At 63.7% G+C, this 57,084-nt stretch carries 49 protein-coding genes, 4 tRNA genes, 1 other RNA gene and 1 riboswitch (1 of these 55 only partly in view); of the genes, 34 read left to right on the forward strand and 20 right to left on the reverse strand.

The annotated features are described in order from the left end of the window. Positions 1-68: 68 nt before the first annotated feature. Positions 69-833: a YaaA family protein gene (locus AC3WJU_RS13150; RefSeq protein WP_306959370.1), complete on the reverse strand. Its 765-nt coding sequence runs from the start codon at positions 831-833 to the stop codon at positions 69-71. A 113-nt stretch (positions 834-946) separates the two neighbouring features. On the opposite strand from AC3WJU_RS13150, the gene rnpB reads away from it, so the two are divergent. From rnpB to AC3WJU_RS13170, 4 genes are all read left to right on the forward strand, one after another. Further along, an RNA gene (rnpB, locus tag AC3WJU_RS13155) (RNase P RNA component class A) lies at positions 947-1,337 on the forward strand. A 244-nt stretch (positions 1,338-1,581) separates the two neighbouring features. Beyond that, entirely contained in the window at positions 1,582-3,078 is a 1,497-nt protein-coding gene (locus AC3WJU_RS13160; protein WP_492260066.1) for a glyceraldehyde-3-phosphate dehydrogenase, read from the forward strand. An 85-nt stretch (positions 3,079-3,163) separates the two neighbouring features. Next, positions 3,164-3,373, forward strand: a complete 210-nt coding sequence (locus AC3WJU_RS13165; RefSeq protein WP_284991178.1) for a hypothetical protein — start codon at positions 3,164-3,166, stop codon at positions 3,371-3,373. Between the two features lie 132 nt (positions 3,374-3,505). Continuing rightward, the gene (locus tag AC3WJU_RS13170; protein ID WP_492260067.1) at positions 3,506-4,303 is read left to right on the forward strand and encodes an HNH endonuclease family protein; all 798 of its coding nucleotides are present in this window, start codon (positions 3,506-3,508) and stop codon (positions 4,301-4,303) included. Between the two features lie 26 nt (positions 4,304-4,329). Here AC3WJU_RS13170 and AC3WJU_RS13175 read toward each other — a convergent pair whose 3' ends face one another. From AC3WJU_RS13175 to orn, 4 genes are all read right to left on the reverse strand, one after another. Then, positions 4,330-5,181 carry an acyltransferase domain-containing protein gene (locus tag AC3WJU_RS13175; RefSeq protein ID WP_492260068.1) on the reverse strand — a complete coding sequence of 284 codons (852 nt, stop codon included), beginning with the start codon at positions 5,179-5,181 and terminating at the stop codon, positions 4,330-4,332. A 3-nt stretch (positions 5,182-5,184) separates the two neighbouring features. Continuing rightward, entirely contained in the window at positions 5,185-5,757 is a 573-nt protein-coding gene (gene def, locus AC3WJU_RS13180; RefSeq protein ID WP_059387769.1) for a peptide deformylase, read from the reverse strand. 124 nt (positions 5,758-5,881) lie between these two features. Continuing rightward, positions 5,882-5,954: transfer RNA gene (locus AC3WJU_RS13185), tRNA-His, on the reverse strand. A gap of 130 nt (positions 5,955-6,084) precedes the next feature. Next, on the reverse strand, positions 6,085-6,711 hold the full coding sequence (gene orn / locus AC3WJU_RS13190; RefSeq protein WP_084784354.1) for an oligoribonuclease: 627 nt from the start codon (positions 6,709-6,711) through the stop codon (positions 6,085-6,087). Between the two features lie 151 nt (positions 6,712-6,862). Here orn and mptB (AC3WJU_RS13195) point away from each other — a divergent pair, with 151 nt between their 5' ends. After that, positions 6,863-8,488, forward strand: coding sequence for a polyprenol phosphomannose-dependent alpha 1,6 mannosyltransferase MptB (gene mptB / locus AC3WJU_RS13195; RefSeq protein ID WP_492260086.1), 1,626 nt, complete (start codon positions 6,863-6,865; stop codon positions 8,486-8,488). On the opposite strand, the gene AC3WJU_RS13200 is transcribed toward mptB (AC3WJU_RS13195), so the two are convergent. After that, positions 8,472-9,725, reverse strand: coding sequence for a glycosyltransferase 87 family protein (locus AC3WJU_RS13200; RefSeq protein ID WP_492260069.1), 1,254 nt, complete (start codon positions 9,723-9,725; stop codon positions 8,472-8,474). The genes mptB (AC3WJU_RS13195) and AC3WJU_RS13200 overlap by 17 nt on opposite strands. 34 nt (positions 9,726-9,759) lie before the next feature. Further along, positions 9,760-11,073 (reverse strand): glycosyltransferase family 87 protein, encoded by a 1,314-nt coding sequence (locus AC3WJU_RS13205; protein WP_332603596.1) that lies wholly within the window; start codon positions 11,071-11,073, stop codon positions 9,760-9,762. 270 nt (positions 11,074-11,343) lie between these two features. Here AC3WJU_RS13205 and mptB (AC3WJU_RS13210) point away from each other — a divergent pair, with 270 nt between their 5' ends. Further along, positions 11,344-12,915: a polyprenol phosphomannose-dependent alpha 1,6 mannosyltransferase MptB gene (mptB, locus tag AC3WJU_RS13210; protein ID WP_492260070.1), complete on the forward strand. Its 1,572-nt coding sequence runs from the start codon at positions 11,344-11,346 to the stop codon at positions 12,913-12,915. Positions 12,916-12,922: 7 nt separating this feature from the next. On the opposite strand, the gene AC3WJU_RS13215 is transcribed toward mptB (AC3WJU_RS13210), so the two are convergent. Then, positions 12,923-13,600: a DNA alkylation repair protein gene (locus AC3WJU_RS13215; RefSeq protein WP_306959385.1), complete on the reverse strand. Its 678-nt coding sequence runs from the start codon at positions 13,598-13,600 to the stop codon at positions 12,923-12,925. Positions 13,601-13,737: 137 nt separating this feature from the next. On the opposite strand from AC3WJU_RS13215, the gene map reads away from it, so the two are divergent. Further along, on the forward strand, positions 13,738-14,505 hold the full coding sequence (gene map / locus AC3WJU_RS13220; RefSeq protein ID WP_492260071.1) for a type I methionyl aminopeptidase: 768 nt from the start codon (positions 13,738-13,740) through the stop codon (positions 14,503-14,505). A 31-nt stretch (positions 14,506-14,536) separates the two neighbouring features. On the opposite strand, the gene AC3WJU_RS13225 is transcribed toward map, so the two are convergent. The 3 genes from AC3WJU_RS13225 to AC3WJU_RS13235 form a co-directional block, all read right to left on the reverse strand. Then, a complete protein-coding gene (locus AC3WJU_RS13225; protein ID WP_284991189.1) occupies positions 14,537-15,121 on the reverse strand; it encodes a GNAT family N-acetyltransferase in 585 nt (194 codons plus the stop codon). Positions 15,122-15,255: 134 nt separating this feature from the next. Beyond that, positions 15,256-15,328: transfer RNA gene (locus AC3WJU_RS13230), tRNA-Arg, on the reverse strand. 45 nt (positions 15,329-15,373) lie between these two features. Continuing rightward, a complete protein-coding gene (locus AC3WJU_RS13235; protein ID WP_492260072.1) occupies positions 15,374-16,675 on the reverse strand; it encodes a hypothetical protein in 1,302 nt (433 codons plus the stop codon). Between the two features lie 245 nt (positions 16,676-16,920). Here AC3WJU_RS13235 and AC3WJU_RS13240 point away from each other — a divergent pair, with 245 nt between their 5' ends. The 3 genes from AC3WJU_RS13240 to ettA all read left to right on the forward strand — a co-directional run bounded on the left by AC3WJU_RS13240 (position 16,921) and on the right by ettA (position 19,849). Further along, positions 16,921-17,487, forward strand: a complete 567-nt coding sequence (locus tag AC3WJU_RS13240; protein WP_332603588.1) for a single-stranded DNA-binding protein — start codon at positions 16,921-16,923, stop codon at positions 17,485-17,487. A 362-nt stretch (positions 17,488-17,849) separates the two neighbouring features. Then, positions 17,850-18,119: a DUF6993 domain-containing protein gene (locus tag AC3WJU_RS13245; protein WP_059387777.1), complete on the forward strand. Its 270-nt coding sequence runs from the start codon at positions 17,850-17,852 to the stop codon at positions 18,117-18,119. A gap of 47 nt (positions 18,120-18,166) precedes the next feature. Next, positions 18,167-19,849, forward strand: coding sequence for an energy-dependent translational throttle protein EttA (gene ettA, locus AC3WJU_RS13250; protein ID WP_306959392.1), 1,683 nt, complete (start codon positions 18,167-18,169; stop codon positions 19,847-19,849). Positions 19,850-19,957: 108 nt separating this feature from the next. On the opposite strand, the gene tesB is transcribed toward ettA, so the two are convergent. Then, on the reverse strand, positions 19,958-20,863 hold the full coding sequence (gene tesB / locus AC3WJU_RS13255; protein WP_492260073.1) for an acyl-CoA thioesterase II: 906 nt from the start codon (positions 20,861-20,863) through the stop codon (positions 19,958-19,960). Between the two features lie 63 nt (positions 20,864-20,926). Between tesB and AC3WJU_RS13260 the strand changes: the two genes are divergently transcribed. Beyond that, positions 20,927-21,601 (forward strand): DUF8185 domain-containing protein, encoded by a 675-nt coding sequence (locus AC3WJU_RS13260; protein ID WP_059387779.1) that lies wholly within the window; start codon positions 20,927-20,929, stop codon positions 21,599-21,601. A gap of 45 nt (positions 21,602-21,646) precedes the next feature. Here the strand turns inward: AC3WJU_RS13260 and AC3WJU_RS13265 are convergent, their stop codons facing one another. From AC3WJU_RS13265 to pepN, 4 genes are all read right to left on the reverse strand, one after another. Further along, complete coding sequence (locus AC3WJU_RS13265) at positions 21,647-22,120, reverse strand: globin (RefSeq protein ID WP_284991194.1); 474 nt, start codon at positions 22,118-22,120, stop codon at positions 21,647-21,649. Position 22,121: 1 nt separating this feature from the next. Then, complete coding sequence (locus tag AC3WJU_RS13270; RefSeq protein WP_492260074.1) at positions 22,122-22,850, reverse strand: mechanosensitive ion channel family protein; 729 nt, start codon at positions 22,848-22,850, stop codon at positions 22,122-22,124. A 147-nt stretch (positions 22,851-22,997) separates the two neighbouring features. Further along, entirely contained in the window at positions 22,998-23,477 is a 480-nt protein-coding gene (locus AC3WJU_RS13275) for an OsmC family protein (RefSeq protein ID WP_059387782.1), read from the reverse strand. Between the two features lie 99 nt (positions 23,478-23,576). Continuing rightward, positions 23,577-26,138: an aminopeptidase N gene (gene pepN, locus AC3WJU_RS13280; protein WP_492260075.1), complete on the reverse strand. Its 2,562-nt coding sequence runs from the start codon at positions 26,136-26,138 to the stop codon at positions 23,577-23,579. 137 nt (positions 26,139-26,275) lie between these two features. Here pepN and AC3WJU_RS13285 point away from each other — a divergent pair, with 137 nt between their 5' ends. From AC3WJU_RS13285 to AC3WJU_RS13295, 3 genes are all read left to right on the forward strand, one after another. Beyond that, a complete protein-coding gene (locus tag AC3WJU_RS13285; protein ID WP_284991196.1) occupies positions 26,276-27,277 on the forward strand; it encodes a hypothetical protein in 1,002 nt (333 codons plus the stop codon). Positions 27,278-27,414: 137 nt separating this feature from the next. Further along, positions 27,415-27,897, forward strand: coding sequence for a ribose-5-phosphate isomerase (locus AC3WJU_RS13290; RefSeq protein ID WP_284991197.1), 483 nt, complete (start codon positions 27,415-27,417; stop codon positions 27,895-27,897). Beyond that, positions 27,897-28,808 carry an Fpg/Nei family DNA glycosylase gene (locus AC3WJU_RS13295; protein ID WP_492260076.1) on the forward strand — a complete coding sequence of 304 codons (912 nt, stop codon included), beginning with the start codon at positions 27,897-27,899 and terminating at the stop codon, positions 28,806-28,808. Before AC3WJU_RS13290 ends, AC3WJU_RS13295 begins: the two co-directional genes overlap by 1 nt. Before the next feature lie 84 nt (positions 28,809-28,892). On the opposite strand, the gene AC3WJU_RS13300 is transcribed toward AC3WJU_RS13295, so the two are convergent. Beyond that, a tRNA-Gly gene (locus tag AC3WJU_RS13300) sits at positions 28,893-28,966 on the reverse strand. Between the two features lie 154 nt (positions 28,967-29,120). On the opposite strand from AC3WJU_RS13300, the gene AC3WJU_RS13305 reads away from it, so the two are divergent. The 6 genes from AC3WJU_RS13305 (at position 29,121) to AC3WJU_RS13330 (ending at position 34,348) form a co-directional block, all read left to right on the forward strand. Then, a tRNA-Pro gene (locus AC3WJU_RS13305) sits at positions 29,121-29,195 on the forward strand. A 68-nt stretch (positions 29,196-29,263) separates the two neighbouring features. Then, entirely contained in the window at positions 29,264-30,631 is a 1,368-nt protein-coding gene (tig, locus tag AC3WJU_RS13310) for a trigger factor (RefSeq protein WP_059390251.1), read from the forward strand. A gap of 242 nt (positions 30,632-30,873) precedes the next feature. Next, on the forward strand, positions 30,874-31,485 hold the full coding sequence (locus AC3WJU_RS13315) for an ATP-dependent Clp protease proteolytic subunit (protein WP_284991226.1): 612 nt from the start codon (positions 30,874-30,876) through the stop codon (positions 31,483-31,485). Between the two features lie 37 nt (positions 31,486-31,522). Beyond that, positions 31,523-32,182 (forward strand): ATP-dependent Clp protease proteolytic subunit, encoded by a 660-nt coding sequence (locus AC3WJU_RS13320; protein ID WP_234749864.1) that lies wholly within the window; start codon positions 31,523-31,525, stop codon positions 32,180-32,182. A gap of 184 nt (positions 32,183-32,366) precedes the next feature. Beyond that, positions 32,367-33,653, forward strand: a complete 1,287-nt coding sequence (clpX, locus tag AC3WJU_RS13325; RefSeq protein ID WP_284991201.1) for an ATP-dependent Clp protease ATP-binding subunit ClpX — start codon at positions 32,367-32,369, stop codon at positions 33,651-33,653. A gap of 80 nt (positions 33,654-33,733) precedes the next feature. Beyond that, positions 33,734-34,348, forward strand: a complete 615-nt coding sequence (locus AC3WJU_RS13330; protein ID WP_059389364.1) for a mycothiol-dependent nitroreductase Rv2466c family protein — start codon at positions 33,734-33,736, stop codon at positions 34,346-34,348. A gap of 34 nt (positions 34,349-34,382) precedes the next feature. Here AC3WJU_RS13330 and AC3WJU_RS13335 read toward each other — a convergent pair whose 3' ends face one another. Together AC3WJU_RS13335 and valS are read right to left on the reverse strand one after the other, a co-directional pair. Continuing rightward, complete coding sequence (locus tag AC3WJU_RS13335; protein WP_284991202.1) at positions 34,383-35,258, reverse strand: Fpg/Nei family DNA glycosylase; 876 nt, start codon at positions 35,256-35,258, stop codon at positions 34,383-34,385. A gap of 400 nt (positions 35,259-35,658) precedes the next feature. Then, on the reverse strand, positions 35,659-38,280 hold the full coding sequence (gene valS, locus AC3WJU_RS13340) for a valine--tRNA ligase (protein WP_492260077.1): 2,622 nt from the start codon (positions 38,278-38,280) through the stop codon (positions 35,659-35,661). Between the two features lie 63 nt (positions 38,281-38,343). Between valS and AC3WJU_RS13345 the strand changes: the two genes are divergently transcribed. The 7 genes from AC3WJU_RS13345 (at position 38,344) to ndk (ending at position 46,086) form a co-directional block, all read left to right on the forward strand. Continuing rightward, positions 38,344-38,721 carry a DUF488 domain-containing protein gene (locus AC3WJU_RS13345; protein WP_492260078.1) on the forward strand — a complete coding sequence of 126 codons (378 nt, stop codon included), beginning with the start codon at positions 38,344-38,346 and terminating at the stop codon, positions 38,719-38,721. After that, positions 38,718-39,272, forward strand: a complete 555-nt coding sequence (locus tag AC3WJU_RS13350) for a class I SAM-dependent methyltransferase (protein ID WP_492260079.1) — start codon at positions 38,718-38,720, stop codon at positions 39,270-39,272. Before AC3WJU_RS13345 ends, AC3WJU_RS13350 begins: the two co-directional genes overlap by 4 nt. Before the next feature lie 94 nt (positions 39,273-39,366). Beyond that, positions 39,367-40,125 carry an SDR family oxidoreductase gene (locus AC3WJU_RS13355; RefSeq protein WP_492260080.1) on the forward strand — a complete coding sequence of 253 codons (759 nt, stop codon included), beginning with the start codon at positions 39,367-39,369 and terminating at the stop codon, positions 40,123-40,125. A 335-nt stretch (positions 40,126-40,460) separates the two neighbouring features. After that, positions 40,461-43,790, forward strand: a complete 3,330-nt coding sequence (gene ileS / locus AC3WJU_RS13360; protein ID WP_492260081.1) for an isoleucine--tRNA ligase — start codon at positions 40,461-40,463, stop codon at positions 43,788-43,790. A gap of 3 nt (positions 43,791-43,793) precedes the next feature. Next, positions 43,794-45,155, forward strand: coding sequence for a bifunctional folylpolyglutamate synthase/dihydrofolate synthase (locus AC3WJU_RS13365; protein WP_492260082.1), 1,362 nt, complete (start codon positions 43,794-43,796; stop codon positions 45,153-45,155). Between the two features lie 2 nt (positions 45,156-45,157). After that, on the forward strand, positions 45,158-45,613 hold the full coding sequence (locus AC3WJU_RS13370; RefSeq protein ID WP_059389361.1) for a DUF4233 domain-containing protein: 456 nt from the start codon (positions 45,158-45,160) through the stop codon (positions 45,611-45,613). 53 nt (positions 45,614-45,666) lie between these two features. After that, entirely contained in the window at positions 45,667-46,086 is a 420-nt protein-coding gene (ndk, locus tag AC3WJU_RS13375; RefSeq protein WP_284991209.1) for a nucleoside-diphosphate kinase, read from the forward strand. 77 nt (positions 46,087-46,163) lie between these two features. Here ndk and AC3WJU_RS13380 read toward each other — a convergent pair whose 3' ends face one another. Next, a complete protein-coding gene (locus tag AC3WJU_RS13380) occupies positions 46,164-46,796 on the reverse strand; it encodes a vitamin K epoxide reductase family protein (protein ID WP_492260087.1) in 633 nt (210 codons plus the stop codon). 520 nt (positions 46,797-47,316) lie between these two features. On the opposite strand from AC3WJU_RS13380, the gene AC3WJU_RS13385 reads away from it, so the two are divergent. From AC3WJU_RS13385 to AC3WJU_RS13415, 7 genes are all read left to right on the forward strand, one after another. Continuing rightward, entirely contained in the window at positions 47,317-50,460 is a 3,144-nt protein-coding gene (locus AC3WJU_RS13385) for an Rne/Rng family ribonuclease (protein ID WP_492260083.1), read from the forward strand. 144 nt (positions 50,461-50,604) lie between these two features. Next, a riboswitch (TPP riboswitch) is annotated at positions 50,605-50,701 on the forward strand. Next, positions 50,693-52,213, forward strand: coding sequence for a bifunctional hydroxymethylpyrimidine kinase/phosphomethylpyrimidine kinase (thiD, locus tag AC3WJU_RS13390; RefSeq protein WP_492260084.1), 1,521 nt, complete (start codon positions 50,693-50,695; stop codon positions 52,211-52,213). Its footprint overlaps the riboswitch before it by 9 nt. A gap of 420 nt (positions 52,214-52,633) precedes the next feature. Further along, a complete protein-coding gene (gene rplU / locus AC3WJU_RS13395) occupies positions 52,634-52,942 on the forward strand; it encodes a 50S ribosomal protein L21 (protein WP_028267456.1) in 309 nt (102 codons plus the stop codon). Positions 52,943-53,002: 60 nt separating this feature from the next. Continuing rightward, entirely contained in the window at positions 53,003-53,266 is a 264-nt protein-coding gene (gene rpmA / locus AC3WJU_RS13400; protein WP_003803426.1) for a 50S ribosomal protein L27, read from the forward strand. A 145-nt stretch (positions 53,267-53,411) separates the two neighbouring features. After that, positions 53,412-55,001, forward strand: coding sequence for a GTPase ObgE (gene obgE, locus AC3WJU_RS13405; RefSeq protein WP_284991215.1), 1,590 nt, complete (start codon positions 53,412-53,414; stop codon positions 54,999-55,001). Then, positions 54,991-56,181: a glutamate 5-kinase gene (gene proB, locus AC3WJU_RS13410; RefSeq protein WP_284991216.1), complete on the forward strand. Its 1,191-nt coding sequence runs from the start codon at positions 54,991-54,993 to the stop codon at positions 56,179-56,181. Before obgE ends, proB begins: the two co-directional genes overlap by 11 nt. Beyond that, positions 56,178-57,084, forward strand: partial view of a glutamate-5-semialdehyde dehydrogenase gene (locus tag AC3WJU_RS13415; RefSeq protein ID WP_441433693.1) — the 5' portion only. The gene runs 464 nt beyond the window's last position; only the first 907 of its 1,371 coding nucleotides appear in the window; the start codon lies at positions 56,178-56,180; its stop codon lies beyond the right edge, outside the window. The genes proB and AC3WJU_RS13415 overlap by 4 nt, the downstream gene beginning before the upstream one ends.

Raw genomic sequence — 57,084 nt, forward strand, 5'->3', positions numbered from 1 at the left:
GGAAAGCGGCCCCCGACACCAAAACCGGGAGCCGCTCACCACTGCCTCTTGACAACAGCTTCTACATATCAGTTGGGGAGGATGATGCTGAGGGTGTGCGGCTTGCGGGCGGTGCCTTCCGTCAACTCCGCCGTCCAGATTTCCGAGGCTGCCTTGAGGAGTTGTTCGGGCGTCCCCGGCGCCTTTCCTCGGCGGCTCAGCAAGTGACGCGCCAATTCGCCGCGCGTGTGCTTGGCGAAGTGGCTGACGACGGTGCGTTTGCCATTGGACTCGGAAAAGACGTTGACGGAGACAGTTTGCGCCGCCGGTGGAGCCCAAGCCGCGGCATATGTGCTGGAGCGGCAATCCACCAGCAGTTCGCCCTGCACCCGCGAGGCGAGGGCCTGCGTGAGCTGCGGCTTCCAGAACGACGCGAGGCGCCCGACGTCGGGCAGTGCGGTTCCCATGGACAAACGGTAGGCGGGCACGTGGTCGCCGAAACCGATGGCGCCCCACAGGGCGGACACCACAAGGATCGACTCCACCGCCTTGCGGCGCTGTGCCGGCGTCAGGGTCTTGTAGCCAAGCGCGTCGTAGAGGACACCGGAATACACCTGATGGGCAGGGGCCGCGGGTTCGGCGTGGAGCCGGGTATTGCGTTCGACGTCGTCCCTCAAGGACGCGCCCACCCCCAATAAGGCGAGGGCGTCCTCGTGCGCGCTGACCAGGCCCAGCGCGTCGAGCACTTTGGCCCGGTAGCTGTTGAGTTCCGGAAAGCTCAGGGACTCCCATTCGACGGCGGAGCCTTTCTCAGCGGGGGTCTTGCCTTCGGAGGGCGGCAGCAGAATCAGCACCAGTCGATATTAGCTGTATTGCCAGTAATACAGGCGCCAGCTGCCTAGCGGTACCTTCCGGCAGTGCCGTCCGGAAATGCGCAGGGCCCGACGCCGGTAGACTGTAGGGCGGATGGGTTGACTAGGCGGCCGCGCGCCACGTGAGTGGCTCGAGGAACGTCCGGGCTCCACAGGGCAGGGTGGTGGGTAACGCCCACTCGGGGTAACCCGCAGGCTAGTGCCACAGAGAACAGACCGCCCGCGTCTGCTTGTGCCAGCACAGGCAGGCAGCAGGTAAGGGTGAAACGGTGGTGTAAGAGACCACCAGCTCCCTGGGTGACCAGGGAGGCTAGGTAAACCCCACCCGGAGCAAGGCCAGACAGGGCACGATCGAGGGCTGCTCGCCCGAGTGTCCGGGTAGGCCGCTGGAGAGCGTCGGCAACGGCGTTCGTAGATGGATGGTCGCCACTCCTTCGCCGGCAACGGCAGGGAGGACAGAACCCGGCGTATCGGTCAACCCATCCCTTCGCCTATGTGAGTGATTTCACGCGTTCCGGCGGCCAAGTCGTCCCGTGCCAGACCTTAGAATGGACAGTGAACGTAGAAGTTCCACCGCCGGTTCTGCGTTCGCAGCCGGCGGTTTTTCTTTGCAGCGTTCAAGGTGTCCGGGCAGACCGAAGTCCCGCCGATGCCAGTGCCGCAGGATTACTCCGGGCGGCCGCCATCTACGTACGAGGACGTATGTAGCTGACCCTAGGAAGGTAGTTCTGTGAGCCAGTCATCAGATTCTTGTCTTGATACGTGGATGGGCCGCGAAGCGCTGGCCGAGGCCATGATTCCGGTGATCGGCCGGCTGTACCGTGAGAACAACGTGGTGACGAGCATCCACGGGCGCAGCTTGATCAACAAGTCGTCGATGAACATCCTGAAAGCCCACCGTTTCGCGCGCCGGATGAGCAAGGACGAACTCCGTCTCGAAGAGACCGCGCCGCTGCTGAACATCCTGGCCGGACTTGACCTCGGGGCTGCTGCGATCGATATCGCCCGCCTGAACGAGAAGTACAAGGCCGAGGCCGCGGGCACGCCCCTGGAAGACTTCCTCCGCGCCGAGCTTGCCGAGGTTGTCGGGCGCCGCGGCGCGGACGACCGGACCAGCACCGACGTCGTGCTTTACGGTTTCGGCCGCATCGGCCGCCTGCTGGCCCGCCTCCTGATCGAAAAGGCCGGCGGCGGCCACGGCCTGCGCCTGCGTGCGATTGTGGTCCGCAAGGGCGCCGAGAACGACCTCGTCAAGCGCGCCAGCCTGCTGCGTCGCGACTCGGTGCACGGTTCCTTCGAGGGCACCATCCGCGTGGACGAGGCCGCCAACACGATCACGGCCAACGGCGTCCAGATCCAGGTCATCTACTCGGACAACCCCTCCACCGTCGACTACACGGCCTACGGCATCAAGGATGCCCTGGTGGTGGACAACACGGGCCGCTGGCGCGACGCCGAAGGCCTCTCCCAGCACCTGCAGAGCAAGGGTGTGGCCCGCGTGCTGCTCACGGCTCCGGGCAAGGGCGAGCTGAAGAACATCGTCCACGGCATCAACCACTCCTCCATCGAGGACTCGGACACGATCGTCACTGCGGCTTCCTGCACCACGAACGCCATCACCCCGGTGCTCAAGGCCCTCAACGACAAGTTCGGCGTCATCCACGGCCACGTGGAAACCGTGCACTCGTTCACGAACGACCAGAACCTGATCGACAACTTCCACAAGGGTGACCGCCGCGGCCGCTCGGCCGCCCTGAACATGGTCATCACCGAAACGGGTGCGGCCAAGGCTGTGGCGAAGGCCCTTCCGGAACTGCAGGGCAAGCTGACCGGCAACGCGATCCGCGTTCCTACCCCGGACGTGTCGATGGCCATCCTGAACCTGAACCTTGAAAAGGGAACCACGAAGGACGAGGTCAACAACTACCTTCGTGAAATGTCCTTGCACTCGGAGCTGCGCAAGCAGATCGACTTCATCGACTCACCCGAGGTCGTCTCCACGGACTTCGTGGGCTCCCGCCGTGCAGGCATCGTGGACGGCCTCGCCACGATCGCCACCGACAATCACCTCGTGGTCTACGTCTGGTACGACAACGAATTCGGCTACTCCTGCCAGGTGGTCCGCGTCATGGAAGAAATGGCCGGCGTGAACCCGCCGTCGTTCCCGGCACGCGGCGTCGCGGTGAACCTTGAACCCAAGGCAACGTTGGAGCCCGCCGGCGTCTAGCGGCCTAGGCCGAGGCCAGGAAAGACACAGGGTATTCCCGGCTGATGCGCTGGTATCAGCCGGGAAACCTGACCAGAATGGACGCATGGAAAGCGAAAAGATTCTGGAACACGAAACAACCCTGGAACACGCACTGGACGTAGCGCGCGCCAACCTCAAGGAAGCCCAGCGGCTTCTCGACGAAGCCAAGGCCGCACATGCAGCGGGTGACATCTCCGAGGAGCGGGTCATCCAATTGGGGTCGCTTCTCGAGCTGGCCGCCGAAGACCTGAAGCGTGTCACCAGGGAGCAGTAAGCCGCCCCTGCAGCTTGCGCTGTGATTGTTCCGACACTGTGACTTGTCCTCCACACTGTGGATATCAGCGTCGGCGAACAGCGCCTGAACTAGTCTCAAGGGACGTATTCCTGCCCGAAAGGACGCAATCCCTTGAGCACCACCTGGGCCGCCTATCGACGTGCCCGCCGCCACTCCCGGCAGGCCTGGGTACTGGTGATTCTCATCATCGCGGGTGGGCTTACCGGCGTCGGGTGGTTCTTCACCGACGGCCAGTTCTCAGTGGGACAGGGCCCGGTCAACGGGCCAACGGAAGCTCCAGTCTTCGACCCGGAGTGGATGAAGCCGGTGGAATCGGTTCAGCCGGTGCCCCTCGGTTTGGCGGCTGATGCCCTGGAGGCACTTCCCGTGAAGGGGCGCGCCGCCAAGGACAACTACGACCGCAATGAATTCGGCCAGGCGTGGCTCGACGTCGACCGGAACGGCTGCGATACCAGGAACGACATCCTGAGGCGGGATCTTACGGCAGCGGAGTTCACGGCAGGCTCGAAATGCAGGATCGCGTCCGGGGAACTGCGTGAGCCGTACATCGGCGAAGACATCCATTTCCGCAGGGGCTCCGAAACCAGCTCAGCCGTACAGATCGACCATGTGGTGGCTCTCGGGGACGCCTGGCAGAAGGGGGCCCAGCAGCTCCCCGCCAAACAGCGCCAAAGCCTCGCCAATGACCCCCTCAACCTGATTGCCGTCGACGGGCCCGCCAACGTCAAGAAAGGCGCGAGCGACGCCGCGAGCTGGCTCCCTGCCAACAAGGGCTTTCGCTGCCATTACGTCGCGCGGCAGGTTTCCGTCAAAGCCGCGTACCGGCTCTGGGTCACCCAGGCGGAGAAGGACGCCATGAAGCGCGTCCTGGACTCGTGCTCCGGCCAGCGGACCATCAGGGCGACGTAGCCAACTGAGGCCGCGAGGTGGCCGCTTCAGGCCGGGGTGCTCCGTGCTGCGGGAAGCACCAGGTGGCCGTGTCCAAGTTGCCAGACCCCGCCGTCGTCGATCCTCTCCAGCAACACCCGCTGAAGCGAGGTCTCGCGGGGGAGCCGATCGAGGTTTTCCATGCCGCGCTGCCGGAAAGTGAAATAGACAGCGTCGCCCGGAGCGTCTGAGCAGCGGTCCAGGGTGAATCGGCGGGCAAAAGCGGCGATGTTGCTGTGCGGGAGTTTCCGGGCCAGGTAGGGGTCCAGCATCCAGGAGTCGCAGCTCGCCACGGAGACCGCTTTGTCCGGGAAGTAACGGTCGAAGAACTCCCTGGCCTGGCTGAAGCTCGTGTCCACGAGGGCAGGGGACAGGCCGCCATCCTCGGGGATGTGCACACCCAGCACCCAGGAGTCACTTGCGGCGGCGGAGCCTTCCTCGTCGCTGCGGACAAGGTGGAATTGCAGGCGGCCGATACGGAAGATGTTTCCGGCCATGTGGAGGGTCAGCCATGCCCACGTGTCCAAGCCGAAGCGACCATGGACCCTTCGGTTGATTCGAAGGTTCAGTCCCACATCGGCCAGGATCGCGGCGGACGATTCCGGCGGAATGCCAAGGGAAAGATGATGGCCGTGGACTACAGGCGCAAAGCGCAGGAGCGCCTCGATCCAGTCCGTTTCCGTGCAGCCATCGGCGGAGGCGGACGTGCTCGGAAAGACGCCCAGACGGGCGTCAAGGCTGGCAAGGGCCCGTCGGGTGCCGTCTCCAGGAGGTGACGCCAGCAGCGAGGCACACTCAAAAGCGTCCTCGCCCTGGATGTCGAGAAGCGTGAACAATTCGTCCTGCGCGACGCCCGTCATCGCTCAGTGACCGAAGGGGTCCGGGTCGACACCTGGCATCCAGCTCAGCCCGGGCACTCCCCAGCCGTTCTTCTTGGCCTGCTTCATCGCCTTCTTGGCGTATCGGTCAACCAGGCGGTTCACATAGAGCTTGCCGTCGAGGTGGTCGAATTCGTGCTGCATGACCCTCGCGAACCAACCGGTCGCGACGAAATCCACCGGTTGGCCGTGGCCGTCGAAGCCCTGGACGCGGGCCCAATCGGCCCTCTGCAGGGGGTAGTGCTCCCCTGGGAAGGACAAACAGCCTTCGACGTCTTCCTCGGGATCGGGAAGGGCGCCAGGGATCTTGGAGAGGGTGAGGACCGGGTTCACCAGGACGCCTTCGTCCGGAGCGTCGTCGTCGTTTGCGTATTTGAAGATGAAGATCCGCTTGCCCACCCCCACCTGGGGTGCCGCCAGACCGACGCCGTTGGCCGCCTCGTTCGTTTCGAACATGTCGGCAATCAAGGTGCGCAGCTCGTCGTCGAACACTTCCACCTCGCTCGCCCGGCGGTGAAGCACGGGTTCGCCCCAGATGGTGACTGGCAGGACGGTCATGTCAGGTGTTCCTCTGGTTCTCGGGTCTGGAATGGCCGGAATCGGCCGGAACAAAGCAAAGGCCGCACTGGATAACCAGTACGGCCTTTGGCTGCGATCGATAAACTGCTACCGACCTCATGAGGGTGAGCGACGGGGGTTGAACCCGCGACCTCCTGGACCACAACCAGGCGCTCTGCCAACTGAGCTACGCCCACCATGAGCCTTTTGCGCTTTCGGAATGACCCGTTAGCTGCGAAGGCAACGACAAAAACTATACCCCGTCTTGAGGGGTGGTTTTGCCACTTTTGACCGTTTGGCTGAAATTTCCCGAAAAGGTGCCTCAGATCACGTGTCCTCCGGAGTCTCCGGGCCGGCTGCGATCTGCTTGGAAATCTTCTGCGCTGTGGCCGTATCGGGACCCGGAGCCGGGACGAACACTGCCTCCCGGTAATAGCGCAGTTCGTCGATGGAGTCCCTGATGTCGCCAAGCGCGCGGTGGCCGCCGTGTTTAGCGGGGGACTGGAAATAGGCGCGGGGGAACCATCGGCGCGAGAGTTCCTTGATGGTGCTCACATCGATGACCCGGTAGTGGAGGTGTTCAACGATGTTGGGCATGTCCCGTGCGAGGAACATCCGGTCGGTTCCGACTGAGTTGCCACCCAGCGGGGCCTTCTTCGGATCCGGTACCCACTTCTCGATGTACTCCAGGACGATCGCTTCGGCTTCGGCCATGGTCTTGCCGTGCGGGAGTTCATCCAGGAGTTTCGAGCGGGTGTGCATGTCGCGGACGAAGTCGTTCATCTGTTCAAGTGCGGCGTCTTCGGGTTTGATGACGACGTCGACGCCGTCACCCAGGATGTTCAGCTCCGAATCGGTGACCAAGGCCGCAACCTCGATCAGGGCGTCGTTCACCAGGTCGAGACCGGTCATCTCACAGTCGATCCAGACGATGCGTTCATTAGTAATAGGCACCCGACCAGCCTACCGTTCAGGCGCATGGGAAGGGTGGCGGGGCGCTCCATTCCGCCCCTGCGGCGTACCGCGGCTGGTAAACTGGGCCGTTGTCGAGCGGTTGTTGCCTGCATCGATGAGCTGGACCAATGTACGTAGGGACTGGAATATCATGACGGCAGGCGGAACGGGCGTGGGCACCTCAAATAGCCGGGATGAGGCAAAGGAACCTGCGGTGCCGTCAGAGAAGGCCGCCGCCGGGCTCTACTCCCCGGATGCCGCGCACATCGGAGTCGGCATCCCCGGACAGATCAAGGCCTACGTGGCTGTCTGGCAAGGTTTTTTTGGATCCCTGATGATCTTCGTCGGCTCAATCGGAGCCGGCTGGATCGCCAACGGCTCGCCCATGTTCAGGCACCCCCTTGTCATCGCCCTGCGCACCGAAGGTTGGGGCGTGACGACCTCCACGATCCTGCTGACGGCGGGGGCCATGCTTTTGGTCAGGTCATGGTTGAGGCTCGGGCAAAGGCTCAAGGACTGGGGGCCGGGCTCGCTCAGGTCCGTGGTTGTCGCCGTTGCGGCGTGGGCGGCTCCCCTCATGTTCTCCGTGCCCATCTATTCGCGCGACGTATACGCCTACACCGGCCAGGGCAGGCTGGTGCTGGAAGGCCAGAACCCTTACACGGCCGGCATTTCCACGCTCAGCAACTGGTTTTCCCTGGGCGCCGATCCTGCCTGGGCTGAAGCCAAGACGCCGTACGGACCCTACTTCCTGTGGCTTGCCAGATGGGTTGTGGGCATCACCGACGCCCAGCCCGACTTTTCCGTTCTGCTCTTTCGGGTGCTTGCGACCGTGGGGGTGGTGCTCTGTGTGGTGTATGTTCCCAGGCTCGCCGAACTCCACGGGATCAACCCCGGCCGTGCGTTGTGGATCGCCGTGGCCAACCCGCTCTTTCTCATCAGCTTCGTCGCCAGTGCCCACAACGATGCCCTCATGGTGGGCCTGGCGGTGGCCGGAATGTACTTTGCAGCCACCGGTCGCCATATCACCGGGCTTCTGCTGGTGACCGCTTCCATCGGCATCAAGCCGATCACCGTTCTCCTCTTGCCTTTCATAGGCCTCATGTGGGCTGGTCCTGCCGCGAGCTGGGCCCGCAAGTTCCTGTTCTGGGGCGCGACGGCGGGTATCAGCTTCGCCGTCCTGGCAGTGAGCGGAATTCCTTACAACCTTGGCTTTGGATGGGTCTGGGCCATCCTCGATCCCACACCGGGCTATACGGGATATTCGCCTTCGGGCTTCCTCGGCCAGCAGGTCGAGGTGATCGCCAATCTCCTGGGCTTGCCGGGCTCCACCGTGGCCACTGGGCTCCGGACCCTCATGAAGTGGGCCGGAATCGGGTTGGTGGTTGTCCTGATGTTCCGCGGCGACTATTCACGGCTGGTGCGGCGCGCCGCCCTCGCGTTTGCCGCCGTCGTCATGCTTTCGCCGATTATCCAGCCGTGGTACATCCTGTGGTTCATCCCGCTGCTCGCGGTCACGGGCATCAGGGACGACTGGCAGATCAAGTCCCTCTATGTCGCCGTCACGTTTTTCGTTGCCTTTGGCGCGCAGGACCAGATTTCGGTGTTGTCTTTCGTGGAATTGAACGTCAAAGTGTCCTCCCTGGCCTTCCTGGTGGCCGTGGGATTCACCGTCTACCTGATGGTGTTGGACGTTCACACACGCCGACTCTTGATCCGCTCCAGCCCAACGCAACTGCTTCGCAGGCTTGAACGGCGGCTCAGGCGCTCCGAATAGCGCTTCGTGCGCCGGACTTGCGGCCCAGCTCCACGGTCCGCTGCACGGACCACCAGAGCAGGACCACCAAAAGCACATTCCGTGTGGTGAGCACTGCCGCCATCACGGGGTTGGCATGGATCAGCGGCGTGTAGAACAGCGGGTAGATGACGAAAGTCGTCATGGCGATCCCCATCAGGAGGGCGGCAGGAACCCTCCAACGGTTCCAATCGTGGGTCAGCCCGGCGACAACCACCGGCGCAAGCCAGATGATGAATTGCGGCGAACCCACCTTGTTGAACACGATGAACGCGGTGGTCATCATGAGGGCGCCCTCGAGAAACAACTCTTCCGGCTCGGCACCCCGCCGAAGCGCCCAAAGCAAAAGGGCAGAGCCCGCGACGGCGGCAAGCACCAAGAGCGGCTGCATCAGGAACGCTGCCACGTTGGCTCCCGGCCCATACACCTCCGTGGAATTGATGGCGACGTTGTCGGCGATTTTGGAACCGCCGATATTGAGCACGCTCAACCAGACCCAGGGGGTTGAGAACGTGGCTTCCAGTTGCATGCCGCGTTCGCCCTGGTTGGTCAAGAAGTCGAGGATATGCGGCAGGCCGCCCGAAAGGTAGGTGCCCAGTGCGACGGCGGCAGTGACGCCGGCGCCGCAGGCGATGATCCGCAGTCTGCGGTGGCTTGCGATGATGATGGGTACCAGAACGGCGGCTGGCCAGACTTTGATCCATGTGGCGATGCTGAGAAGGATACCGGCTGCCACAGGTCGCGTGGCCGCATACAGCAGGGCGACCAACACGATGGGTGCCGTGATGCCCTCCACCCGGGCGAAGCTGAGATAGCCCATGAAGGCGGTGAAGAACAGCCACCACCAAGCAGGGGCAATTCCCGTTGTCCTGCGCGGGCCGCGGGTCAGGACGAACAAGCCGGCGGCGTTGAGCGCAGTGATGATCAACGTCCACACCAGCAGGTAAGGACCCGGGCCCGCGATGTTGGCCAGGAAGATTGGAATCTGGGCAAGCACCGGGTAAACCCAAGGGCTGATGGCTCCGTGGAGATCCGCGGGGTTGTAGCCGGCCATCGCCCATTGACGGTACTGCTCAGTATCGCTGAACGTGTTTCCGGCCAGGAAGAAGCTTGCCATCCAGCCGAGGAAATACACGTGGATCGCGGCGAAACCCCACCATACGCTGGATGGACGGCCGAACCAGGCGACGGCGGCAGGCGGCAGGGCGGCGTCGCGCACGCGGGCCAGCCCATCAAAGAATCGAACGGAAATCTCAGGACTCCTTGGCAGCGGCGGCCGGTTCGTTGGCCGGGATCTTCTTGCCCAAAAGGTACAGGCGGCGAACGGACCAGCAGAACAGGACCACCAGCAGGACATTTCGCACCGTCAAAACCAGTGCCATGAAGGGGTTGTTGTGGCTGAGTGCGTCATAGAAGAGGGGATAGATGAAGTATGTGGCCACCCCGATGGCGATGAGCATCGCCGCAGGCACCCGCCATTCTTTCCAGCTGTGGGCAAGCCCGACGGCGACTGCAGGCGCGAGCCACACCATGAACTGGGGTGACCCGACCTTATTGAACACGACGAAAGCCGTGGCCATCGTCAGGGATCCAGCCAACAACAGTTCGGTGCGGTCCGCCCCGCCGGTTCGCTTGCCGTTGTGGAGTGCCCAGAAGGTCAGGGCCGCCACCAGGATCGCGGCCAGGGCGAGAAGCGGCTGCATGAGGAAGGACATGAAGGCGGTGCCGGGGCCATCCACTTGCATCGAGTTGATGTCCGTGTTCATGTACATCCTCGAGTCACCCACGTGGAGGACTGACAGCCACAACCAAGGAGTGGTGAAGGTGGCTTCCAATTGCATGCCACGATCGCCTTGCTGGGTCAGGAAGTTGAGGAGCCGCGGCAGTTGACCCACTGCCGCCGTGAGGGCGATGACCAAAACGCTGGTCAGAATTCCGGCAGCGACCACTTTGGTTCGCTGCTTGACCACGGTGAACAACGAAAGCATGACGGCGGCCGGCCAAACCTTCATCCACGTGGCAATGCTCAGGAGGGTCGAGGCAATGAAAGGGTGTGATACGCCGTATGCCAAGGCGATCAGCACGATCGGGGCAGTCAATCCGTCCACCCGGGCGAATCCAAGCCAACCCATGATGAAGACGAAGACCAGCCACCACCATCCCGCCGGGATGGCCTCGTGACGGCGGCCCCGTCCGGTGAGCTTGGCTAGAGCGACGCCGTTGAGCACGGTGATCATGAGCACCCAGAGAAAGAAGAACGGACCGGGTCCGGCCAAGCCTGCGATCGCCATAGGCACCAAGGCGAGAACGGGGTAGACCCACGGGCTGGGGCCGCCGCTGAGGTTCTCATCCCGGAACCCGGCGGAGGTCCAGTCCCGGTAGATGAAAGTGTCGCTAAAGGCCTCGCCGCGCAGGGAAAGGATCAGCGCGAACACCAGGAAGACCAAGTGCACGACGCAGAAGCCTACAAGCAGGCCTTTGGGGGAATTGAGCCTTGCCTCCAGCGAAGGGGGAAGAACCCGATGACGGAACCGTGTGAGCGCGCTGAAGAATGAGTCCGTGGAAATGGGAGGATCCTTGTCAGGTAGTAATCGTCACAGGGTGCCGTAAGGCGCAGCGGCCCGGAGCCGCCAGAGCCCCATCCATTCTATCTCAGGCCACTTTCGCAGGCCGACCGATGGTCCGGTTGGCCCCGGGAAGCCAAGGGTGGCGATGCTACAGTTGCAATAATCCATGGCATCCGGAAGTGCCACTTTGGCCCGGATGCGGCAGGGAACCGGACAGGATTTTGTTTGATGGTGACGTCGAAGTTTCGTGAGCGTGAGGTGGGGAGTTCGTTGGCTCATCCAGAGGCGCTTGGCGATTCCAACGCCCCGGTACACGGCACCGTGATAGCCAAAGCGGCGAGGACGGCGATCCTCCAAGGGTTCGTCGGGTCGTTGCTCATGGTGGCAGGCTCGATCGGCGTCGGCTGGCTGGCCAGCAGCAGCGCCTTGATCCGTACTCCTGTTTTCATCATGGCCAGGACATCTCCGGTTGGCGTGATCCTTTGCACCGTGATGCTCTGCCTCGGTGCACTCCTGCTCCTACGCTCTTGGCTGCGCATTGCCCAGCGGATCGGCGGATGGAACCCGTCCTCGCGTCCGGTGCTGCGGCGAGCACTGTGGATGTGGGCACTCCCGATGATGTTCAGTTTGCCGTTGTTCAGCAGGGACGCTTATGCCTACATCGGCCAAGGCCGGCTCATGGAGCAGGGCCTGAACCCATACACCAACGGCATCTCGGCCCTGAGCAACTACTTTTCACTCGGGCCCGACAAATTATGGACGGAAGCACCTACGCCTTACGGTCCGCTATGGCTCTGGATCGAACAAGGTGCCGTGTGGGTGAGCGCAAGCGTCCCCGAGCTTGCTTTGATTCCCTTCCGCCTGTCTGCCCTAGCCGGTGTCATCCTGCTCGCTGTCTACGTTCCCCGTCTGGCCGCGCTCCACGGCGTGAACCCGGACCGTGCGCTCTGGCTTGGCGTCCTCAACCCGGTCCTCCTGATCAACTTCATCGCCAGCGCGCACAATGACTCCTTGATGCTGGGACTGGTTGTTGCCGGACTGTACTTCGCCTCGGTAAAACGGCCTGTGTTGGGAATCGTGCTGATCACGGCCTCGATCGCCATCAAGCCGATTACCTTGATTGCCTTGCCTTTTGCGGGGCTGCTGTGGGCCGGTGCCCGTGCCGGTTGGGGCCGCAGAATGCTCTGTTGGACGGCCACCTTGGGTTTGTCCTTAGGCTTGCTGGCCGCCGCAGGACTGGTGAATGGCCTGGGCTTTGGCTGGCTTGGCGCCCTGCAGACTCCGGGCGCCGTCTGGATCTGGTACGCGCCGGTGGGTTTGCTGGCACACACGGTGGGATTCGTCGTCGGACTTTTCGGCGGTCCAGGCGTTCCGGTGACGGATGTTATCCAGACTGCCGGAACGGCGGTCTCGGCGCTTGCCATCGTCTGGCTCGCCGTTCGGACCCCCGGCCGCGGAATCGGCATGCCCGCGCCGCTCGACGACGAACCCGAGTTCAACAAGACTGTGCTTCGCCGGATGGCCTGGGCATTCGCCGCTGTCGTCGTCCTGGCGCCTGTGATTCAGCCTTGGTACATGGTGTGGCTGCTGGTGTTCTTCACCGTGACGGGAGTCGCGGACGGCGCCCAGCTCCGGACGGTCTTCTATTTGACGGCGTTCTTCACCCTTATTGCCCTGACAGACCAATTGAGTGTCTTCCAGTGGATCCCCATCGAGGTGGTACGCGGAGTGGCCATTGCCATTGCGGTTTCTTTCATCGCCTACTTGGTGTTCTTTGACAAGAAGACCCACGTGCTGTTCCGCCCGCGTCGCGGGATTTTGAAGCTCAAGCCGAAGTCCTGAACCGGATTCAGCCGAGGTGTTTCATGGCTTCACGCAGGGATAGCGGGCTGAGCCTGGTCCTCCGGCTTTCAACGTAGCTCCGCACCCATTGAGGATCGGTCTTGGCGTACTCCCGCAGGGTCCAGCCGATTGCCTTCCTGATGAAGAACTCCTGGTCGGCAAGGTTGGCGTCAAGTGCCGCGGCCAGAAGTTCTTGGTCCGTGGCCGACTTTGCCTTGAGCTGGGAGGTGATGGCCGCCCGACGGATCCAGAAGTCCTCGTCGCTTGCCCATGTCCGCAAGAGCGGGGTCAGCGTGCTTCGGTGGTGTTGCAGAAGGGCGCAAATACGGTCGGAGACACCGTCAACGAAGTCCCACCATGCGCCGGTCCGGATGATTTCTTCGTACAGCGGCAGCATCTCCAGATCCTTGGCCACGGACTTGAGCGAGGTCAGATCGATGGCCGCGTAGCGTTCTTCCCGCCATGTGGCTTCCCGCCACAGCAGCCGGACATTGTCACGAAGTTCGGAAGGGGACCCGAAAGGGATTTCCTTCGCGGTCGCGAGGACAATGCGACGGACTACGGGGACCCTGACACCGAGGACAGGCATGGACGATTTCATGTAGGCCTGTGCCGCCTTCGCGCGGTCCGGGTCTGCCTCTGCCTGCAGGCGTTCACGGATGATGGCGATTCTTCGGTGTTCCATACGGCGACTTTAGGACACCCGTGGGCCGGCGCGGACGCGCAACCCTGTTGACCGGGCTGATGGTGCCCATAGAGTGGGTGGAAGGGTTTGTCCGGTGGCCGGTCCGGCCCCCTCTTCTTGATGCTTGGAGGCCTTTGATGTCCATGGTGAAGACGCCAGAAGAGATTGCGCTCATGCGCGAAGCCGGAAGGGTGGTTGCCAACACGCTTTCGGCGGTTCGTTCGCACGCCGGGGTTGGCGTGTCGCTCAAGGAACTGGACGAGGTTGCAGCCGCTTTCATGGAGGCCGCCGGAGCTAAGCCGGCGTTCCTGAACTACCGCCCGCGGTGGGCGTCCACGCCCTTTTCAGGGGTCATCTGCACGAGCGTCAACGACGCCGTGGTGCACGGCATCCCGGACGGGTATGTGTTGCAGGATGGCGATCTGTTGAGCGTCGATTGCGGGGCCTTCGTGGAGGGCTGGTGCGGGGACGCGGCAGTCAGTTTCATTGTGGGCACCTCGGATCCGGTGGACCAGGAATTGATCGATGCCACCGACGCCGCCCTCGCCCGCGGTATCGACGCTGCCCGGATTGGAAACAAGATGGGCGACCTTGCGTACGCCGTTGGCGGAGAAGCCAAGCGCAGCGGCTACGGGATCCTCGCCGATCACGGCGGGCACGGCATTGGCCGGACCATGCACGCCGAGCCGAGCGTGCCGAACATGGGGCGGCCCGGCCGCGGCGTGAAGCTCGTGGACGGCTTGGTGATCGCCATCGAGCCGATGTTGATCCTGGGCGGCAGCGACGACTACTACCACGACGACGATCAGTGGACCTTGCGCTCGGCCAACGGCCGCCGTGCTGCGCACAGCGAACATACCGTGGCGATCACCGCGGATGGACCGCTTGTCTTGACGTTGCCCTAGCTGGGTAGTTTCGGCATACGGGACCGGGAAGTCAGCGCCGCAGGCGCATGACCGCCCTTCCGGGCACCGCCGTGGAAACCGTGGAGAAGCCGGCCGCCCCAAACAACTTCACAGTTCCCTGGTAGAGATCGGCCGGACCGGCCTTGGGCCGAAGCGACGGATCAACGGGGTAGCCTTCCACGATGTCGGCGCCATGCGCGAAGGCATGCCCGACGGCGGCCTCCAGCAATGCGCCGGCCACCCCGCTCCGGCGGTGGCCGGGAGAAACCACGAAACAGCTCACCGACCAAACTTCCGCGCCTTCCAGGCCGCCCGTTCCTGCGGCCTTGAGGACTTGGGATCGTTCGATGCGCGGATAGCACTGGCGCGGCTCCACCGCGCACCAGCCCACTGCTTCGCCGCCCCGGAAAGCGAGGACGCCAGGTTCGGGGCCGTCGTCGAATTTGGCTTTGAGCTGTTCCTTCCGTGCCTTGGGGGGAGTGTTCTTCCAATCCTGACCGGCGAGAGCGAACCACCGGCACCAACAGCGCGAAGGCTCGCCGCGGACGCCGAATAGCCTTTCGACATCCGGCCAGCTTGCGGGGCCCGTGATGATGGCTTCGGAAGTGTTTCTCATCCGACCAGCCTAGATACCTGACGCCCTGCCCGCCTCAGTTGGACGCAGAGAATGAAAAACACCCCGGTCCGAAGACCGGGGTGTAACCGATGGCCCAACTCATCCATGAAGGATGTCTCGACTCATCACACAAGTGCCCCAGGAGGGAATCGAACCCCCGACCGTCGGATTAGAAGGCCGCTGCTCTATCCTCTGAGCTACTGGGGCTGGAACCGCACCCAAGTGTATCGCTGGGTTTGGCTAGCCAACAATTCAGGAGGATTGCCGGGCCTTCAGGACCGGGCAGGGGATTCGTACTATGCCTTTGAAAAATACAGGAGAGGTCGGAATATCGTAGAAGTCGGTATCGGACGCGGGTGCACAGAGATTGCGCGCGGTGCGGACGTGCTCGGCCCAGACAGGACCATTGTTTCTGGACGTCGAGGGCGGGAAGTACATCGACGCCAAGAGAAGCGAGAAAGCCATGAGTGCCGCAATGGGTGCAGCACGCCCAAACCTTGCCAACGCGGAAGCAAGCAACGGAACCGTGGCGAGGACGAACATCGTAGGCACTACCGAGTACCTCCCAAACACGAACCTGGCGGGCCAATCCGCCGCCGAGAAGGTTGCGTAGTCCAGGTACGGTGCCGGGTTCGAAGCGACGCAGGCAACCCAAACAACCATCGAGGCCGTGATGAAGAACGCGGCCAGCCATTTCTCCCGCGCAGAGCCCAAGATCAGGACAGCCACCGGGACGGCGAGGACGAGGAGGGAGGCCACGATCATCGGAGCAGCTCCGAAGTTCACGATTTGTTGCATGACACCGGACGCGGTGCCGTAGACGATGGGTCCTGCGGTGTTGATGAACCACCCGTAAACCGGGGACCAGGGGTCAAGCTGGTAGCTCGCGCCGCCGCTTGTTCGAGGATGCGTCACCGTCGCAATAACCTGGCAGGCAAGACCCAGGCTGAGACCCGCGCGGGCGGCCCACATGTTTTTGTCCCTCAGCCGGTGAAGGAAGAGCGGAACAAAGACAATCGAGATGATCTCGGTCAAGGAGGCGAGGGCCGCGACGACAAAAAGCATGCCTCCCTCGAGTTTGGACTTTGCCGGTTTCATCAATAGCCAGGGAGTGAGCCAGAGCAGGTACCAGTGCAGGTTCGCGAAGTTTCCAAGAGTCTCAAAAGCGCCGACGTTCACGAAAATGGGAACCGCGGCCCAAGCTACGCGGATCCAGGTGTTGCTGGTCAAGGCTTGGGCGCAGTGGTACGTCATGAGGGCGACGCCGGCCACAGCCGCGCAAGCCAATACAGTAAGCGCAATAGCGTAGTCCTCAAGTGCGAAGAACCGGACAACCACCTCGGCTGCGAGGCGGGGGACGACGTGGAGATAGCCTGCGTAGGGCCGGATCGGCGTGAAAGTCCGGGTCGGGTTCAAAGCGTCCGTGAGAAACACCGCGCCGTCTTCCGCCCAGACGACGCCTTGGGCCGTTGCTGGGATCCGCCAGAACGACACCAGCGTCAGCAAAATAAGGGCGCCCACGTAGGACGCACTTCTAGCCAGAGTAATTTTCACGATCTGTCCCCCAAAGAGCAGGCCCGAGACTGGGCGATCGTACCCAATTTAGATGGCGGTTCCGTATTTTCAAAAACCCCGCCGGTCCTTGTGGGCGGCGCCCCATTCTGCGTCTAACTTGTCCTCCACAATCCGCGTAAGAACAGGGCTATCCACATACGTGGATTTGGTACTCCCGCGGGCGTTCGCGGCACGCGAAGCTGGGAGAGCCAGACAGGCAGCTCAACTCACGTTAGGACAAGACCATGAATGACATCATCACTGTCCGGGGATTCGTTGCCACGGAACCCAAAAGTTCGACGACCCCGGGCGGAACCCGGACGGCATCGTTCCGGCTCGGTTCAACGGAGCGCAGGTTCGACCGAGCCAATGATGTCTGGGTGGATGGCAACACAAATTGGTTCAGCGTCCAGGCGTTCAGGCATCTAGCGGGAAACATTGGCTGCAGCGTCAAGAAGGGCCAGCGGGTCATCGTCGTCGGGAAACTGAAGCTGAGGCAATGGGAACACGACGGCAAGATCTACCACGTCGCCGAAATCGTCGCCGAGTCGGTGGGTCACGACCTCATGTGGGGCTCGGCGAACTTCATCCGGACCACCGGCAGCAACAGCCCGCAGACCATGCCCGCCGCCCCCGAGGTGGAGCCAGAGACCCCATGGCCTTCGGCGGAGGAAGATGCGGAAGGCGACCCGCATGACGACGAGGATGGCAGTGCCGCAGCCGAGCGGGAAGTTATCCTTCCGGCAGGAGAAGGCGATGAGTCGGTTCTCGTTGATACTGAGACGGGAGAACTTGTGGACGCCAAGGTTTGAAATGGAACTGGCCTTGAAATGGAGCCGGTCTTGAAACAGGGGCCGCCGCGGATGCCATGCGGCGCGGCGCGTGGTGTACCGCATGGCAGAATAGCCGGGTGATGAGCAGGGGAAAGCCGCAAAAACCATCTGGACGCCGCCACGCTGCCGGAAGCCCGGGTTTGCTGCTTGCGGTGCCGTTACTTCTGGCCGGACTGGTGTCCGGCTGCACGGCGCCTGCACCAACGGTGTCAAGAAGCACTGGGGTTTCATCGCCTACCCCCTCGACTACAGCCAGCTCCACTCCCGCCGTCACACCCAGTGCTGGCAACCCCTCGGCATCGACTTCGCTCAGCGCGGGCACTGCCGCGCTGAAGCAGACCATGGAGTCCGTACTCAAGACCATTGCCGCGGCAACCCCCAAACCGGCACAAGACGCACTGCGATCACAGCTCGTTTCGGCCGGCATCGCCGACTCTGCCGTAGAGGTGTCCGCGAGCAAGACGCCGACGGGACTGGATGTCGACGCCATCGAGGCCGCGGCCAGGCTGGACAAGGACTGCGTCATGGGTGAGATCAGGGACGGGCAGGTTTCAGTGTCGGTCCTGCCCGTGTTGGCCAGCGGCAAATGCTTCGTCGGGGATTCCCGCTAGCAGGGCCGAATGTGAGTTATGCCTTGCCACCCATTAGATTTAACGGCATGGCGGAATTCATTTACACGATGACCAAGGCTCGCAAGGCCGTTGGCGAAAAACTAATCCTGGACGATGTCAGCATGTCGTTCTTCCCTGGCGCGAAGATCGGTGTCGTTGGCCCGAACGGAGCCGGTAAATCCACGATCCTGAAGATCATGGCTGGTATCGACACACCGTCGAACGGCGAAGCCCGCCTCAGCCCCGGCTACTCCGTGGGAATCCTCCTGCAGGAGCCGCCCCTGAACGAGGAAAAGACCGTCCTGGGCAACGTCCAGGAAGGCGTGGGCGAGATCTACTCGAAGATCCAGCGCTTTAACGCGATCTCCGAGGAAATGGCCAACCCGGATGCAGACTACGACACCCTGCTGGAGGAAATGGGCCACCTTCAGGAAGCCATCGACGCTGCGGATGCGTGGGACATCGATTCCCAGCTCGAGCAGGCCATGGACGCACTCCGCTGCCCGCCGGGCGACTCCGACGTGACGGTCCTGTCAGGTGGTGAGCGCCGCCGCGTGGCGCTCTGCAAGCTCCTGCTGCAGAAGCCCGACCTCCTGCTCCTTGACGAGCCCACCAACCACTTGGACGCCGAAAGTGTTCTGTGGCTCGAGCAGCACCTCTCTTCCTACCCCGGCGCCGTCCTCGCCATCACCCACGACCGCTACTTCCTCGACCACGTCGCCGAGTGGATCTGTGAAGTAGACCGAGGCCGCCTTTACCCCTATGAAGGCAACTACTCCACGTACTTAGAGAAGAAGCGCGCCCGCCTCGAAATCCAGGGCAAGAAGGACGCCAAGCAAGCCAAGCGCCTCAGCGAGGAACTTGAGTGGGTCCGCTCCAACGCCAAGGGTCGCCAGACCAAGTCGAAGGCCCGTCTGGCCCGGTACGAGGAAATGGCAGCCGAGGCTGACCGCACCAGGAAACTCGACTTCGAGGAAATCCAGATTCCGCCGGGACCGCGTCTGGGTGGCCTGGTCCTGGAAGCGAAGAACCTGCAGAAGGGCTTCGAGGACCGGACCCTGATCGACGGGCTTTCGTTCACACTGCCCAGGAACGGCATCGTCGGCGTCATCGGTCCTAACGGCGTGGGCAAGACCACCTTGTTCAAGACCATCGTCGGGCTGGAACCGCTGGACGGTGGCGACCTCAAGATCGGTGACTCGGTCAAGATCTCCTACGCCGACCAGAGCCGTGGCGGTATCGACCCCAACAAGACCCTGTGGGAGGTCGTCTCAGACGGCCTGGACTTCATTCAGGTCGGCCATGTTGAAATGCCGTCCCGCGCCTACGTCGCGGCCTTCGGCTTCAAGGGGCCGGACCAGCAGAAGAAGGCTGGTGTGCTCTCCGGTGGTGAGCGTAACCGCCTGAACCTGGCGCTGACCCTTAAGCAGGGCGGAAACCTCCTGCTTCTTGACGAGCCCACCAACGACCTCGACGTCGAAACCCTCAGCAGCCTTGAGAACGCGCTGCTCGAGTTCCCCGGCTGCGCCGTCGTGGTCTCGCACGACCGGTGGTTCCTCGACCGCGTTGCAACCCACATCCTGGCCTACGAAGGCGACGAGGAAAACCCCTCGAAGTGGTACTGGTTCGAGGGCAACTTCGAGTCCTACGAGGAGAACAAGGTGGAGCGACTCGGCCCGGACGCTGCCAAGCCACACCGTGTCACGCACCGCAAGCTGACCCGCGACTAAATCGGATCGCTCCGCAGAAGGCCGGCGCACTGGATATATCTTCCGGGGCGCCGGCCTTCTTTGCTGCACGGAATCTCGGCTGTGTTGCGGCAGCTACCTGAGCAGCGATTACGGGATCCGGAGCATGCCCTCTTGCGCCACCGTGGCGACATGCTGGCCATCGCGGCTGAAGATCTTGCCCGTAGCAAGTCCGCGGGCGCCTTGGGCGCTGGGGGACTCCTGCACGTAAAGCAGCCACTCGTCGACGCGGACGGGCCGGTGCCACCACATGGCGTGGTCAAGGCTAGCGACGCTCATGCCTGGCGTCATCCAGCTCAATCCGTTCTTGCGAAGCACCGATTCCAGGATGGTGTAGTCGCTCGCGTAGGCCAGGGCGGCCAAATGAAGGTTGGGGTCGTCCGGCATCGGGCCAAAGGTTTTCATCCAGACGGCATTTCTGGCTATCCGGTCTTTGGGCGCTTCGACATAGATTGCGGGATCGATGTGGCGGACATCGAAGGGCCGTTCGAAGGACATGTGGCGGGCGAGCGGGTGGTCGTACTTCTGCAGGAGTTCGGCGGTACTCGGCAGCGTTTCGGGGTCCGGGATTCCGGCCGGCATCAAGGACTGGTGTTCCACGCCCTCCGCCTCGGTCTGGAAGGACGCGATCATTGACAGGATCGGTTGGCCTTCCTGGTAGGCGTGCACCCGCCGGGCCGAGAACGAGCGTCCGTCGCGAAGCCGCTCCACACTGAAAGTGATCGGCTGGTTGGCGTCGCCCGGACGAAGGAAATAGCCGTGCATGGAATGGACCGTCCGATCCTCGTCCACCGTGCGCATTCCGGCCACGAGCGACTGGGCGAGCACCTGCCCGCCAAATACCCGGTGGCGCGGCTGTTTCTGGGAGGGTCCAAGGAAGATGTCCTCGGCTGTCCTCGCGCCGTCGAAGTCGGCGAGGGACAACAGTTCGATGAGGGTGGATGTGGGGTCCTCAAGGGCAACCTGATGTTCCAGGCCGGCGTGCGCGTCAGTCATGGTTCGACTCTAGACGCCACCCTGACCCCTCTCAACCGCGGACATGCCGGTAGAGTCGATGATGTGTCCGATGTATTGACCCAGTCCTTCCATTTCGTCGATCCCCGTGATCTGGCGGATCTCCGCACCTATGTCACGCGTGCCAAGAGCATCGATGATGGCGCCATCCGGCTTCAGGCCTCCGGCCGCGTCCTGGCTGCATATGTGTGCGTCTTGAGGCCGCGCCTCCTGGGCGAAGCGACCCCCACCATTCTCGGGCTACGGACTATCGCCCTTGCCGAAGACGCGCATGCGGACGTCACCGTGACTCTTTCCTCGGTCCTCGACCGCCTGGCGCGTTCCGGTGCCGACGACGTCGAGCTTCCCATCCCGCCGTCGACCGTTTCCGAATCGTGGGCGGGAGTCGGGGCGCCCCGCAGCGGCTGGGAGCCGCTGCGTTCAGTGCCCGACGCCGAACTCAAGTCTGTCGCGAATGCCGGCATTGCCGAGGTGGCCGGGATCGTTCCGGATCAGCCCGGCGCATTGATCGTCAACAACGCGAGGGCCGCGGTGTGGGGACGGGAGATCCCGGGACTCGACGGCGTGCCCGCAGGCGCTGCGTTCGCCGCCTTGGCGCTCGGTTTCCTGGGCGACGGCGAACACCGGCTCTTCCGCAACGGCCGTTGGTTCCGGCTCAGTGGGAGCCGGGGCCACATCCTGGCTCGATCCGGATCAGGCCTGGGCTTCCAGGCCCGCTGAACCCGAGCCTAGGCCCGGCCCGACACACAGCACCGTCCTACAAGCTCAGGGCTGCTGGACCGACGGGCTATTGACCATCGTGAGCGCAGCCCGCTCCATGTAATCCCACAACGTCCCTTCGTGAAGCGGCGACAAGTTGAGCGAATCGACTGCCGCGCGCATGTGGAAGAGCCAGCGGTCCTTGGCTTCGGGCGTCACTTGGAACGGCATGTGCCGCATCCTCAAGCGTGGGTGCCCGCGTTCCTCGCTGTACGTGCCCGGACCGCCCCAATACTGCTCAAGAAACATGAGGAACCGCCGCTTTGCGGGGTCGAGGTCTTGTTCCGGGTACATCGGCCGGAGCAACGGGTCTCCCGCTACACCGTCGTAAAAGACATCGATCAGTTTCACGAAAGTCTCGTGGCCACCGATGGCCTCATAGAAACTGTCGGTGTACGCAGGCTGGCTGAACGGATCGTTTTGCATCAACTGACGCCGCTCTGCCGGCTGGGGTGCTGCGGATTCCGGCTGGCTGCCCATGTCACTCACCTGCTTTCTGCTCTCGAATCTTGAGGGCTTCCTTTGAAGTCGGAGGCGCACCGGCGGCGGCGGTTTCGGCAGGCGCCGTCCCTGGAGGTGCAGGCGGAACGTCGTCCGGGACGGTTGAGTCTTCAGGCACGTAATCGCCTTGCGAGCGGTTGCCCACCCGCAGGATTTCCCCGTTGCGCAGATACCAGATGGCCCCGTCTTCAGCCTTGAGCCGGGTGATCCGGAGTCCTACCGATTCAACGGTGCCGATCACTTCAGTGGTTACGATCACATCGCCGATCCCGAACTGGTCCTCGATGGTGATGAAGATGCCGGACAGGAAATCGCGTATGAGCTGTTGGGCGCCGAAGCCAATGGCCACACCCAAAATACCGACGCTCGTGAGCAGCGGGGCAATATCCACATTCAGGTATTTGAGGACGTAGATGATGACAATGACCACCACCACCACGCTGAGCACGCTTGTCAGCAGTGAGCCGATGGTGTGGGCGCGCTGGGCGCGGCGTTCATGGTCGAGCGCCCGGAAAGCCGGCTGGACCCACCTGAAATGCGGTTTCTTGAAGAAGCTGGTGCCCTCTGCCACCCGGCGGGTTATGCGCAGAATGATGAACCGGGCCACAACCCAGACCACCAACCCGATGCCTAGCGTCACGAAGATGGACGCGTAATCGATCTTGGCTGCATCGGCCACGATGTTGTCGGTCGACGAGGCGACGTTCATATGCGGGAATGCTCCTCACGGGATCCAATTGTTCGCCGGGCCCTTGATTGCCGGGCGCTGAACACTCTGTCCACGGTCAACCCTATCGCCGTAGCGTGGCCGGATCCGCATCGTGGTTCTTGGCCGGACGGCCTTCTTGACACCTGATTAGCTGGCGGCCGCCGTCGTGCTCGGCTCATGCAGAACGGGAAAATTGACGCTCCGGGCAATAAAGCACACCTGGTTGGCCTCATGGTGCAGTTTGTCCACCAGGGAAAGATGCGCCGGGTCGGCAACCGTGACGTGCGGCTTCAAGGTGACGTTCTCGAACTGGCCGCTGCCATCGCGATTGAGCCTCATCATGCCCTCGGCGTGATCCACGTAATCGGTCACTACCACCCCGTGCTTGACGGCGACATGCAGGAAAGACAGCATGTGGCACTGCGAGAGGGCGGTGAGGAGCAGTTGTTCGGGGTTGTATCGGCTGCGGTCGCCATGGAAGGTGGGGTCCGAGGAGCCCTTCAGGACGGGCAGGCCGGGGATCTCGACGTCGTGGTCCCGGGTGTAGCCACGGTAGGTGGATGTCCCGGTGCCCAGGTTTCCGGTCCAGCGCACGGTCAGCGAGTAGTGGTGTTCGTCCAGGCTCATGCGGAAAGTCTAGCGGCGGTGCACTCGCGGGCGGCACACGGAAAGGCCCCGGTTCCAGTGAAGCGGAACCGGGGCCTTTCGGTGGGCTATCCGACCGTTTTAGATGTCTGCCGCGCGGGCCTTCAAAGCACGGGCTACGCCGTCGCGGTTTTCTAGCATCATGCGGCGCAGGGCACTGCTATCCGCCGGCAGTTCGGCGAGGAACTTGTCCGTGCGGTCAACCGTGGCCTGCGTTGTCAGTTGCGCAGGGTAGAGCCCGACGACGATTTGCTGGGCCAGCGCATGGGTGCGGTTGGCAACAATCTCCGGAACCGCCTCGAAATACTGTTCCGCGTACGGCTCCAACAGGGAGGTGTCCAGCACCCGGGTGAAGCCCGTGACGGCGGAGCTTTGAATGGCGTTGGAGAGCTCGCCCGTGACCACGATCTTCTTCCACGCGGCGGCCTTGGCCTCGGGTGTGGGAAGGGCCGCCGTCGCCAAGGCTGCGGCGTTCTGGCCATTGGCCGTGTGGTCGCGCTCGAGTTCGGCGTCGATCCGGTCCTGGCCCTGGCGCCCGCCAACCACCAATGCGGTGAGAAGTTCCCAGCGCAAGTCCTGGTCGACCGTCAGGCCATCCAGGACCATGCTGCCGTCCAGGACAGACTGGACTGCGTCGAATTGGGAGCTGCTTGCGGCGAGCAGCGCGAAGGACTTGACGAATTGGAGTTGCGCGTCCGATCCCGCAGCCGCCGTGCTCGAAAGCTCCCAGAGAGCGTCCGCCGCGGCCACCGTGGCGGCATCCTTGTGCTCGGCTGCGACGTAGTACGTCAGGGTGGTGGCCAGCTGTCGAAGCTGGGTCTGGATCACTGAGGAATCGGTCTCGGACGCGATGTTCGCCAGGATCAACTCGGCGTAGCCGCGGGCCGGGGTTTCGCCGTCGCGCGCCGCATCCCAGGCCGAGCCCCACACGAGCGTGCGTGGCAGGCTGCCGGCGAAGTCCTTCAGGTGGGCTTTCGCAGTGGCCAAGGATGCGGGGTCGAGGCGCACCTTCGCGTAGGCGAGATCGTCGTCGTTGAGCAGGACCAGGTCCGGACGCGCCTTTCCGGCAAGGGCAGGGACGTCGGTCCGGGCGCCGTCGACGTCGAGCTCCTCCCTGTGGGTCCTCTCAAGCTTGCCTTCGGCTGAGAGGTCGTAGAAGCCGACGGCGAGGCGGTGCGGGCGCAGCGTGGGCTGCTCGTCGATAGCGGTCTGCACGATCGCAAAGGACGTGATGGTGCCGTTGGTGTCGACCTCGATCTCGGGGGTGAGGGTATTGACGCCGGCAGTCTCGAGCCAGAGCTTGCCCCACTGGTCCAGGTCGCGGCCGCTGGCAGCTTCGAGTTCCTTCATGAGGTCCACAAGCTCGGTGTTCTGCCAGGCATGCTTCTGGAAGTATTCGCGGACGCCGGCCATGAACTGTTCCGGCCCAACCCAGGCGACCAACTGCCGCAGCACGGAAGCTCCCTTGGCGTATGTGATGCCGTCGAAGTTGACCTCGACGTCCTGGAGATCGTTGATCTCGGCAAAAATCGGGTGCGTCGTGGGCAATTGGTCCTGCCGGTACGCCCAGGATTTCTCCACCGAGGCAAAGGTGGTCCAGGCCCGGTCGAATTCGGTGTTTTCGACCGCGGCCAGGTGGGACATGTACTCGGCAAAGGACTCGTTGAGCCAAAGGTCGTTCCACCAGCGCATCGTGACGAGGTCCCCGAACCACATGTGGGCCAGTTCGTGCAGCACGGTGATGGCGCGGCGCTCGATCTGGGCGTCGGTGACCTTTCCGCGGAAGACGTAGCCCTCGAGGATGGTCACCGCGCCGGCGTTTTCCATGGCGCCGGCATTGAACTCGGGAACGAAGAGCTGATCGTACTTCTCGAAGGGGTACGGGAATCCGAACTGGGCCTCGAAGAACTCAAAACCCTGGCGGGTCAGTTCGAAGATGTTGTCGGCGTCCAGGTACTGCATGAGGGACTTGCGGGCGAACACCCCAAGCGGAATGACCCGGCCATCGGAGCTCGTGACCTTGCTGCGGACCGATTGGTACGGTCCCGCGATCAAGGCGGTGACGTAGGAAGAGATGCGGGGAGTGGGGGCGAAATGCCAAACCGAGCGCGCCCCGCCGTCGTCCCCGGGAGTGGTTTCCAGCGGTACGGGAGTGGGCGAGTTGGAGATGAGGTCCCAATGCGACGGTGCGGTGACCGTGAAGGTGAATGCGGCCTTCAGGTCCGGCTGCTCGAACACAGCGAACATGCGGCGCGAATCCGGCACCTCGAATTGCGTGTACAGGTAGGCCTCGTTGTCCACCGGGTCCACGAATCGGTGCAGGCCCTCACCGGTGTTCATGTACGGGGCATCCGCGACTACCTTCAGCTCGTTTTCGGCGGCGAGCCCGGGCAGTTGGATGCGCACGCCGTCGGACACCACCGCCGGATCGAGTTCGGTGCCGTTCAGCGTCACGCTGTGCACGGTTTCCGTGATCGCGTCGATGAAGCTCGAGGAACCCTCGACGGCGGAGAACTTCACCACGGTCGTGGAGCCGAAGACCGTGGCGCCCTTGGTCAAGTCGAGGGTGACGTCGTACGAGGTCACGGTGAGCAATTCTGCGCGCTGTCCGGCTTCGGCGCGCGTCAGGTTCAGGCCTGGCAAGGTTTGCCTCCAAGAATGGTTTCGAGAAGCCGGTTGGTTTCAGCCAGCGCCGGCGCTGTGAAGTCATTCTTTCACTTGATTCCGCCTTGGCAAGGAAGCTCGATCACAGTGTCGCCGGCGCGGGGTAGCGTTGGAATATGGGAAAGATGCGCGACTCGCTGGACCTCCGGGCACTCCGCTTTGCAGTGGCATTTCCGCTGCTGCTGGCCGCCGCATTTGCCGTGTGCGCCCTCATGTTGCGCAACAATCTCCCGGATCCCGTGGCCATCGCTTGGAATGCCGACGGCGGAATCAGCTTTGCGCCGTTCCTCGCCTACGTACTCGGCGGAGGAGGGTTTCTGGTCGTCGCGGGTTGGCTGGTGTTCATCCAGGCTGTTCCCCTTGCCCGGCCGGTGATTATGCGCAGGGTCATGATGGGCATGGGCCTCATGGTGACCCTCTTCATTACGTCCGTGCTGGCCGCTGGCCTTGTGGGGCAAACAGGCCTCGCCGACGCCCGCAGCTCGCACGTTGATGCCACGGTCCTTGCCCTCGGCGCGGGTGCGGCTTTGCCCTTGGGCGTGGTCATGATGATGGCTTTCAAACCGGACCCGCATTGGACTCCGGAAGACGACGCCGCCCTCGAGGCCGAGCGGATCCGGACGGAAGACCCTGGCCTGGCGGAAGATTCCATGTTGCTGTGGGTCCATGCGCGGAGTTCGGTGTTCGTCATGATCTGCGTCGCCACCTTGTTCCCGGCCATGCTGATCGCGATTGCGCTCCCGTGGTTGGGCGCATTGTTGGCAGTGGTCGCGGTCATCGGAGCGTGTTTCCTGTTTGTCCGGGTGAGGGCGGACAGGAGAGGGGTGCAGGTCTTTGTTGCGGGGGTCCTGCGGGTCCTCACGGTGCCGGCCGTTGACATCGCAGGCGCAGCCGCTCAGGAAGTCAGGGCCGCGGACTTTGGCGGCTGGGGACTCCGGCACCACGGAGGTGCGACGGCCATGCTCGTGAGCAGCGGTCCCGCCGTCGTCGTCCGCCAGGTCAGCGGCCGCAGGGTGGCGTTCAGCGCCGGGACCTCGGCCACTGCGGACCGGCTCGCCGGGATCCTGAACCGCGTCGCGGCACGTGCCCAGCGCGGCGAGCAGCCTCCGGCCCCGTGAGCGCCGGAAGGTCTCCCGGTCTGCCGGCTTCGTCTTAAGAGGTGGGCCGGGGCACGATCCTAGTAACCTAGGAACCGCATCCCTCAACGCCGCGCCCGGCTTTGCCGCGTTCGCGCGCCAGACTGAATGGACTTCCTGTGACCACACCCCGCGTCCACATTGCCACGGACCACGCCGGCATGGAGCTCAGCGCCCACCTCGTAAGCCACTTGACCGCCAAAGGCTACGACGTCGTTGACCACGGCCCCAAGGTGTACGACGCCCTCGATGACTACCCTTCGTTCTGCATCAACGCTGCCACCGCGGTGGTCGCCGACCAAGAGGCCGGCGTTCACGCATTGGGCATCGTCCTGGGCGGATCCGGCAACGGCGAACAAATCGCCGCGAACAAGGTCAAGGGTGTCCGGGCCGCGCTCGCCTGGAACCTTTCGACCGCAAAGCTTGCCCGGGAGCACAACGACGCCAACGTGGTTGCCGTCGGCGGCCGCCAGCACACCGTCGAGGAAGCCACCGAACTGATCGAGGCCTTCCTGGAAGAACCGTTCAGCAACGACGAACGCCACGTGCGCCGCATCGGAAAAATCGCTACCTACGAGAACACCGGCGAAATCGTTGCCTAATGCCTGAAGGGCATTCCATCCATCGCCTGGCGCGCCAGTTCCAGGATGTTTTCGCCGGCCACGTGCTGGAAGTCTCCAGCCCCCAGGGCCGTTTCACCGCGGGTGCGGCGCTTTTGGACCGCCACGAACTGCTCGAAGCGACGGCGCACGGCAAGCAGCTCTTCCTCCGTTTTGACCACGGGGTGCTCCTGCATGTCCATCTGGGTCTCTACGGTGCGTGGAGCTTCGGTGGCGATGAATCCTTCACCGGGGCCTCGAGCATCGGGGCTCCGCGGCGGATCGGCGAACGGGAGAGTTTCTCGCAGGAAGCAGAGCAAGATGCCGGCGAAGGGGGCGCCAGAAGCTACGCGGGTCCGCCTGAGCCCGTGGGTGCCGTCCGCGTTCGCCTCATTTCAGCGAACGGCTGGGCGGATCTCAGGGGCGCCACGACATGCGCTGCGATCACCGATGCGGAGGCCGCTGCCGTCCTGGCGCGCCTGGGTCCCGATCCTCTCCACAACCGGCCCGACGATCGCGACGAGTTCGTCCGCCGCTTGCTGCGCCGCAAGACCGCCGTCGGGCTCATCCTCATGGACCAGTCGGTCGTAGCCGGGATCGGGAACATCTATCGCGCGGAAGTGCTGTTCCGCCAGCGCGTTGATCCCTGGACCCCGGGCAGCTCTCTGGGCGCCGAAACCGCCGGACGACTGTGGGATGACACCGTGGCGGCGATGTCCGACGGCGTCCGTGACGGGCGGATTGTTACGACCCCATCGGCTTTGTGGAGCGGCGGGAACGCCGGAGCGCTCGACGGCGAGGCGCACTTTGTCTACAAGCGGCACGGACAGCCGTGCCGGCGATGCGGCGAAACAGTGGGACTGGCCGAGATCGGTGCGCGCAAACTCTATTGGTGCCCCGGCTGCCAGAACTGAAGTGTGCCTTTGGCGGGCGCAAACAGGCGGAAACACGAACAGGCGGAACACGAAGGGCCCCTCATGGAGGGGCCCTTCGTTCTGTGGAGGGGACGACGGGAATCGAACCCGCGTAATCAGTTTGGAAGACTGAGGCTTTACCATTAAGCTACGTCCCCGGGCAAGGCTGCATGGGTCTCTACGAATCCATCAGAGGGTTCCGTGCATCTTTCCGGTGGCTGTTGAAGCCGGATATAACTAAACCTAATTCAGGGGCCAAGTGTCAAATGTGCATTCTCCGGCGAGATGCCCGTAGACTGTCCTGTGCATTCACGGGGTGTAGCTCAGCTTGGCTAGAGCGCCTGCTTTGGGAGCAGGAAGTCGCAGGTTCAAATCCTGTCACCCCGACTCTGTGTGCCTGTTCCGATCCGGAACGCGGCAGAACCCCATCCCACAAAACCAGGAGTACTTAGACTGTGAAGAGCGCTGTCGAGAACCTCACCGCCACGCGGGTCAAGCTCAACGTTGAGGTTCCCTTTGAGGAACTGAAGCCGAGCATCGATGCCGCTTACAAGACCGTTGCTTCGCAGATCCAGGTTCCCGGGTTCCGCAAGGGCAAAGTTCCCTCCAAGCTGGTTGACCAGCGCGTTGGCCGCGGCTACGTCCTGGAGACCGCCATCAACGATGGCCTCAACGGCTGGTACCAGGCTGCCGTCCAGGAAGCCGGCCTCCGTCCGCTGAGCCGTCCCGAGGTTGAGATCACCGAGGTTCCGGACCCGTCCTCGACCGACGGTGAACTGAAGTTCCAGGTTGAGATCGACGTCCGTCCCGAGGTTGAACTCCCCGACTACGCCGGCATCAAGGTAGAGGTTGCCGCAGCCGATTCCTCCGACGCCGACGTCGATAAGGCCCTCGACGAGCTCCGCGGCCGCTTCGGCACGCTGAAGTCCGTTGACCGCCCGGCCGCCGATGGTGACTTCCTGACCATCGACATCACCGCCACGATCGACGGCGCTGAGATCGACTCCGCCACCGGCCTGTCCTACCAGGTTGGCGCAGGCACCATGCTTGAAGGCCTCGATGAGGCCGTCACCGGCCTTTCTGCCGAAGAAGAAGCAATCTTCGACACCACCCTGGTTGGCGGCGAGCACGCCGGCGAAGCAGCCCAGGTCAAGGTTGTTGTCAAGACCGTCAAGGAGCGCGAGCTTCCTGAGGCCAACGACGACTTCGCCCAGTTGGCATCCGAGTTCGACACCCTCGCCGAACTGCGTGAAGACCTTGCCAAGCAGGCCGCTGAGTCCAAGGTCGTCGGCCAGGGCGTCGAAGCCCGTGACAAGGTCCTGGACAAGCTCGTGGAGCTCATCGAGGTTCCGGTTCCGGACTCTGTAGTCGAAGAGCAGCTCGAAGCGCACTTCAACCCGGAGAACGCCCACGGTGAAGGCGATCACGACACCGAGGAACACCGCGCCGAGGTCAAGGCCAACACCGCCCGCGCCTTCCAGAACGAGATCATCCTTGACGCCATTGCCGACAAGGAAGAAGTGAGCGTCAGCCAGAACGAGCTGATCGACTACATCGTCACCACGGCAAGCCAGTACGGCATGGACCCGAACCAGTTCGCCCAGATCATCGATCAGAGCGGCCAGGTTCCCATGATGGTTTCCGAGGTCCGCCGCCGTAAGGCTCTCGCAGTTGTCCTCGGCCAGGCCGAGGTTGTCGACTCCGAGGGCAACAAGGTCGACCTCAGCGACTTCGTGCGCCCCGCGGGCGAAGAGGCCTCCGTCGAGGAAGCCGAAGAGGCAGCTGTTGTTCCGAGCGACGACCCCGCCGCAGTGAAGTTCTAGTTTCAACTCAAGCCGCCCCCGGATCATGGATCCGGGGGCGGCTTGGTTTAAGCCCCGGAACCGTGCAAAGTACGCCCTTCCGCAATCGTGCGCCGTCAGCGAACAGCGCGATTTGGGAGAACAAATCGCCGTGGAAAACGGTTAGTGTCCAAGTAGTGAAGATCAGGGATGGCAAGTTCAGCAATGGCCCTGTCACCAGCGAGAGGTAAGTACTTATGTCACAGCACGCAGAGGCCCCCAGGATGGCAACCGTCGATCCAGCGGCCCAGGACAACTACATCTACAACCGCCTGCTGAAAGAGCGCATCATCTGGCTCGGATCCGAAGTCCGTGACGAAAACGCCAACGCGATCTGCTCCCAGCTCCTCCTCCTCTCGGCTGAAGACCCTGAGAAGGACATCTACCTCTACATCAACTCGCCTGGCGGCTCCGTGACCGCCGGCATGGCTATCTACGACACCATGCAGTTCATCCCGAACGACGTCGTGACGGTTGCCACCGGCCTCGCGGCCTCCATGGGCCAGTTCCTCCTTTCCTCGGGCACCAAGGGCAAGCGCTACGCCACGCCCAACGCCCGCATCCTGATGCACCAGCCTTCCGGCGGCATCGGTGGCACGGCGTCGGACATCAAGATCCAGGCGGAGCTGATCCTTCACATGAAGAAGGTCATGGCCGAGCTGACAGCCGAACAGACCGGACAGACCGTGGAGACCATCCTCAAGGACAACGACCGCGACAAGTGGTTCACGGCCACCGAAGCGCTCGAGTACGGCTTCTTCGACAAGATCTCCGCCCACGCAGGCTCTGTGGCCGGTGGCGGCGGAACGGCCAACTCGTCGAATTCCGAGAAGTAACCGGCACCAAGAAACATTCAGATCAGGAGCAATGAAAATGAACTACAACTTTGGATGGTCTGCCGGTAATCTCCCGTCCAGCCGCTACGTCCTCCCGCAGTTCGAGGAGCGCACGCCCTACGGCTTCAAGCGCCAGGACCCGTACACGAAACTCTTCGAGGACCGCATCATCTTTCTCGGTGTGCAGGTTGACGACGCTTCTGCCGACGACATCATGGCCCAGCTGCTGGTGCTCGAGTCCACGGACCCGGACCGCGACATCACGTTGTACATCAACTCCCCGGGTGGCTCGTTCACGGCCATGACGGCGATCTACGACACGATGACGTACATTCGTCCGGAGATCCAGACCGTGTGCCTCGGCCAGGCGGCCAGCGCGGCGGCTGTGCTGCTCGCGGCAGGTACGGCGGGCAAACGCCTCGCCCTGCCCAACGCCCGGGTTCTGATCCACCAGCCGTCGCTGTCCGGCGGCCAGGGGGGCCAGGCTTCCGACCTCGAGATCCAGGCCGCAGAAGTCATGCGCATGCGCTCATGGCTTGAGGACACGCTGGCCAAGCACTCCGGTCGGACGCCGGAACAGGTCAACAACGATATCGAGCGCGACAAGATCCTCACCGCTGCCGAGGCAATGAACTACGGATTGATCGACCAGGTGCTCGATTCCCGCAAGATCAAGCCCCAGGCTATCGCCAGGTAACTGGCCAAAACTCGACGCCGGTGCGGTTCAGGAAATATGGACCGCATCGGCGTTCTGTTTCAACCCAAGCAGCCCATTGTGTCCTACAGTGGAAGTTGTCATGGTGGCGCCCCCGCTGCGATCGGCGCGAAATCGCGGATAGGTACGGGGCTGCACCACCCGCATGAAACGAAGGGATTCCCACATGGCTCGGATTGGCGAGAGCACGGATCTGCTGAAGTGTTCTTTCTGCGGAAAGAGCCAAAAGCAGGTTCGGAAGCTGATTGCCGGGCCCGGCGTGTACATCTGCGACGAGTGCATCGAACTCTGCAACGAGATCATCGAAGAGGAGCTCGCCGAAGTATCGGATCTCGGTAGCTTCGAGTTGCCCAAGCCGCGGGAGATCTTCGACTTCCTTCAGGAATACGTCATTGGGCAGGAGCCCGCGAAACGCTCCCTCGCCGTCGCGGTCTACAACCACTACAAGCGCATCCAAGCGGGCCACGCACCGAAGACCGGCCTCGGTGAGGGTGGACACCATGAGGACGTGGAGATCGCCAAGTCCAACATCCTGCTGATCGGTCCCACCGGCTGCGGCAAGACCTACTTGGCACAAACCCTTGCCCGCCGCCTGAACGTACCGTTCGCTGTTGCCGACGCCACGGCCCTGACGGAGGCCGGTTACGTTGGCGAAGACGTCGAAAACATCCTCCTGAAGCTCATCCAGGCCGCCGACTACGACGTCAAGAAGGCCGAACAAGGCATCATCTACATCGACGAGATCGACAAGATTTCGCGCAAGAGCGAGAATCCGTCCATCACGCGCGATGTGTCCGGCGAGGGTGTGCAGCAGGCGCTTCTTAAGATCCTCGAAGGCACAGTGGCCTCGGTTCCGCCCCAGGGCGGACGCAAACACCCGCACCAGGAATTCATCCAGATCGACACCACCAACGTGCTGTTCATTGTGGCCGGTGCGTTCGCCGGGCTCGAGGACATCATTGGATCGCGGTCCGGCCGCAAAGGCATAGGCTTCGGGGCCCCGCTCAACGAGGTCAAGGACAACGTGGACAGCTATGGCGAGGTGATGCCGGAGGATCTGCTCAAGTTCGGGCTGATTCCCGAATTCATCGGGCGCCTGCCCGTGATCACCACTGTGTCCAACCTTGACCGTTCCGCGCTCATCCAGATTCTCTCCAAGCCCAAGAACGCCCTGATCAAGCAGTACCAGAAGATGTTCCAGCTGGACGGCGTGGAGCTTTTGTTCGACGACGACGCCCTGGACTCGATCGCGGACCAAGCCCTTGAACGTGGCACCGGAGCCCGCGGCCTGCGTGCCATCATGGAGGAAGTGCTGCTACCGGTCATGTTCGACCTGCCAAGCAGGGACGACATCGCCAGCGTCGTCATCACTGCCGATGCCGTGAACAAGAAGGGCCAGCCCACCATGATCGCGCACGAGGTCATTGCGAAGCGTCGGAATAAGTCCGCCTAGCCAGAGGTTGGCATGACTGGTGCCGGACACCGTTTTCGTCCGCCTACCCGCGCCCCTTACGCCTATCGAAGGAGTTCCCTGTGCCCGAGCAGACCGCCAACAAGGTCGATTTCTGGTTCGATCCCATGTGCCCATTTGCCTGGGTGACATCCCGCTGGATCGGTGAAGTGGAAGACGTCCGCGGCATCGAGACCAACTGGAACGTCATGAGTCTCTCGGTCCTCAACGAAGGCCGCGAACTGCCTGCCGAATACACCGAGAAGATGAAGCAGGGCTGGGGACCTGTCCGGGTCATCATTGCCGCCCGCGAGCTGCACGGAGACGAATACGTCAAGCCGTTGTACGACGCGATGGGGTCCCTCATCCACCACGAAGGCATCAAGGATTTCGCCGAGGTCATCTCGAAGGCCCTGGCTGAAACCGGCCTTCCCGCCGAGTTGGCACGTTTCGCCGATTCCGAGGAATACGACGTCCAGCTGCGTGCAAGCCATGAATCGGGGATCTCCTTGGTGGGCCAGGATGTTGGCACCCCCGTGGTCGCCGTCAACGGCACGGCCTTCTTCGGTCCTGTCCTCACCCGTATTCCCCGTGGCGAGGAAGCCGGCCGGATCTGGGACGCCACCGTCACCTTGGCCGGGTACCCGCACTTCTTCGAACTCAAACGCAGCCGCACGGAAAGCCCGGAATTCAACTAGCCCGGAATTCAACCAGCTTGAGCCGTGGGCCAGGCTATTTCAGGAACCGCGACGTTCGACGGTCTGCGAGGATCTTTCCGTTTGTCTGGCAGCCAGGGCAATACTGCAATGACGTGTCGGCAAAGGACACCTCGCGGATCGTGGTTCCGCACACGGGGCAAGGCTGGCCCGCCCTGCCGTGGACCCGCATGGTGTTCCGCTTGGTGTCCTTGAGTTCGCTTGACGCTTTCCCGACGGCGGCGGCCACAGCCGCACCCAGGACGCTTTCGATGGACTCATAGAGGACACGGGTGGTGTCCTTGTCCAGCGACTTGGCGATCGCGAACGGTGAAATCCTGGCTGCGTGAAGGATCTCGTCGCTATAGGCGTTCCCGATGCCCGCGATGACGCCTTGGCTCCGAAGGACTCCCTTGATCTGGTGCGCGTTTGTGGAAAGGATTCCGGCCAAGGTCTCCTCCGTGAAGGCCGGGCTCAGCGGGTCCGGGCCAAGGGTCGCTATTCCCGGAACGTCCAGGGGCCTGCGCACCACGTATACGGCCAGGCTTTTCTTCGTCCCGGCCTCCGTCAGGTCCACTCCGACGTGGGTTGAACCGTCGCTCTTGGTGAAGCCAATCCTTGCCGCAATATTGCTGCCGCCCATCCGAAGCTGGGTTTGCGACGGCTGCTCCGTGTACCGAAGCCACCCGGCCTTGGCGAGGTGGAAGATGAAATGGATGCCTTCGGCGTCGAGGCTGACGAACTTTCCGAAGCGTTCCACACCGACGATCTTGCGACCCTCCAGCGCTGAGTAAGGGGGATCGGCTGTCTTCAGCACGGCAAAAGAGGTGATCTGGATCTTCGTCAGTTCGGCACCGAGAAGATTCCTGCCCAGAAAGGCAGTCAGCCCGGCCACCTCGGGAAGTTCTGGCATAGCAACACTGTGCCACAAAGCACCGGCACCCAGAACCCCGGAGGCCCGCAGCGAGGCGTCCGAATTACATGCCAGTAGTTCGTGAAGGGGGCTTGTGCTGGCCGGGGAGCGGGTCAAGAATAGAACTTACCCACTTCGAAAGAAGAGGGACACGGAAACCAGAGATTCAGTGATATGCATCTGACGCAGCCTTCGGCAAAGTTGGATGCAAGCTACCAGTGACGAGGTAGGAAGACCTGAAAGTCCGAGGATTCCGCCAGACTGCCAAGACGTCACCGGGCAGCCGAAAAGTCGAAGCCCCACCAACGGCTAAACGCTGATGGGGCTTCCCCTTTGCCCTGAAATCCCAAGTGCCTGGAACTTCCCGGGCGGCCCGGAAAAACTCCCGGGCTCTTCCAAACTACGCCTGGGCGGGTTCCTCGGCAGGCGCCAGGACTACGTCGCTCACCGTGAGTTCGCCGTCCCCGGCCACCAGTGAAATCTCCTGGGCGTTGGCCGCGGCCTTCAGGTCTCCCAGTCCGGCTTCCAGCTGTGCCACAAATGACTCGGTAGCGGTGATCGTGGCCGACAGGACCTCGGTGCGCTGCTTGACCTTGGCCTCGGACTTGGCCTTGCGGATGCCGCTCAGCGCGATGCCGACGGTGCCCAGCATGGTGGTGTCGCCGTCGACGATTTCCACTGCTGCCGGCCACGCCGCGCGGTGGACCGAACCCGTGCGCCACCAGCTCCAGACCTCTTCGGTGGCGAAGGGCAGGAACGGCGCGAACAGGCGCAACAGCGCATCCAGCGTGGTGGCAAGGGCAGCAAGCACGGATGCCTGCTCGGTCTCGCCGGCCGCACCGTAGGCGCGGTCCTTGATGAGCTCCACGTAGTCGTCCGTGAACTGCCAGAAGAACGATTCCGTGATCTGCAGGGCGCGGGCGTAGTCGTAGTTGTCGAACGCCTTGGTGGACTGTGCCACGACATCGGCCAGCTGCGCGAGCAATGCCCGGTCTAAGGGGTTGCTCAGGACGGAGAGGTCCGCGCCGACCACCGAGTTCTCCGTGGCGCCCAGGTTCAACACGAACTTGGAGGCATTGAGCAGCTTGATGGCCAGGCGGCGCCCGATCTTCATCTGGGCGATCTCGTAGGCGGTGTCGGCGCCGAGCTTGGCCGAGGCGGCCCAGTAACGGACGGCGTCGGAGCCGAATTCGTTCAGGACGTCGGTGGGAACAACCACGTTGCCCTTGGACTTGGACATCTTCTTGCGGTCCGGGTCCAGGATCCAGCCCGAGATGGCGGCGTGCTTCCACGGCGCGCTGTCCTGCAGGGCATCTGCCCGGACAGCCGAGGAGAAGAGCCAGGTGCGGATGATGTCGTGGCCCTGCGGCCGGAGGTCGAAGGGGTAGACCTTGCCGAACAGTTCCTCGTCACGGCTCCAGCCGCCCACGATCTGCGGGGTCAGCGAAGACGTGGCCCAGGTGTCCAGGACATCCGCGTCGCCGATGAAGCCACTGGGCTGCTCGCGCTGGGACTCGTCGAAGCCGGGGGCCGCGTCCGCCGCAGGGTCCACGGGAAGGGACTCGTCGGACGGCAGGATCGGGTTCTCGTAGTCCGGGTTGCCCTGGGCATCCAGCGGGTACCAGACGGGGATCGGCACACCGAAGAAGCGCTGGCGTGAAACGAGCCAGTCACCGTTCAGCCCGGAAATCCAGTTCTCGTAGCGGGAACGCATGAACGACGGGTGGAACTCGATCTCGTGTCCGCGCGCGATCAACCGCTCGCGGCGGTCCTCGTCCCGTCCGCCATTGCGGATGTACCACTGGCGCGAGGTGACAACTTCAAGGGGCTTGTCGCCCTTTTCGAAGAAGTTCACGGGGTGCGTGATCTTCTTGGGCTCGCCATCCAGCAAATCGGCGGCGGCGAGAAGCTCGACCACCGCCTCCTTGGCAGAGAACGCAGTCTTGCCGGCAATCGCCGCGTAGGCTTCCTTGCCGGCGTCGGTGGTGATCCACTCGGGTGTCTCGGCGATGATGCGGCCGTCGCGGCCCATGATGGCGCGGGTGGGCAACTGCAGCTCGCGCCACCAGGTGACGTCGGTCAGGTCGCCGAAGGTACAGACCATGGCGATGCCGGAACCCTTGTCCGCCTTGGCGAGCGGATGGGCTTTGACCTCGAGTTCGACGTCGAACAGGGGAGACGTGACGGTCTTGCCGAACAGCGGCTGGTAGCGCTCGTCGTCGGGGTTCGCCACCAACGCGGCGCACGCGGCGAGGAGTTCCGGACGTGTTGTCTCGATGTAGATCTTCTCGCCGTCAGCGGTGAGGAAAGGGTAGCGGTAGTACGCGCCGGCAACCTCGCGGTCCTCGAGTTCGGCCTGCGCGACGGCGGTACGGAACGTCACGTCCCACAGGGTGGGGGCCTCGGCCATGTAGGCGTCACCGGCGTTCAGGTTCGCGAGGAAGGCACGCTGGGACACCGCACGGGAGGTGTCGTCGATGGTGCGGTAGGTGAGGTCCCAGTCAACGGACAGGCCGAGTGTCTGGAACAGGTTCTCGAAGACCTTTTCGTCTTCGACGGCGAGTTCCTCGCAGAGTTCGATGAAGTTCTGGCGCGAGACGACGTCGAAATCGCGCTGGTTCTTGGCCGGCTGTGCCGGCGGGCGGTAGCCGGCGTTGTAGGGAATGGCGGGATCGCAGCGAACGCCGTAGTAGTTCTGGACGCGGCGCTCGGTAGGCAGCCCGTTGTCGTCCCAGCCCATCGGGTAGAAGACGTTCTTGCCGGTCATGCGCATGTAGCGGGCCTGGACATCCGTCTGCGTGAACGAGAACATGTGGCCCACGTGGAGCGAACCGGATGCGGTGGGCGGGGGAGTGTCGATCGAGTAGACCTGCTCCCGGGTGGTGTCCGGGTTGAACTTGTAGGTTCCTTCGTCCAGCCAGCGCTGCGTCAGGGCAGCCTCGAGGCCTTCAAGGGCCGGCTTGTCGGGAACGTTGATGGGGGCGGTGGCGGGCGTGTCTGTACCCTGCGTTGATTCAGCCATGGGCCAATTGTTTCATGGCGCCCTTTGTTCCGTGGCACGCAGGGGTGCAGTAGCATGCGGGCCATGACGGAACTCAAGGACGTTTTGGTTATCAAGCGCATCTATGACGAAGCAGCGGACGACGACGGCTACCGGGTTCTGGTCGACAGGCTGTGGCCGCGAGGGGTATCCAAAGAACGCGCCCACCTGGATCTCTGGCTCAAGGAGATCGCTCCCTCGCCGCCCCTCCGTACCGAGTTTGCCCATATGCAGGAGCGATTCGAGGACTTCCGCCGCTCGTACCAGGCTGAGCTGGAACAGAATCCCGCCGTGGAGCAGCTGCTGGAGCTGGCGGCCGCGGAAAAGCGCGTCACGCTGCTCTACGGCGCCAGGGACCCTGAAATCAATCACGCCCGCGTCCTGCTGGAGTTCCTGCTGGGCGCCGGGAAGACGGACACATGACCACGCCGCAGCATCCGCGCTTCGCGCGGGCCTACGCCCGGGCGGTTCCGGCGATAAACCTGCGCGGCGGCACCGAACACCGGCGCACCCTGCTGGCTGGCCTGCGAGGCCGCGTCATCGAGGTCGGCGCCGGCGAAGGCTCGTCGTTCGGCCTGTACCCGGCCACCGTGGAAAGTGTCCTCGCGGTTGAACCTGATGACTACCTCAGGGAACTTGCTGGAGCCAAGGCAGGGCTTGCCGCAGTGCCGGTCACGGTTGTTCCCGGAACCGCCGAAAACATTCCAGCGGCCGACGGCGAGGCGGACGCCGTCGTAGTCAGCCTTGTCCTCTGTAGCGTCGCGGACCAGGCGGACGCGCTGGCGGAAATCCGCCGGGTGCTTCGGCCCGGCGGAACCCTGGCGTTCTACGAGCACGTGCGCGGACAAGCAGTTTCTCGCTGCCGTCGAAGATCTACTCACTCCGGCCTGGCGGCACATGGCCGGAGGCTGCCATCCCAACCGCAACACCCTGCACGCGATCGGCGCAGCCGGCTTCCAGGTGCTGCACAGTGAGCGTTTCGGCTTCTCCGCCGGCCCGCTGTCTCCGTCGATCGCCCACATCCTTGGGCGTGCGGTTTCTCCCGGTGAACCGCGTTAGGGTGGTGCCATGACTGAGGAAGTACAGACGAAGACCGCAGTAGTGACCGGCGCCAGCACGGGAATCGGCGAAGCCACGGTGAGGACCCTCACCGCCGAGGGTTGGAAGGTATTCGCCGTCGCCCGCCGTGCCGAACGGCTTGAGGCACTCGGCGCCCAGAGCGGCGCCGTGCCGTTCGCCGCGGACATCACCAACGACGACGACGTCGCGGCCTTGCTCTCAGCCGTCACCGAGGCAGGGGGAGCGGACACGCTCATCAACATTGCCGGCGGTGCGCGGGGCGCCGACACCCTGGCCAATGCCCAGACCGAGGACTGGGACTGGATGTACCAAGTCAACGTGCTCGGCACCCTGAAGCTGACCCGGGCCTTCCTCCCGATGCTGCGGGCCAACGGCGAGGGCACCGTTTTGAACCTGACGTCGACGGCGGGATTCACGGCCTACGAGGGCGGCGGCGGGTACAACGCGGCAAAGTTCGCCCAGCACGCCATGACCGGCGCCCTGCGCCTGGAGGAAGCCGAGAACAACATCCGCGTCATCGAGGTGGCACCCGGCCTCGTCCGCACGGAGGAATTCGCGCTCAACCGCCTCGGCGATGCCACCGCGGCAGCCAAGGTATACGCCGGCGTCGAGAAGCCGCTCACCCCGGAGGACGTCGCCGACGTCGTCAAGTACGCGGTCTCATTGCCGCACCACATCAACCTGGACGAGATCATCGTCCGCCCTGTGGCGCAGGCCGCTACCCACAAGTTGATCCGCAAGGGCTAAGGTACCGGCGTCGCCGGCTCCCGCGCGGCAGCCCAAGTGGAGCTCGCAGTGCCGCTGCCGCTAGACTTGTGCCACAAGCTTTGACCCGGACATCACCGGTGAGCTTCCGGAAGAACGCCCCCGCCACCCCGGGGGTCAGTAGAACCGGACGGGTAAGCCCGTCACAGCAGCAATGAGCGGCCGACGCCGGAACAGCTCCTCTTCGAAGGGGCCGCGCCAGCGGCGGTAAGTGAGGTGGTACCGCGGTACCGGCGCTGTTGGAAACAACGCAGCTGGCGCCGTCCTCGCATCCTGAATGAAACTTTGTGTTCACCGGCTCAACCCAGGATGAAGAGATGACGTATTACCCCAAGGCCTCCACAGCTCTCTCCGGCACCCCACGAGGGGTGTCCGCCTCCGTGAAGTTCCCGGAGATCGAAGAGCGCATCCTCAAGTACTGGGATGAAGACGGCACCTTCCAAGCCAGCATCGACAACCGCAGCGCGGACCTGCCCGGAGGGCACCCCGGCAGCAACGAGTTCGTCTTCTATGACGGTCCTCCCTTCGCCAACGGGCTGCCCCACTACGGCCACCTCCTGACCGGCTACGCCAAGGACCTGGTGGGCCGCTACCAGACCCAGCGCGGCAAGCGCGTCGAACGGCGCTTCGGCTGGGACACCCACGGCTTGCCCGCCGAACTCGAGGCCATGAAGCAACTGGGCATGACGGACAAGACCCAGATCGAAGCGATGGGCATAGACAAATTCAACGACGCCTGCCGCGCCTCGGTCATGAAGTACGCGGACGAATGGAAGAGCTACGTCACACGGCAGGCACGCTGGGTGGACTTCGACAACGACTACAAGACCCTCAACGTCGAGTACATGGAGTCTGTCCTTTGGGCCTTCAAGCAGCTCCACGAGAAGGGCCTCACCTACAACGGGTACCGCGTCCTGCCGTACTGCTGGAAGGACGAGACGCCGCTGTCCAACCATGAGTTGCGCATGGATGACGATGTCTACAAGAACCGCCAGGACCAGACCGTCACCGTGACCTTCCCCATCAAGGCAGGGGAGTCGGAACTCTCCAAGTCCCTTGAAGGCGTGCAGGCGCTCGCGTGGACCACGACCCCCTGGACGCTGCCCACCAACCTGGCGCTCGCCGTCGGGCCCGACATTTCTTACGCGGTGGTTCCGGCCGGTCCCAACGGGATCAAGGCCGCCTCCGCGGAGGCTCCGGTGACGGGCGGCTTCCTGCTGGCCGCCGATCTTCTCGGCACCTACGCCAAGGATCTGGGGTACGACGACGGCGCTGCCGCTACCGCCGCCGTCACGGCAAGCTACACGGGCACCGAGTTGGCCGGCCTGGAGTACGAGCCGCTCTGGGACTACTTCTCCGATACCGAGAAGTACGGCACCCAGAACGCCTGGCGTTTCCTCGTGGCGGACTACGTCACCACCACCGACGGTACGGGCATCGTCCACCAGGCTCCGGCCTACGGCGAGGACGACCAGAAAGTCTGTGAGGACGCGGGCATCCCCGTGGTGCTTTCCGTCGACGAGGGCGCCAAGTTCCTCCACCTGTTCGCGCACGGACCGCTCGCCGAAATCTCCGGGCTGCAGGTGTTCGATGCCAACAAGCCGATCACCCAGGCACTGCGTTCCGGCGGTCGCTTGGTTCGCCAGGCCAGTTACGAGCACAGCTACCCGCACTGCTGGCGCTGCCGCAACCCCCTGATCTACCGTGCCGTGTCCTCCTGGTACGTGGAGGTCACCAAGTTCAAGGACCGGATGTCCGAACTGAACCAGGAGATCAACTGGATCCCGGGCAACGTCAAGGACGGACAGTTCGGCAAGTGGCTGGCCAACGCCCGCGACTGGTCCATCAGCCGCAACCGCTACTGGGGCTCGCCCATCCCGGTGTGGCAGTCCGACGACCCCGAGTACCCGCGCACGGACGTTTACGGCTCCCTCGCCGAGATGGAGGCCGATTTCGGCCGCCTTCCGATGAACAACGACGGCCAGGTCGACCTGCACCGCCCGTTCATCGACGAACTGACCCGGCCCAACCCGGACGACCCGCGCTCGCCTGAAGAGGGCCAGTCCACCATGCGCCGGGTGGAGGACGTCCTGGATGTCTGGTTCGACTCGGGCTCCATGCCCTACGGCCAAGTGCACTATCCGTTCCAGAACGAGGAATGGTTCGACACCCACAACCCTGCCGACTTCATCGTCGAGTACATCGGGCAGACCCGCGGCTGGTTCTACATGCTGCACATCCTGTCCACGGCACTCTTCGACCGGCCGGCCTTCCGCAATGTGATCAGCCATGGCATCGTGCTGGGTTCGGACGGGCAAAAGATGTCCAAGAGCCTGCGCAACTACCCGGACGTCTCCGAGGTCCTGGACCGCGACGGCTCCGACGCCATGCGCTGGTTCCTGATGTCCAGCCCCATCCTGCGTGGGGGCAACCTCGTGGTCACCGAACAGGGAATCCGCGACGGCGTCCGCCAAGTCATCCTGCCGCTGTGGAACGTGTACAGCTTCTTCACGCTGTACACGAACGCTTCCCACACAGTGGATGGGACAGCCGCCGGCTATGACGCCAAGCTGCGCTACGACGGCTACACGGACACCATGGACCAGTACTTGCTGGCAAACACCGGTGACCTCGTCCGCAACGTCACCTCCAGCCTGGACGAATACGACATTTCCGGGGCTTGCGATGAACTGCGCAGCTACCTGGATATGCTCACCAACTGGTATGTCCGCCGCAGCCGCCAGCGCTTCTTCGACGAGAACACCGACGCCTTCGACGCCCTCTACACGGCGCTCGAAGCGGTCTGCCGAGTCTCGGCGTCGCTCCTTCCTTTGGTTTCCGAGGAGATCTGGCGCGGCCTGACCGGCGGGCGCTCCGTGCACTTGGCTGACTGGCCCGAGGCGTCGCTGTTCCCGGCGAACCCGGAACTCGTCGAGGCGATGGACCGGGTCCAGCAGATCTGCTCCACCGGTTCCAGCCTGCGCAAGGCCGCCAACCTCCGCGTTCGCTTGCCGCTGCAGGAACTCACTGTGGTGGCACCCGGTGCTGATGCGCTGGCAGGCTTCGCCGCCGTCGTCGCGGATGAACTGAACCTGCGTTCCGTGCGCCTCCTCGACGCCGCCACGGCGTCGCCGGAGGAATTCGGCATCGAGCAGAAACTCGTGGTCAATGCCCGCGCGGCAGGTCCGCGACTGGGCAAGAACGTCCAGCAGGCCATCAAGGGTTCCAAGTCCGGCGACTGGTCTGTTTCCGATGCGGGAGTGGTCACGGCGGGCGGCCTCGAGCTGGAACCGCAGGAGTACACGCTCGAGACTGTCGTCGCGGAATCTGCTGACGGCTCGTCCGCGGCCGTCGCTGTCCTTCCGGGCGGCGGCTTCGTGGTCCTGAACACCGAAGTCACCCCGGAACTGGCAGCCGAAGGCCTGGCTCGCGACATGGTCCGCGCCATCCAGCAGGCCCGCAAGGACGCAGGACTCAACGTGAGCGACCGCATCCACACCACGGTCCTGGCCGTCCACGACGTCGTTGACGCCTTGCGCGCCAACGAAGAGCTGGTCAAGACCGAAACCCTGTCCCTCAAGCTCGACCCCGTCGTCTCCGGCGACGCCGCCGAGCCGCAGATCACCGTTACCAAGATCGAGGCCTAGTACATGAGCGACGAATTCTCCGTAGAAAGCGTCTACGCCGAACTCCTGGGCCGCGCCCCGGAAAACAAAATGGAGCCGCGGCTCGCGCCCCTGTACCGGGCGATGGATGTGCTGGGGGAGCCCAACAAGGCGTTCCCGATCATTCACATCACGGGCACCAACGGCAAGACCTCAACAGCCCGGATGATCGAGGCCGGGCTTCGTGCCCACGGATTGAGCACAGGCCGTTATACGAGTCCGCACCTGTCGAAGGTCACCGAGCGCATCAGCATCGACGGCGAGCCGGTTTCGGACGAGACCTTTGTCCGGATCTGGGACGAGATCCGTCCGTACCTCGAAATCGTGGACAAGGAGCTCGAGGCGGATGGCCAGCCCAGGCTCACGTACTTCGAGTGCCTGACCATCCTGGGCTTCGCGATCTTCGCGGACCAACCCGTGAACGTCGCCGTGATTGAAGTGGGGCTCGGCGGCATCACCGACGCCACGAATGTGGGCGATGGACAGGTTTCCGTGGTGACGCCGATTTCGCTTGACCACACGGATCTCCTCGGCGATACCACCGAGGACATCGCTCGCGAGAAGGCCGGAATCATCAAGCCCGGCGGCTTCCTGATCAGCGCGGCCCAGCCGGTGGACGCCGCGCAGGTGCTCCTTGAGAAGGCGCGCGAGGTTGGGGTGCCGTTCCGCTTCGAAGGCGTCGAATTCGGCGTCGAGTCCCGCAGCGTTGCCGTCGGAGGCCAAGTCCTGACCATCCAGGGGCTCGCGGGCCGCTATGAGGACCTGCTGCTTCCCTTGCACGGCGCCCATCAGGCCGAGAACGCGGCCGTTGCGGTCGCGGCCCTGGAAGCGTTCTTCGGTGGCGGTGAAAAAGAGCTCGACGGCGACCTCCTGCGCGAAGCGTTCGGCAGCGTCACGTCGCCTGGCCGTCTTGAAGTGGTGCGCACCGCTCCCACGATCATCGTGGATGCAGCCCACAACCCTGACGGCATCCGCGTCTCGGCCGAGGCAATTGAAGAGGCCTTCAGCTTCAGCAAGCTGGTGGTGGTCCTCGGGGTCCTCAAGGAAAAGGACGCGGAGGAAATCCTGCGGCAGCTCAAGGAATCGCTGGGTGGACTGGCAGAGGAGTTCTGCTTCACACAGTCCAGCTCGCCGAGGGCCATCCCGGCGGCGCAACTGGCCGATCTCGCCGTCGACCTTGGCTTCGGTGCGGACAATGTCCACATTGCCGAGAAGCTGGATGACGCGATCGAGTGGGCCGTGGAGCGTGCCGAAGCGAACGATGACCTGGCCGGCGGCGTACTCGTCACGGGTTCCATCACCGTGGTGGCCGAGGCCCGCATGCTCCTGGGGAAGGTTGGTTCCTGAGCATGGCCAAACTCACCAAAGCCCAGCGCGAATGGCGGCCCGGGATGCCCAAGAAGCGCCGCTCCACCAAGGTGATGTTCGCTTCGACCGTCCTGCTTTTGGAGGCCTTCGTCGCGTTCTTCGCCACCTTGGCAGTCTTCGGACTGAAGCGCGGAGAGGTGCAGCCGGCCCTGATCCTGACCTTCGGCATCAGCCTGAGCGTCATCCTGATCCTGGCCTGTGCCGTGCTTAGCAAGCCGTGGGGCATCGGGGTCGGCTGGGTAATGCAGCTGGTCTTGATTCTTTCCGGCTTCGTCGAGCCCACGATGTTCGTGGTGGGAGTCCTGTTCGCGGCCTGCTGGTGGTACGGCATCCGTGCCGGCATGAGAATCGACCGCGAGAACGCCCAGCGTGATCGTGAGCAAGCCGAATGGAACGCTTCGCACGGGGACTCTGGGGGCAGCGCGGGCGTCGCCTGAGCGAAACCCCGTAAACTGGCTGGGAAACCCACACATCCAACATTGGAGCAACCGTGAGCATTGAGCGCACCCTTGTACTGATCAAGCCCGACGGCGTCGCCCGCAACTTGAGCGGCAGCATCCTCGCCCGCATCGAGTCCAAGGGATACTCCTTGGTCGAATTGAAGAAGGTCAACGCAACCCGCGATCTCCTTGAGCAGCACTACGAAGAGCACCTGGGCAAGCCGTTCTACGAGCCGCTGGTCGAGTTCATGCTCAGCGGCCCGGTTGTCGCTGCCATCTTCGAGGGCCACCGCGTGATCGAAGGCTTCCGTTCCCTTGCTGGAACCACGGACCCGACGACGGCGGCGCCCGGCACCATCCGCGGTGACTTCGGCCGTGACTGGGGCCTGGCTGTGCAGCAGAACCTGGTCCACGGTTCCGATTCGGTGGATTCCGCCGAGCGCGAGATCAAGATCTGGTTCGGCGCGTAGTTTTCAGACACACCAAAAGCGGAAGGGGTCCATGTTCACGCGAACATGGGCCCCTTCCGCTGTTGACGGCTTGGTGCTTAGTAACCCGACGTACCGATGAAGACGTTGATGAAGGCAAAGAAAATACTGGCGATCACGCCAACGTAGAGCAGCGCGGAAATGATCCAACCGGATTCGCTCAGGATCTTGGCCAGTCCTGCGGGCGCTGGAATGACTCCGTGCGCCACGTTCCTGATGGTCACGAAGACGAAGAGCGGGATCATGCATGCCCACACCACCATGCAGAACGGGCACAGGATATGAATGACATACAGGGCCTGGGACCAGAGCCAGACGATGAAGATGAACCCCAGTGTGACGCCCGTCTGCAGTCCGATCCAATACCAGCGGGCGAACTTGGCCCCGGCAAAGATCGCCATGGCGGTGGTGATGATCACGGCGAAGGCGACAATCCCGATGAACATGTTGGGGAAACCGAAAACCGAACTCTGCGGTGTTTTCATGACGCTGCCACAGGACACCCACGGATTGAGGTCGCAGGCCGTTATGTGGTTGGGGTCCATGAGAACCTGCAGCTTTTCCAGCACGAGTGCGCCGGACGCAAGCCACGCGATGGCGCCGGTGGCGAGCAAGAGCCAGGCAAAGGGGCGGTCGCGGACCATACGCGGCATGGCTGCGTCGTCGGTGTGCTTGCCGGTTCCCTCCTGCATGAGGGAGGGGGCATCGTTATTGGCCAGGTTCGGGCTGGCGGGGCTCGGCATGGTTGGCTGTCCTTTTCTGGATGGCCCGGCGCAGGACCGGGGACTGCTCTTGGGAGGATTCTAGCCGCGGAGGCTGGAGGACGCGTCCAGCAAAGGCGGCGGCACGGAAGCTTTCAGGGCATGCTTCCTGCCGGGAGTGCGGGCGTGTGAGAGAATGAACATGGCCGGAAGCCGATCCACATGCGGAATCCGGTCCGGTATCTTGTTCCCAAGACCGCCAATCATTTGCAGGGCATGCCCAGGATCCAATGATCCCCGGCAGGGCCGCAGTGACCATGGACGGCACCTGGTTGTGGCATTAGAACAACGGGTTTGGAGCGAAGCCGGCTTTCCGTGGATGCCGCACCCCCATGCTGGTGCGAACCGGAAAGACTACTACTGACTTCTGTCAACGCCTGCGGGTTTTGACAATATTGCCCCTCTGGGCACCGGATGTGGCGGTTGCGCAAGGGCAGGAGTGTTGCCACATATGGATAATGAGCAAGTTGTAGCCGCCGCCGAAGATGCGGCGTCCACCGAGACCACCGAAGCACCCAAAAAGGTCACCCGCACCCGCCGCAAGGCTGCACCGAAGACGGTCGCCGCGGATGAAGCCCCCGACGCCGGAGCTGCCGCAACCGCCGCCGAGCCTGTCGCCGAAGCGAGCGACACGGAAACGCCCAAGGCTCCCGTCCGGCGCACCAGGGCTCGAAAGAAGGTCGAAACCTCCGAGCCGCTGCCGGGTTTCGCTGAAGAAGCGTCCACGGAAGGTGGCGAGGCACCGGAGGCTGCTGCCGCCGTCGTACCTGAAATAGCACCAGAGGCCGAAGCCGCCCCCGAAAAACCGGTCCGCCGGCGTCGTACGACGAGGGCAAAGAGCGCCGAGCCCGTTGCCGAAGAAGCCCCGGTTGAAACACCGGCTGCCGACGTTGCGTCGCCCGGGGAAACCACTGTGGAGCCGCCGGCCGAGGAGCCCGCGCCCGAGGAAACCACCGGGGAGCCGGCCGTCGACGCCGAAGCCGCAAGTCCGATCGCGTCGCTGTTCCTGGAACCTGCCTCCGTCACGTCCATGATCTTCCAGGCACCTGACTTGAGCGCCGTTGTCCGTCCGGCCGTCGTCGACGAGGAACCGCGGGCCGAAGCTGAGGAAGGTTCCGAGGAGAACGAACTGGACGAAGCCGGCAGCCGCCGTCGGCGTCGCAGCCGTGGCCGTCGCGGACGCCGGGGCACCGAGCGTGATGACGCGGGAGAAGAAACCTCTGCGGAATCCGAGGACGAGGCAGAAGCCGGTACCGAGGAGGCCCTCGAAGAAGGCGTGACCTCCCGCCGTCGCCGGCGCCGTCGTCGCGGCGATCAGGACCTGGAACTGACGGGCGGCGGAGACGACGATCCCCCCAACACGGTGACCCGCGTCCGCGCTCCCCGCGCGCACGTTGAGTCCACCAGCGGCTCCGACCGAGTCACGAGCGTCAAGGGCTCCACCCGCCTTGAAGCAAAGAAGCAGCGCCGCCGTGAATCCCGCGAGACCGGCCGCCGCCGCCAGGTCATCACCGAGGCCGAATTCCTGGCTCGCCGTGAGTCCGTCGACCGCCAGATGATCGTTCGCCAGCGCGACGACAGGATCCAGATCGGTGTCCTCGAAGACGGCGTGCTCGCGGAGCACTTCGTGTCCAAGACACAGCAGGATTCCCTCATCGGCAACGTCTACCTGGGCAAGGTCCAGAACGTGCTGCCGTCGATGGAAGCCGCGTTCGTAGACATCGGACGCGGCCGCAACGCCGTGCTGTACGCCGGTGAAGTCAACTGGGATGCCGTCACCCTGGAAGGCAAACCGCGCCGCATCGAGAACGCCCTGAAGTCAGGCGACTCCGTGCTGGTCCAGGTCACCAAGGACCCGGTGGGCCACAAGGGCGCACGCCTGACGAGCCAGATTTCACTTCCCGGCCGCTACCTTGTGTACGTACCGGGCGGGTCAATGACGGGAATTTCCCGCAAGCTGCCCGACGTCGAGCGCAATCGCCTGAAGAAAATCCTCAAGGACCGCCTCCCGGAGAACGCGGGCGTTATTGTCCGCACCGCCGCCGAGGGTGCTTCCGAGGAAGAGCTGACGCACGATATCAACCGCTTGCGGGCCCAGTGGGAAGGCATCGAAAGCCAGTCCACGTCCACCAAGATCCTGGCTCCGGAACTGCTGTACGGCGAACCGGACCTCACCATCAAGGTTGTCCGTGACGTCTTCAACGAGGACTTCTCCAAGCTCATCGTCTCCGGCGATGAAGCCTGGGACACCATCGAGGCCTACGTCACGTACGTGGCGCCGGACCTGGTGGGACGCCTCGAGAAGTGGACCTCGGATCAGGACATTTTCTCGGCATGGCGTGTGGACGAACAGATCCACAAGGCCTTGGAGCGCAAGGTCTTCCTGCCCTCCGGTGGTTCGCTCGTGATCGACCGCACGGAGGCCATGACGGTTGTCGACGTCAACACCGGGAAGTTCACCGGCAGCGGCGGCAACCTCGAGGAGACCGTCACCAAGAACAACCTTGAGGCTGCCGAGGAAGTGGTCCGCCAGCTCCGCTTGCGCGACATCGGTGGAATCATCGTCATCGACTTCATCGACATGGTCCTGGAATCCAACCGCGATCTCGTGTTGCGCCGCCTGGTCGAGTGCCTCGGCCGGGACCGTACCAAGCACCAGGTCGCCGAGGTGACCTCGCTTGGATTGGTCCAGATGACCCGCAAGCGCATGGGCACCGGCCTGCTGGAGGTCTTCGGCGAGCAGTGCGAGACGTGCGCAGGGCGCGGAATCGTCACGCACGACGAGCCCGTGGAGCACCGTCGGGCCAACGTGGTGGCAGCTGAACACCACCACCCGCGCACGGAGTCACAGCCAGCCGTCCGCCCCGAGCAGCGCAAGCGTCGCCGCGGCCGCGGCACGGGGCCGGGGACCACTGAACTGCCCGTCACCCCTTCGGTGCCGGTCCACACTGTGGAATCCACCGACCCGAACCGGCAGGCAGCCACCCGCGCAGCCCTTGCCACCATCGCGGCTGCAGCCCACGCTGCCCACCTGCACGACGACGAGCTCCACCACGCGGCGGAATTGCTCGCCGACGGGCACGCAGCGGAAGTAGCCCCGGTCCAGGCCCCAGCGGCCCCGGTCCAGGCTCCGGCCGCTGCTTCGAGTGGCGAGGAACGTTCGAAGCCTGTGCTGCGATTCGGCGGCGAGGAAGTTGCGTTGCCTTTCGTCCACCACGAAGAGGAGGCTGCAAGTGGCACACCTGCCATGAGCCTGGACCTATTGGCACAGGCATTCGCAGGCCTCGGAGAAGCTCCGGACACCGCCACGACGTCAACGTCAGCCAAGGAAACCCCCGCAGGGGCCCCCGCAGCCGTTGCAAGCGGTGAATCCCCGGACTCGGGTTCGCGTGGACGCCGAGGCCGACGCAACCGTAGCGCCAGCCGGGCCCAGGGTGCCGCCAACGCCACCAACGTGGAGCACCACGAGGTTGCCGCGGCTGCTTCCGGTGGGGCCGCGCACGAGGCCAAGGCGGCAGACGCCGCCCCGACGAAGCCGACGGCGGCAGCGGAACCGATCATCCTCGGCGTCGGTGTGCCGAAGTCCGAACTCTGAACGCAGTACCGTGCCTAAGCCCCGGCCGTTTCCGCTCCTGTGGAAACCGCCGGGGTTTCGGCGTTGTGGGCCAATCCGCCGACCCTGGCAGTCCGGTTGCAATGGGCGATTTCAGCGGGCGAGGCGTGATCAGGGTTAAGCTAGGGGACTGACACGGGGTGCCGCGCACCGAGCCGGCTGAGACCAGACCCGTTGAACCTGTCCGGTTAGCACCGGCGAAGGGATGTCTCGCATGACTGTTTCGGCGCAATCATCTGTCTACCCGCTCAAGGCCATCCAGCGCCCCATCCCCAGGGTCCTCAGCATCGCCGGCTCGGACCCCTCAGGTGGTGCCGGGATCCAGGCAGACCTGAAGAGCATTGCGGCCAACGGCGGCTACGGCATGGCCGTCATCACGGCGCTCACTGTACAAAACACACAGGGCGTCACTGGCGTCCATGTGCCTCCCGTGGAGTTCCTGCGCCAGCAATTGGACGCCATTAGCGACGACATCACGGTTGATGCCGTCAAGATCGGCATGCTCGGGGACGCGGCGGTCATCCACGAAGTCCGCCGCTGGCTCGGCGAGGCGCGCCCCGCCGTCGTCGTCCTGGATCCAGTGATGATCGCGACCAGTGGCGACAGGCTCCTCGCGGAGTCCGCTGAAACCGCACTGCGGGAACTGCTGCCCCTCGCAGACCTGGTGACCCCCAACCTTCCGGAATTGGCCATGCTGCTTGGCGAGCCTGTTGCCACTGATTGGGCATCGGCGTTGGAGCAAGGCAAGCGCCTGGCCGCTAGCTGCGGAAACACCGTCCTGGTGAAGGGGGGCCATCTGCAGGGAGCCGGCTGCCCCGATGCCCTGGTCAATACCGGGGGAGTCCTGAGCCAGGACGTGGTGGAATTCGCCGGCCAACGGGTGGAGACCCGCAATAGCCATGGGACGGGATGTTCCCTGTCGTCGGCGATGGCGACGGCCAAGGCGCGGCTCGGCGATTGGGAGTCTGCTTTGCGTGTCGTCAAGCCCTGGCTCCAGGAGGCGCTGACCCGGTCCGGGGTGCTGGAAGTAGGGAAGGGCAACGGGCCGATCCATCATTTCCACGCGCTCCAGCAGGCCCTTCAACCGGGGGACTTCGCCGTCCGGATGTGGGACGCCGCCCAAACGGAACTGGCAGCCATTTATGGCTTGGACTTCATCCAGCACTTGCAATCCGGTGGTCTCAGCGAAGCGCAGTTCAGCTACTACCTGTCCCAGGATGCCATCTATCTCAACGGCTATTCCAGGGTCCTGGCACGGGCAAGCGCCCTCGCTCCGAGTGAAACCGAACAGCTGTTCTGGGCCCGCGGCTCGCAGATGTGCCTTGAAGTCGAATCCGAGCTGCACCGGAATTGGCTCAGTGGACGCCAGGTGAGCGGAGAGCTGGGCCCGGTCACCAAGGCCTACGTGGACCACTTGCTGGCGGCATCGGCGTCGGGAAGCTATGCGGTGCTGGTTGCTGCCGTGTTGCCTTGCTACTGGTTGTACGCCGAGGTGGGACAGCGGCTCCACCATGGGTTTGTCGAGGCCGGAGCATCGGACGAGCACCCCTATGCGGATTGGCTGCGCACCTACGCGGACGAGGCGTTCGCGGAGGCCACCCGCAAGGCGATCGACATCACGGATGCCGCCGCGCAGGTTGCGTCGCCCGCGGAGTGCACAGCGATGATGGAGGCGTTTGCCCAATCCTGCCGCTATGAAACGGCGTTCTTCGATGCTCCAAGGTTGCACGGCTGAGCCGGTCTTCCGGGGAGGAGGCACCGGAACGGGGCCTGTCCCCGCAGGCGTTGCAGCGTGTCGGCGTGAGGATCCGAGCTTTTCACGGCCGGCAGGGTAAGGTGGACGGGCACGGTACCGGATGGCGGCATAGCCAGTCTGTGGCAGCCATCACGTGGCAGCCTCCGGACCTGGCCTCATTTGCAGCCGAAGGCGAAACTAGCGTAATCTAGATCTTCGGTGCTTACGCCAACACTTGGGTTATGCCCCTAGAAACCGTTCATTTGGAACTGACCTTTCATTTAGAACTATTCGAGGGATGACTCATGGATTCCGTACCGGAGTCCACGGCGTTGAGGCACAGCGTGAACCAGGCCCGTTTTTGGATCGGGGTTCCGCACGCAAATTTAGTAATAAACGTCGAGAGAAGTGAGTGCCCAAGTGGTGTACGCGATTGTCCGCGCAGGCGGCCGCCAAGAAAAGGTTTCCGTTGGAGACTACGTAACCCTGAACCGCGTCCCCGGTGGAGCCGGCAGCACCCTTGAGCTGCCCGCACTGCTCCTGGTGGACGGTGACAAGGTCACCTCCGCAGCTGCGGATCTGGCCAAGGTCAAGGTTACGGCTGAGATCCTCGAAGACCTCCGTGGTCCGAAGATCGTCATCCAGAAGTTCAAGAACAAGACCGGCTACAAGAAGCGCCAGGGTCACCGTCAAGAACTGACCAAGATCAAGATCACCGGTATCAAGTAACCACTGGTTGCTGTTCAGGTTTTCAACAGATTCCCCAGAATTTAAAGGCAGGCATTTCAAATGGCACATAAAAAAGGCGCGAGCTCCACTCGCAACGGTCGTGACTCCAACGCCCAGTACCTCGGCGTAAAGCGCTTCGGTGGCCAGGTCGTTTCCGCAGGCGAGATCATCGTCCGCCAGCGTGGCACCCACTTCCACCCGGGCGCCGGTGTCGGCCGCGGTGGCGACGACACCCTGTTCGCCCTGCAGGCAGGCGCGGTTGAGTTCGGTACTCGCCGTGGCCGTCGCGTAGTGAACATCGTTGCTGCTGCAGCTGCAGAGTAATAACACGTTCTGAACGGGTGGAGCGGGCCGTATGGCCCGCTCCATCTGTCTTTTTAACCGCACTAGAATTTACTAGGGCGGGCGGCCGCGCAACAGCGGCGCAACACGCACTTCAAGCAGTAATTTCCACATAGAGGAGAAACACGTGGCGACCTTCGTAGACCGGGTAGTACTTCACGTATCCGGCGGAACAGGCGGCCACGGCTGTGTTTCTGTTAAGCGCGAGAAGTTCAAGCCCCTCGGTGGACCCGACGGCGGCAACGGCGGCAATGGCGGCGACGTCATCCTGCGCGTCGATGCCCAAACCACCACCCTGCTTGATTACCACCACGCACCGCACCGCCACGCAACCAACGGCGGCCCGGGCATGGGCGACTGGCGGGGCGGCAAGAACGGTGAAACCCTCGTCCTTCCCGTCCCGGACGGCACGGTGGTCAAGACCAAGGACGGCGTCGTCCTTGCTGACCTCGTCGGCGAAGGCACCGAGTTCGTCGCCGCCGCAGGCGGCATGGGCGGCCTTGGTAACTCTTCGTTGTCTTCGCAGAAGCGCAGGGCACCCGGTTTCGCCCTCCTCGGTATTGAAGGCGAGTCCAGCGACATCGTCCTGGAACTGAAGTCCATCGCAGACATCGCGCTGGTTGGCTTCCCCTCCGCGGGCAAGTCGAGCCTTGTCGCGGCGATGTCCGCGGCGCGGCCCAAGATCGCCGACTACCCGTTTACCACCCTGATCCCCAACCTTGGCGTGGTCCAGGCCGGTGACGTCCGGTTCACCATCGCCGACGTTCCCGGGCTGATCGAGGGCGCCAGCGAGGGCAAGGGCCTCGGCCACAACTTCCTGCGCCATGTAGAGCGTTGCGCCGCGCTGGTGCACGTGCTGGACTGCGGAACCTTGGAAGCGGACAGGGACCCGCTCACCGATCTTGCGATCATCGAGCAAGAGCTGGACAAGTACGCGGTGGACATGAGCTACGCCGGCGTTGACGGCGAAGTGGTCCCCTTGAACGAGCGCCCCAAGCTTGTGGTCCTGAACAAGGTGGACTTGCCTGACGGTCGGGATATGGCCGAGTTCGTCCGCCCAGAACTGGAACAGCGCGGCTACCGCGTCTTCGAAGTCTCTGCCACGAGCCATGAAGGCCTGCGCCAATTGAGCTTCGCCATGGGCGAGATCGTCATGGCCGCCCGCAAGGCCGTTGCGATTGCGCCTCCCAAGGTCGCAGCGCCTGTCCTGCGCCCCCGGGCCGTCAACGAGTCCGGCTTCAAGATCCGCCGCGAGGAGAAGAACCTCGAACCGCTCTTCCGCGTGCTCGGGGAAAAGCCGGTCCGCTGGGTCAAGCAGACCGATTTCACCAACGAAGAAGCGATTGGCTACCTCGCCGATCGACTGGCCAAGCTCGGCATCGAAAACGAGTTGTTCAAGATGGGTGCCGTTCCGGGCGACACCGTGGTGATCGGCGAGGAAGACGGCGTGGTGTTCGACTGGGAGCCCACCATGATGGCGGGCGCCGAACTCCTGGCGACGCCTCGAGGAACCGACATTCGCGTTGCCGACATCGGCGACCGTCCCACCCGTTCGCAGAAGCGCGACGAGCAGCTCGAGCGCCGCGAGGCCAAGGCTGCAGCACGTGCCGAGCTCGAAGCCGAGCGGAAGGCGGGCATCTGGACCGAGTCCGTCAGCGGCCGCCGTCTGCCCAAGCCCCTGAAGGAAAGCGGCCTGGAAGCCGGAAATGACGACTAGCACGGCCCGCATCGCTGAAGTCACCGAAGGCGACGACGCCGCGGAACGCCAGGCGTTGGCCGGCGCCAAGCGGATTGTGGTCAAAGTAGGTTCGTCCTCGTTGACCAGCATCAAAGGCGGCATCTCGGAGAAAGCGCTGACGGCCCTGGTCCACGCCCTGGCCGAGAAGCGCAATTCCGGGACGGAGATCATCCTGGTCTCCTCCGGTGCCATCGCGGCGGGTCTCGCACCGCTCGGGCTCGCCAAGCGTCCCAAGGACCTCGCCACGCAGCAGGCTGCGGCCAGTGTGGGCCAAGGGCTTTTGATGGCGCGCTATTCGCAGGCTTTTGCTGCGCACGGGGTCACGGTCAGCCAAGTCCTGTTGACTGCCGATGACCTGATGCGGCGCACCCAGCACAGCAACGCATACCGGGCGCTCGACCGCTTGCTGAACCTCGGCGTCGTGCCGGTCGTGAACGAAAACGACACCGTGGCAACCCACGAAATCCGCTTCGGTGACAACGACCGGCTGGCCGCCTTGGTGGCGCACCTTGTCCGGGCCGACGCGCTGGTCCTGCTGTCCGACGTCGACGCCCTGTATGACGGTCCGCCGTCGTTGGGTGCAAAGCGCATTCCGCTCGTTACCGGTCCCGCCGACCTCGTCGGCGTGACCATCGGCAAGGCGGGCAAAGCCGGCGTCGGTACCGGCGGCATGACCACCAAGGTGGAGGCGGCCTCGATCGCCGCGGGCTCCGGCATCCACGCCCTCGTCACGTCCACGGCCAATGCCGCCGCAGCGCTGGCCGGCGAGGACGTGGGCACATGGTTCGCCATCAACGGCAACCGCAAACCCGTTCGCCTGCTGTGGCTGGCCCACCTCGCTTCGGTTCGGGGCCGTTTGATGCTCGACGACGGCGCCGTCAAGGCGGTGCGCGACCGTCACACCTCGCTGCTGCCCGCCGGAATATCGTCGGTGCAGGGGGACTTCGAGCCCGGCGATCCCGTGGAGATGGTTTCCGCCGACGGCACCGTAATTGCCAGGGGACTGGTGAACTACTCCGCGGAAGAGCTTCCCCGCATGCTTGGCCGTTCAACCAAGGAGCTCGCCAAGGACCTTGGCCGTGGATATGACCGCGTAGTTGTTCATGTTGACGACCTCGTACTGGTCCAGCCGTCCCGCTCCACTAAACTTGGAGAATGACTGAGGCCCTTACCCCTGATTCTCCTGTGATAACCGACGCCCTGGCTTCCGGCAATGCCACCCGGGTGCCGGAAACTCCGGAGCTGGGAACTGCGCCGCTCACGCCCGGGCAAGTGGAGGCGGCCGTGCATTCGATCGCGGACCGCTCCCGGCAGGCAGCGCGGCACATGGCCCAGGCGAACCGTGCCTGGAAGGACCGCGCCCTGCGCGCTATCGGCGCGGCCCTCCGGGAACAGCAGGATTCAATCCTCGCCGCCAACGCGAAGGATGTTGAGTCCGGCCGCAACAACGGAACCTCCGTTGCCATGCTGGACCGCCTGACCTTGACTCCTGCCCGCATCGACGGCCTTGTGGCCGCCCTTGAAAACCTGGCGGGTCTGCCGGATCCCGTGGGCAACGTCGTCCGTGGCCAGACCCTCCCCAACGGCCTGCGCTTGCGCCAGGTCAACGTGCCCATGGGAGTAGTCGCTGCGATCTACGAGGCCCGCCCCAACGTCACGGTCGATATCGCCGGACTTGCCTTGAAGAGCGGCAATGCCGTGATCCTGCGCGGCGGATCGGCTGCCGCCCACACCAACGCAGCCCTTGTGACCATCCTCCGCGATGCGCTGGAATCCGTAGGGCTGCCGGCCGACGCCGTCCAGAGCGTGGACGAGTTCGGCCGCGAGGGCGCGAATGTCCTGATGCGTGCCCGTGGCCGCGTGGACGTGCTGATTCCCCGCGGTGGACGGGACCTGATTCAGACTGTGGTGAACAACTCGTCTGTGCCCGTCATTGAGACCGGCGAAGGCAACGTGCACATCTTCATCGATGAGTCCGCCAGCGAAGAGATGGCCGTCGACATCCTGCTCAACGCCAAGACCCAGCGCCCCAGTGTGTGCAACACCGTGGAAACCCTCCTGG

This window comes from Arthrobacter sp. FW306-1B-F12A (genome assembly GCF_058781865.1).

What these genes read in the sequence shown, in the direction of transcription:
- AC3WJU_RS13265 (WP_284991194.1), bottom strand. Translation starts at nt 22,120, where the DNA reads ATGGGCAGCCAGCCGGAATCCGCAGCACCCCAGCCGGCAGAGCGGCGT.
- mptB (WP_492260086.1), top strand. Translation starts at nt 6,863, where the DNA reads ATGACGGCAGGCGGAACGGGCGTGGGCACCTCAAATAGCCGGGATGAG.
- AC3WJU_RS13245 (WP_059387777.1), top strand. Translation starts at nt 17,850, where the DNA reads ATGGAGTCCGTACTCAAGACCATTGCCGCGGCAACCCCCAAACCGGCA.
- AC3WJU_RS13335 (WP_284991202.1), bottom strand. Translation starts at nt 35,258, where the DNA reads ATGCCAGAACTTCCCGAGGTGGCCGGGCTGACTGCCTTTCTGGGCAGG.
- AC3WJU_RS13385 (WP_492260083.1), top strand. Translation starts at nt 47,317, where the DNA reads ATGGATAATGAGCAAGTTGTAGCCGCCGCCGAAGATGCGGCGTCCACC.
- AC3WJU_RS13240 (WP_332603588.1), top strand. Translation starts at nt 16,921, where the DNA reads ATGAATGACATCATCACTGTCCGGGGATTCGTTGCCACGGAACCCAAA.
- thiD (WP_492260084.1), top strand. Translation starts at nt 50,693, where the DNA reads ATGACTGTTTCGGCGCAATCATCTGTCTACCCGCTCAAGGCCATCCAG.
- AC3WJU_RS13365 (WP_492260082.1), top strand. Translation starts at nt 43,794, where the DNA reads ATGAGCGACGAATTCTCCGTAGAAAGCGTCTACGCCGAACTCCTGGGC.
- AC3WJU_RS13275 (WP_059387782.1), bottom strand. Translation starts at nt 23,477, where the DNA reads ATGAGCCTGGACGAACACCACTACTCGCTGACCGTGCGCTGGACCGGA.
- ileS (WP_492260081.1), top strand. Translation starts at nt 40,461, where the DNA reads ATGACGTATTACCCCAAGGCCTCCACAGCTCTCTCCGGCACCCCACGA.
- AC3WJU_RS13380 (WP_492260087.1), bottom strand. Translation starts at nt 46,796, where the DNA reads ATGCAGGAGGGAACCGGCAAGCACACCGACGACGCAGCCATGCCGCGT.
- AC3WJU_RS13315 (WP_284991226.1), top strand. Translation starts at nt 30,874, where the DNA reads ATGGCAACCGTCGATCCAGCGGCCCAGGACAACTACATCTACAACCGC.
- AC3WJU_RS13345 (WP_492260078.1), top strand. Translation starts at nt 38,344, where the DNA reads ATGACGGAACTCAAGGACGTTTTGGTTATCAAGCGCATCTATGACGAA.
- def (WP_059387769.1), bottom strand. Translation starts at nt 5,757, where the DNA reads ATGACCGTCCTGCCAGTCACCATCTGGGGCGAACCCGTGCTTCACCGC.
- AC3WJU_RS13370 (WP_059389361.1), top strand. Translation starts at nt 45,158, where the DNA reads ATGGCCAAACTCACCAAAGCCCAGCGCGAATGGCGGCCCGGGATGCCC.
- AC3WJU_RS13295 (WP_492260076.1), top strand. Translation starts at nt 27,897, where the DNA reads ATGCCTGAAGGGCATTCCATCCATCGCCTGGCGCGCCAGTTCCAGGAT.
- AC3WJU_RS13320 (WP_234749864.1), top strand. Translation starts at nt 31,523, where the DNA reads ATGAACTACAACTTTGGATGGTCTGCCGGTAATCTCCCGTCCAGCCGC.
- AC3WJU_RS13175 (WP_492260068.1), bottom strand. Translation starts at nt 5,181, where the DNA reads ATGACGGGCGTCGCGCAGGACGAATTGTTCACGCTTCTCGACATCCAG.
- valS (WP_492260077.1), bottom strand. Translation starts at nt 38,280, where the DNA reads ATGGCTGAATCAACGCAGGGTACAGACACGCCCGCCACCGCCCCCATC.
- clpX (WP_284991201.1), top strand. Translation starts at nt 32,367, where the DNA reads ATGGCTCGGATTGGCGAGAGCACGGATCTGCTGAAGTGTTCTTTCTGC.
- AC3WJU_RS13225 (WP_284991189.1), bottom strand. Translation starts at nt 15,121, where the DNA reads ATGAGAAACACTTCCGAAGCCATCATCACGGGCCCCGCAAGCTGGCCG.
- AC3WJU_RS13215 (WP_306959385.1), bottom strand. Translation starts at nt 13,600, where the DNA reads ATGGAACACCGAAGAATCGCCATCATCCGTGAACGCCTGCAGGCAGAG.
- AC3WJU_RS13165 (WP_284991178.1), top strand. Translation starts at nt 3,164, where the DNA reads ATGGAAAGCGAAAAGATTCTGGAACACGAAACAACCCTGGAACACGCA.
- AC3WJU_RS13285 (WP_284991196.1), top strand. Translation starts at nt 26,276, where the DNA reads ATGGGAAAGATGCGCGACTCGCTGGACCTCCGGGCACTCCGCTTTGCA.
- proB (WP_284991216.1), top strand. Translation starts at nt 54,991, where the DNA reads ATGACGACTAGCACGGCCCGCATCGCTGAAGTCACCGAAGGCGACGAC.
- rpmA (WP_003803426.1), top strand. Translation starts at nt 53,003, where the DNA reads ATGGCACATAAAAAAGGCGCGAGCTCCACTCGCAACGGTCGTGACTCC.
- AC3WJU_RS13355 (WP_492260080.1), top strand. Translation starts at nt 39,367, where the DNA reads ATGACTGAGGAAGTACAGACGAAGACCGCAGTAGTGACCGGCGCCAGC.
- tesB (WP_492260073.1), bottom strand. Translation starts at nt 20,863, where the DNA reads ATGACTGACGCGCACGCCGGCCTGGAACATCAGGTTGCCCTTGAGGAC.
- AC3WJU_RS13350 (WP_492260079.1), top strand. Translation starts at nt 38,718, where the DNA reads ATGACCACGCCGCAGCATCCGCGCTTCGCGCGGGCCTACGCCCGGGCG.
- ettA (WP_306959392.1), top strand. Translation starts at nt 18,167, where the DNA reads ATGGCGGAATTCATTTACACGATGACCAAGGCTCGCAAGGCCGTTGGC.
- AC3WJU_RS13270 (WP_492260074.1), bottom strand. Translation starts at nt 22,850, where the DNA reads ATGAACGTCGCCTCGTCGACCGACAACATCGTGGCCGATGCAGCCAAG.
- map (WP_492260071.1), top strand. Translation starts at nt 13,738, where the DNA reads ATGTCCATGGTGAAGACGCCAGAAGAGATTGCGCTCATGCGCGAAGCC.